The 46864-nt window shown below is 73.3% G+C and carries 46 protein-coding genes and 1 pseudogene (1 of these 47 cut by a window edge); 22 read left to right on the top strand and 25 right to left on the bottom strand.

The features are described from left to right. Positions 1 to 149: 149 nt before the first annotated feature. Positions 150 to 2564: a SpoIIE family protein phosphatase gene (locus ACWGN5_RS18215; protein WP_453516175.1), complete on the top strand. Its 2415-nt coding sequence runs from the start codon at positions 150 to 152 to the stop codon at positions 2562 to 2564. Positions 2565 to 2796: 232 nt separating this feature from the next. On the opposite strand, the pseudogene ACWGN5_RS18210 reads toward ACWGN5_RS18215, so the two are convergent. After that, a pseudogene (locus ACWGN5_RS18210) lies at positions 2797 to 3258 on the bottom strand (SRPBCC family protein); the annotation flags it as partial. Positions 3259 to 3409: 151 nt separating this feature from the next. Between ACWGN5_RS18210 and ACWGN5_RS18205 the strand changes: the two are divergent. The 4 genes from ACWGN5_RS18205 (at position 3410) to ACWGN5_RS18190 (ending at position 5836) form a co-directional block, all read left to right on the top strand. After that, positions 3410 to 3607 (top strand): hypothetical protein, encoded by a 198-nt coding sequence (locus ACWGN5_RS18205; protein WP_453516172.1) that lies wholly within the window; start codon positions 3410 to 3412, stop codon positions 3605 to 3607. A gap of 120 nt (positions 3608 to 3727) precedes the next feature. Beyond that, the gene (locus tag ACWGN5_RS18200; protein ID WP_453516169.1) at positions 3728 to 4288 is read left to right on the top strand and encodes a hypothetical protein; all 561 of its coding nucleotides are present in this window, start codon (positions 3728 to 3730) and stop codon (positions 4286 to 4288) included. Between the two features lie 15 nt (positions 4289 to 4303). Beyond that, entirely contained in the window at positions 4304 to 5065 is a 762-nt protein-coding gene (locus ACWGN5_RS18195; RefSeq protein ID WP_453516167.1) for a hypothetical protein, read from the top strand. A gap of 36 nt (positions 5066 to 5101) precedes the next feature. Further along, entirely contained in the window at positions 5102 to 5836 is a 735-nt protein-coding gene (locus ACWGN5_RS18190) for an SOS response-associated peptidase (RefSeq protein WP_453516165.1), read from the top strand. A 316-nt stretch (positions 5837 to 6152) separates the two neighbouring features. Here ACWGN5_RS18190 and ACWGN5_RS18185 read toward each other — a convergent pair whose 3' ends face one another. The 4 genes from ACWGN5_RS18185 to ACWGN5_RS18170 form a co-directional block, all read right to left on the bottom strand. Next, complete coding sequence (locus tag ACWGN5_RS18185) at positions 6153 to 7217, bottom strand: iron-containing redox enzyme family protein (RefSeq protein ID WP_453516163.1); 1065 nt, start codon at positions 7215 to 7217, stop codon at positions 6153 to 6155. Then, the gene (locus ACWGN5_RS18180; protein ID WP_453516160.1) at positions 7214 to 7573 is read right to left on the bottom strand and encodes a CDGSH iron-sulfur domain-containing protein; all 360 of its coding nucleotides are present in this window, start codon (positions 7571 to 7573) and stop codon (positions 7214 to 7216) included. The genes ACWGN5_RS18185 and ACWGN5_RS18180 overlap by 4 nt, the downstream gene beginning before the upstream one ends. Before the next feature lie 126 nt (positions 7574 to 7699). Continuing rightward, entirely contained in the window at positions 7700 to 8404 is a 705-nt protein-coding gene (locus tag ACWGN5_RS18175; RefSeq protein ID WP_453516157.1) for a HemK2/MTQ2 family protein methyltransferase, read from the bottom strand. Positions 8405 to 8409: 5 nt separating this feature from the next. Next, positions 8410 to 9528 (bottom strand): carboxylate-amine ligase, encoded by a 1119-nt coding sequence (locus tag ACWGN5_RS18170; protein ID WP_453516154.1) that lies wholly within the window; start codon positions 9526 to 9528, stop codon positions 8410 to 8412. A gap of 220 nt (positions 9529 to 9748) precedes the next feature. On the opposite strand from ACWGN5_RS18170, the gene ACWGN5_RS18165 reads away from it, so the two are divergent. Both ACWGN5_RS18165 and ACWGN5_RS18160 read left to right on the top strand, forming a co-directional pair. Continuing rightward, a complete protein-coding gene (locus ACWGN5_RS18165) occupies positions 9749 to 10405 on the top strand; it encodes a UdgX family uracil-DNA binding protein (RefSeq protein WP_453516152.1) in 657 nt (218 codons plus the stop codon). A 112-nt stretch (positions 10406 to 10517) separates the two neighbouring features. Beyond that, positions 10518 to 11915 (top strand): FAD-dependent oxidoreductase, encoded by a 1398-nt coding sequence (locus tag ACWGN5_RS18160; RefSeq protein ID WP_453516150.1) that lies wholly within the window; start codon positions 10518 to 10520, stop codon positions 11913 to 11915. Between the two features lie 8 nt (positions 11916 to 11923). Here the strand turns inward: ACWGN5_RS18160 and ACWGN5_RS18155 are convergent, their stop codons facing one another. The 3 genes from ACWGN5_RS18155 to ACWGN5_RS18145 form a co-directional block, all read right to left on the bottom strand. Continuing rightward, a complete protein-coding gene (locus ACWGN5_RS18155; protein WP_453516148.1) occupies positions 11924 to 13054 on the bottom strand; it encodes a PP2C family protein-serine/threonine phosphatase in 1131 nt (376 codons plus the stop codon). 73 nt (positions 13055 to 13127) lie between these two features. Beyond that, entirely contained in the window at positions 13128 to 13700 is a 573-nt protein-coding gene (locus ACWGN5_RS18150) for an antibiotic biosynthesis monooxygenase (protein ID WP_453516145.1), read from the bottom strand. A gap of 104 nt (positions 13701 to 13804) precedes the next feature. After that, complete coding sequence (locus ACWGN5_RS18145) at positions 13805 to 14329, bottom strand: GtrA family protein (RefSeq protein WP_453516143.1); 525 nt, start codon at positions 14327 to 14329, stop codon at positions 13805 to 13807. A 316-nt stretch (positions 14330 to 14645) separates the two neighbouring features. Here ACWGN5_RS18145 and ACWGN5_RS18140 point away from each other — a divergent pair, with 316 nt between their 5' ends. Beyond that, positions 14646 to 15116 carry a VOC family protein gene (locus ACWGN5_RS18140; protein ID WP_453516141.1) on the top strand — a complete coding sequence of 157 codons (471 nt, stop codon included), beginning with the start codon at positions 14646 to 14648 and terminating at the stop codon, positions 15114 to 15116. Between the two features lie 33 nt (positions 15117 to 15149). On the opposite strand, the gene ACWGN5_RS18135 is transcribed toward ACWGN5_RS18140, so the two are convergent. The 4 genes from ACWGN5_RS18135 to ACWGN5_RS18120 form a co-directional block, all read right to left on the bottom strand. Then, the gene (locus tag ACWGN5_RS18135) at positions 15150 to 16052 is read right to left on the bottom strand and encodes a slipin family protein (protein WP_453516188.1); all 903 of its coding nucleotides are present in this window, start codon (positions 16050 to 16052) and stop codon (positions 15150 to 15152) included. Between the two features lie 87 nt (positions 16053 to 16139). Then, a complete protein-coding gene (locus ACWGN5_RS18130) occupies positions 16140 to 17528 on the bottom strand; it encodes an FAD-binding oxidoreductase (protein ID WP_453516140.1) in 1389 nt (462 codons plus the stop codon). 78 nt (positions 17529 to 17606) lie between these two features. After that, a complete protein-coding gene (locus tag ACWGN5_RS18125) occupies positions 17607 to 19076 on the bottom strand; it encodes a multicopper oxidase family protein (RefSeq protein ID WP_453516138.1) in 1470 nt (489 codons plus the stop codon). A 121-nt stretch (positions 19077 to 19197) separates the two neighbouring features. Next, positions 19198 to 19632 carry a hypothetical protein gene (locus ACWGN5_RS18120; RefSeq protein WP_453516136.1) on the bottom strand — a complete coding sequence of 145 codons (435 nt, stop codon included), beginning with the start codon at positions 19630 to 19632 and terminating at the stop codon, positions 19198 to 19200. A gap of 150 nt (positions 19633 to 19782) precedes the next feature. Between ACWGN5_RS18120 and ACWGN5_RS18115 the strand changes: the two genes are divergently transcribed. After that, positions 19783 to 21057 carry a sensor histidine kinase gene (locus ACWGN5_RS18115; protein WP_453516133.1) on the top strand — a complete coding sequence of 425 codons (1275 nt, stop codon included), beginning with the start codon at positions 19783 to 19785 and terminating at the stop codon, positions 21055 to 21057. Further along, positions 21042 to 21689 carry a response regulator transcription factor gene (locus ACWGN5_RS18110; protein WP_453516131.1) on the top strand — a complete coding sequence of 216 codons (648 nt, stop codon included), beginning with the start codon at positions 21042 to 21044 and terminating at the stop codon, positions 21687 to 21689. The genes ACWGN5_RS18115 and ACWGN5_RS18110 overlap by 16 nt, the downstream gene beginning before the upstream one ends. 7 nt (positions 21690 to 21696) lie before the next feature. On the opposite strand, the gene ACWGN5_RS18105 is transcribed toward ACWGN5_RS18110, so the two are convergent. The 3 genes from ACWGN5_RS18105 to ACWGN5_RS18095 form a co-directional block, all read right to left on the bottom strand. Continuing rightward, positions 21697 to 22059: a DUF952 domain-containing protein gene (locus tag ACWGN5_RS18105; protein ID WP_453516130.1), complete on the bottom strand. Its 363-nt coding sequence runs from the start codon at positions 22057 to 22059 to the stop codon at positions 21697 to 21699. Between the two features lie 75 nt (positions 22060 to 22134). Then, positions 22135 to 23076 (bottom strand): LysR family transcriptional regulator, encoded by a 942-nt coding sequence (locus tag ACWGN5_RS18100; RefSeq protein WP_453516127.1) that lies wholly within the window; start codon positions 23074 to 23076, stop codon positions 22135 to 22137. A gap of 239 nt (positions 23077 to 23315) precedes the next feature. Continuing rightward, positions 23316 to 24287 (bottom strand): GlxA family transcriptional regulator, encoded by a 972-nt coding sequence (locus ACWGN5_RS18095; RefSeq protein ID WP_453516125.1) that lies wholly within the window; start codon positions 24285 to 24287, stop codon positions 23316 to 23318. Positions 24288 to 24376: 89 nt separating this feature from the next. On the opposite strand from ACWGN5_RS18095, the gene ACWGN5_RS18090 reads away from it, so the two are divergent. The 4 genes from ACWGN5_RS18090 (at position 24377) to ACWGN5_RS18075 (ending at position 27181) form a co-directional block, all read left to right on the top strand. Then, positions 24377 to 25327, top strand: coding sequence for an NADP-dependent oxidoreductase (locus ACWGN5_RS18090; RefSeq protein WP_453516185.1), 951 nt, complete (start codon positions 24377 to 24379; stop codon positions 25325 to 25327). Between the two features lie 75 nt (positions 25328 to 25402). Then, complete coding sequence (locus ACWGN5_RS18085; RefSeq protein ID WP_453516182.1) at positions 25403 to 25912, top strand: MerR family DNA-binding protein; 510 nt, start codon at positions 25403 to 25405, stop codon at positions 25910 to 25912. A 50-nt stretch (positions 25913 to 25962) separates the two neighbouring features. Next, complete coding sequence (locus ACWGN5_RS18080; RefSeq protein WP_453516123.1) at positions 25963 to 26778, top strand: maleylpyruvate isomerase family mycothiol-dependent enzyme; 816 nt, start codon at positions 25963 to 25965, stop codon at positions 26776 to 26778. Between the two features lie 103 nt (positions 26779 to 26881). Then, positions 26882 to 27181 (top strand): dsRBD fold-containing protein, encoded by a 300-nt coding sequence (locus ACWGN5_RS18075; protein ID WP_369142534.1) that lies wholly within the window; start codon positions 26882 to 26884, stop codon positions 27179 to 27181. A 190-nt stretch (positions 27182 to 27371) separates the two neighbouring features. Here the strand turns inward: ACWGN5_RS18075 and ACWGN5_RS18070 are convergent, their stop codons facing one another. Continuing rightward, the gene (locus tag ACWGN5_RS18070) at positions 27372 to 27974 is read right to left on the bottom strand and encodes a CBS domain-containing protein (RefSeq protein WP_453516120.1); all 603 of its coding nucleotides are present in this window, start codon (positions 27972 to 27974) and stop codon (positions 27372 to 27374) included. Positions 27975 to 28127: 153 nt separating this feature from the next. On the opposite strand from ACWGN5_RS18070, the gene ACWGN5_RS18065 reads away from it, so the two are divergent. Then, positions 28128 to 29378: a YncE family protein gene (locus ACWGN5_RS18065; RefSeq protein ID WP_453516117.1), complete on the top strand. Its 1251-nt coding sequence runs from the start codon at positions 28128 to 28130 to the stop codon at positions 29376 to 29378. 66 nt (positions 29379 to 29444) lie between these two features. Here the strand turns inward: ACWGN5_RS18065 and ACWGN5_RS18060 are convergent, their stop codons facing one another. Continuing rightward, complete coding sequence (locus ACWGN5_RS18060; RefSeq protein WP_453516114.1) at positions 29445 to 31514, bottom strand: galactose-binding domain-containing protein; 2070 nt, start codon at positions 31512 to 31514, stop codon at positions 29445 to 29447. A gap of 141 nt (positions 31515 to 31655) precedes the next feature. Beyond that, positions 31656 to 32249, bottom strand: coding sequence for a TetR/AcrR family transcriptional regulator (locus ACWGN5_RS18055; RefSeq protein ID WP_453516113.1), 594 nt, complete (start codon positions 32247 to 32249; stop codon positions 31656 to 31658). 163 nt (positions 32250 to 32412) lie between these two features. On the opposite strand from ACWGN5_RS18055, the gene ACWGN5_RS18050 reads away from it, so the two are divergent. Continuing rightward, positions 32413 to 33876 (top strand): hypothetical protein, encoded by a 1464-nt coding sequence (locus ACWGN5_RS18050; RefSeq protein WP_453516111.1) that lies wholly within the window; start codon positions 32413 to 32415, stop codon positions 33874 to 33876. A gap of 30 nt (positions 33877 to 33906) precedes the next feature. On the opposite strand, the gene ACWGN5_RS18045 is transcribed toward ACWGN5_RS18050, so the two are convergent. Together ACWGN5_RS18045 and ACWGN5_RS18040 are read right to left on the bottom strand one after the other, a co-directional pair. Then, positions 33907 to 34587: a GntR family transcriptional regulator gene (locus ACWGN5_RS18045; RefSeq protein WP_453516109.1), complete on the bottom strand. Its 681-nt coding sequence runs from the start codon at positions 34585 to 34587 to the stop codon at positions 33907 to 33909. 66 nt (positions 34588 to 34653) lie between these two features. Continuing rightward, positions 34654 to 35862: a CaiB/BaiF CoA transferase family protein gene (locus tag ACWGN5_RS18040; protein WP_453516107.1), complete on the bottom strand. Its 1209-nt coding sequence runs from the start codon at positions 35860 to 35862 to the stop codon at positions 34654 to 34656. A gap of 260 nt (positions 35863 to 36122) precedes the next feature. On the opposite strand from ACWGN5_RS18040, the gene ACWGN5_RS18035 reads away from it, so the two are divergent. Next, a complete protein-coding gene (locus ACWGN5_RS18035) occupies positions 36123 to 37304 on the top strand; it encodes an acyl-CoA dehydrogenase family protein (protein WP_453516105.1) in 1182 nt (393 codons plus the stop codon). A gap of 21 nt (positions 37305 to 37325) precedes the next feature. Here the strand turns inward: ACWGN5_RS18035 and ACWGN5_RS18030 are convergent, their stop codons facing one another. Continuing rightward, positions 37326 to 37829: an FBP domain-containing protein gene (locus ACWGN5_RS18030; protein ID WP_453516103.1), complete on the bottom strand. Its 504-nt coding sequence runs from the start codon at positions 37827 to 37829 to the stop codon at positions 37326 to 37328. A gap of 76 nt (positions 37830 to 37905) precedes the next feature. Then, the gene (gene yczR, locus ACWGN5_RS18025) at positions 37906 to 39375 is read right to left on the bottom strand and encodes a MocR-like transcription factor YczR (RefSeq protein ID WP_453516101.1); all 1470 of its coding nucleotides are present in this window, start codon (positions 39373 to 39375) and stop codon (positions 37906 to 37908) included. Positions 39376 to 39496: 121 nt separating this feature from the next. Between yczR and ACWGN5_RS18020 the strand changes: the two genes are divergently transcribed. Together ACWGN5_RS18020 and ACWGN5_RS18015 are read left to right on the top strand one after the other, a co-directional pair. After that, positions 39497 to 39679, top strand: a complete 183-nt coding sequence (locus ACWGN5_RS18020) for a hypothetical protein (RefSeq protein ID WP_453516100.1) — start codon at positions 39497 to 39499, stop codon at positions 39677 to 39679. Then, complete coding sequence (locus tag ACWGN5_RS18015) at positions 39676 to 40218, top strand: universal stress protein (protein WP_453516097.1); 543 nt, start codon at positions 39676 to 39678, stop codon at positions 40216 to 40218. The genes ACWGN5_RS18020 and ACWGN5_RS18015 overlap by 4 nt, the downstream gene beginning before the upstream one ends. A 14-nt stretch (positions 40219 to 40232) precedes the next feature. On the opposite strand, the gene ACWGN5_RS18010 is transcribed toward ACWGN5_RS18015, so the two are convergent. Further along, entirely contained in the window at positions 40233 to 41765 is a 1533-nt protein-coding gene (locus tag ACWGN5_RS18010; RefSeq protein WP_453516096.1) for a DUF6777 domain-containing protein, read from the bottom strand. A 93-nt stretch (positions 41766 to 41858) separates the two neighbouring features. Between ACWGN5_RS18010 and ACWGN5_RS18005 the strand changes: the two genes are divergently transcribed. Both ACWGN5_RS18005 and ACWGN5_RS18000 read left to right on the top strand, forming a co-directional pair. Then, positions 41859 to 43178 carry a streptophobe family protein gene (locus tag ACWGN5_RS18005; protein WP_453516094.1) on the top strand — a complete coding sequence of 440 codons (1320 nt, stop codon included), beginning with the start codon at positions 41859 to 41861 and terminating at the stop codon, positions 43176 to 43178. Positions 43179 to 43343: 165 nt separating this feature from the next. After that, positions 43344 to 44465: a serine hydrolase domain-containing protein gene (locus tag ACWGN5_RS18000; RefSeq protein WP_453516092.1), complete on the top strand. Its 1122-nt coding sequence runs from the start codon at positions 43344 to 43346 to the stop codon at positions 44463 to 44465. 45 nt (positions 44466 to 44510) lie between these two features. Here ACWGN5_RS18000 and ACWGN5_RS17995 read toward each other — a convergent pair whose 3' ends face one another. Then, positions 44511 to 45128, bottom strand: coding sequence for a TetR/AcrR family transcriptional regulator C-terminal domain-containing protein (locus ACWGN5_RS17995; RefSeq protein WP_453516090.1), 618 nt, complete (start codon positions 45126 to 45128; stop codon positions 44511 to 44513). Positions 45129 to 45195: 67 nt separating this feature from the next. On the opposite strand from ACWGN5_RS17995, the gene ACWGN5_RS17990 reads away from it, so the two are divergent. Then, positions 45196 to 46434 carry a beta-ketoacyl-[acyl-carrier-protein] synthase family protein gene (locus ACWGN5_RS17990; RefSeq protein WP_453516088.1) on the top strand — a complete coding sequence of 413 codons (1239 nt, stop codon included), beginning with the start codon at positions 45196 to 45198 and terminating at the stop codon, positions 46432 to 46434. A gap of 188 nt (positions 46435 to 46622) precedes the next feature. Here the strand turns inward: ACWGN5_RS17990 and ACWGN5_RS17985 are convergent, their stop codons facing one another. Then, a protein-coding gene (locus ACWGN5_RS17985) for a hypothetical protein (protein WP_453516087.1) crosses the window boundary here: on the bottom strand, positions 46623 to 46864 show its end. 1810 nt of this gene lie beyond the right edge of the window; only the last 242 of its 2052 coding nucleotides appear in the window; its start codon lies beyond the right edge, outside the window — the gene reads right to left on this strand; it ends in the stop codon at positions 46623 to 46625.

Raw genomic sequence — 46864 nt, 5'->3', positions numbered from 1 at the left:
CGGCACGCACGCCGCGCCCGCTGCCGCATGCCGGTATCAGGACGGAGAGGCTCGCCGGGCGCGGCTCCGGCGTGGGAGGCCCGCCGGTGGACAGGCGTGGAAAGACGTGGACAGGCCGGGCGTGGCCCCGGCGTGGGATGCTCAATCGTATGGAGGGAGACCCCGCCCTTCCCGACACCGGCAGCGGCACGGCCCCCGAGGTCCTGGCGCTGGCCAAGGTCGTGACGAGGCTCCGTGCCGAGGTCGCCGACCTGGAGGCCGTGACCTCGATGGAGGCCGTCGTGGAGCGGGCCAAGGGCGTGCTGATGGCCCAGGCCGGCGTGTCGGCGGACGCCGCGCACCAGCTGCTGCTCGACCGGGCCGAGCAGCGGCGGGGGACCCTCCTGGAGGAGTGCTGGATCGTCCTGAGCCGGATCGTCCCGCGTTCCCCGCCGCCGACGCCGCCGGGCGGGGAGGCCGAGCAGGACGCGCCGCCGCCGGCGCCCTCGTCCTTCCGTCCGGTCGGCGACGTCCTCGACGAGCGACGGCCGGGCGGCTCCAGGGTGCTCCTGGCGCGGCTCGCCGAGGGCCTCGCCGACGCCCGTACCGCGGACGACGTGGCGGACCTCCTGCTGGCGGTCCTCGGCGACACGGAGGACGTGGACGCCGTCATGATCTACCGGTCGGCGGCCACCGGCAGCCTGCAGCTGGCGGGGCACGCGGGCGTCGACACGGAGCTCGCCGAGCAGTGGAGCCACATCCCGCCGCTCAGCGGCGTCGCGGCCCTGGAGGCGACCACCGCCCGCGAGGGGGTCTGGCTCGAAGACCCGGAGGCGGACGCCGTCGAGTACCTCCTGATCGGAGATCCGCCCGAGCGATGGCCCTCACGCGCCTGGCTCCCCGTTCCCGGAAGCCCGCCGACGACGACGGTCGTGGGCTTCTTCCGCACCCGGACGGGTGCCTTCGACCCGCACACCCGCACCCTGCTGCGGCGGGTCGTCCGGCTCTGCGGGGTCGTCCTCCGGGAGGACCGGGACCGCCACGGACCCGGCCCGCTCCAAGGGGACGTCGAGGCCGTCCAGACGATCTTCGACATCCTGCCCGGAGCGATGGTCCTGCTCACCCCGCTGCGGTCGGAGTCGGGCGAGGTGGAGGACTACCGCATCGACGCGGCGGCCCCCGAGTCCGTCGACGTGTCCGGCCGGCGCGGCAGGGAGCTGGTCGGCCGGCGCATTCTGGAGACGTACCCCACCGTGGCGGGCACCCCCGTCTGGGACGGGTACCGGGAGACGCTGACCACCGGGACGGTGTACGAGAGCGATCCCTTCACCTATGACGAGGTGACCGCGGGAGTACCCCGGCAGTCGGTGTACTCGGTCCAGGCGTCCCGGCTGGGACTCGTCGTGTCGTGGATCCGCCACGACACCAGCGAGCGCGAGACCCGCAGGCTCGCCGAACTGCAACGCCTTGGCAACCTCGGCTGGCTGGGCTGGAACCTCGTCACGGACGCGATCACCTGGTCCGACCAGGTGTACGCCGTCTTCGACCGCGACCCCGCGCTGGGCCCGATCCGGATGGAGGACCTGCCCGGGCATCTGGTGGCCGACGACGTGCCGAGGATCGCCTCCGCCGTCGAGCGACTGCTCGGCGACGGTCGGGCCGTCGACGAACCGTTCCGCGTCCCCACGCGGAAGGGATTGCGCCACCTGCGGCTCGTCGCGGAGGCCCGTACCGACGCGGACGGCGCCCCCGTCGAGGTGCACGGCTTCTTCCAGGACCTCACCGCCCTGCGCGACGTCGAACTCGCCCTCGTCGAGAGCGAGCGTGCCAACCTCGTCCAGCGCGGCATGCTCAAGGCCGAACGCGCGCTGGGCGCCCGGCTCAAGGACACGCTGCTGCCGATCCCCGAGCAGTCGCTCGAACTCGCCGGGCTGTGCGTCGACGTCGCGTACGTCCCGGCCGACACCGGCGTGAACGTCGGCGGCGACTGGTACTCCGCGATCGAACTCCCCGACAAGAGCGCCCTGTTCGTCGTCGGAGACGTGGCCGGCCACGGGCTCACGGCCGTCGGCACCATGGCGCAGCTGCGGTTCTACACCAAGGGCATGACGGTCACCGGATCCGCCCTCCCCGACGTGCTCGGCAGGCTCAACACGCTTCTGCTGCACACGGCGACGGAACGCGAGGGCGCCACCGCCACCATGGTCATGGGGCGCTACCAGCCCTGGGACCGCCGCCTCACCTGGGTGCGCGCCGGACATCTGCCGCCGCTGCTCCTGCGCGGTGGTACGGCGAGCTACCTGCCACAGCCCGAGGGCTGCCTGCTCGGCGCCGCCTTCGACAGCCAGTACGGCCAGGAGACGCTCGACCTGCTGCCCGGTGACCACCTGCTGTTCTACACGGACGGCCTCGTGGAGGAGCCGGGCGAGGACATCGAGACAGGCCTCGGACGGCTCGCCGAGACCGCCGGCCGGCTCCTCCGGGAGGGCGTGAGCGACATGCCGGCCCGCACCCTGGCCGCGCAGCGGACGGGGAACCGCGACGACATCTGCGTCCTGGACATCCACGTCCCCGACGATTCCTGATCGCCCGCGTCCTGATCGCCCGCGCCGGTGGTACGAACTCCGGTGGTACGAGCTCCGGTGGTACGAGGCGGCCGCCCGCGCCCGTTCAGACGCGCGGCTCCTCGTCGGGGTCGCTGGGCATCGGGCCGGGGTAGGGGCCGGGCCGCTCGGGCTCGCGCCGGGCGGCATCACCGGCGCTCCCGCTCATGTCCATGCCCGTGTCCGTGCCCGCCCTCGGGCCCTCGCCCGTGCTGTCGGCGGGACGCAGCCGGCCGCGCCAGCCGCCCGTCGCGTCGTCGCGGTCCTCGATGAAGTCCTTGAACCGCTGCAGATCGCCCTGGACCCGGCTCTCCAGGAAGCCGAGGGCGTCACCGGTCTTCTCGACCACGCCCTGGGGCTCCACGTCCAGCGCGAGGCTCACCCGGGTGTGCGTGTCGTCGAGGCGCTGGAAGGTGACGACACCCTTCTGCCGCACCTCGCTCCCGCCGACCGTGCGCCAGGAGATCCGCTCGTCGGGAAGCTGGTCGACGATCTCCGTGTCGAACTCCCGGGAGACGCCCGCGACCCGGGCGCGCCAGTGACAGAGGCGGTCGTCGAGCTGCTGCACCTGCTCCACGCCGTCCATGAAACGGGGGAACTCCTCGAACTGCGTCCACTGGTTGTAGACCATGCGCAGCGGGGCGTCCACCCTGATCGTCTCCTGCACCATGCTCATGGTGTCCTCCTCGTACTGCCCCCGTCCGGGTGGGTCCCTCGACGTCAGCGGCTACCCCGTATCGACGCCCTCACGCGCTTCAGGACGTCTGAGCGCCGCCCGAGCGGGTAGTCGCCGGGCCGACACAGAGACAGCACGGAGGAGGCCCCCGATGCGCGGGAGGGCCCAGGGCGGCGAACCGAGTCGGACGGGATACGACCGACTGGCGCTCACGGACGACGAGTTCAAGGCGCTGATGAGCGAGGCCCGTGCCGAGGCGCAGCGGCGCTCCCTCGACGCTCCGCGGACAGGAGAGCCCGACTTCGCCCTCAGGACCCAGCACGCGGAGTTCGGCGCGGCCGCCCACTGACCCGCCCGCCGCACCCGTACCCGCGCACCCCGCGCGGGTACGGCCGTTTCAGGCCGATGCCGCTGGGCAGCCGCCGTGGACACGGGGGCCACGGGGAGGAGAACCAAGGGAGCGAGGCCGATGTCGACAGGAACGATTCTCGCCATCGTCATACCCGTCGTGGTGGTGCTCGCGGTGATCGTGCTGGCCATCGCGCTGGACAGAAGGCGCCGGCGCCGGCTGCGCGAGCGGTTCGGACCCGAGTACGACCGTACGGTCGAGGACGCGGGAAGCCGCAGGGCCGCCGAGTACGACCTCGGCGCCCGTGAGGAGCGCCACGAGGCGCTGGACATCAAGCCGCTGTCGAGCGGGGCGCGGGAGCGCTACGCCGAGCGGTGGCGCGGGGTCCAGGAAGAGTTCGTGGACCGCCCCGAGGGCGCGGTGCACGACGCGGACAGTCTGGTGAGCTCGCTGATGCACGAGCGCGGCTATCCCACGGAGGGCTTCGAGCAGCGGACGCGGGACCTCTCGGTCGAGCACGGCCGCACCCTTGAGCACTACCGGGCGGCGCACGAGATCAACACCCTCAGCTCTTCCCAGCAGGCCACCACCGAGCAGTTGAGGGGAGCGATGGTGCACTACCGGGCCCTCTTCGACGAACTTCTCTCCGACGGCGACGCGCCGCGTCCCGACCGGACCTGACGAGGAGGGCGTGACATGCGTGAGCACGATGAGTACGACAGGCCGGAGCAGGCCGGCGGCGGGTCTGACGCGCCGCCGATGTACCCCGGTGAGAGCACCGCGATCGACGGCGGCGACCGGGACACCGGTTCGGCGGCGGAAGCGGACACGGGCAGGGGTACGGACGCCGGTACGGAGACCAGGAGCGGGGCAGGGGCGGACGTGGACGCGGAGGCGGGTGCCGGCGCCGGCACCGACACCCGCGGCGGCCTCGGCATCGGCACCCGCGGCACCGACAGCGACACCCGCGATGTCGGCACCGACACGGACGCCCGCGGCGGCCTCGGCATCGGCACCCGCGGCACCGACAGCGACACCCGCGACGTCGGCACCGACACGGACACCCGCACTGACACGGACGCCCGCACCGACACCGACACCCGCGCCGACACCCGCACCGACACGGACACGGCCCGTGACACCGGCGCCGACACCGAGCGGGCCGAAGGGGCCGGTGCCGAGGAGGAGTCCCCGCGCCTGCTGGACGCCGACGACGAGGAGACCTTCCGTACCAGCTGGCGCGAGATCCAGAGCCGGTTCGTCGACGACCCCCGCGAGGCGGTCCACGATGCCGACGCGCTCGTCACCGACGTGATCCGCAAGCTGGCCGACACCTTCGCCGACCGCAAGAAGGACCTGGAAGGCCAGTGGAGCGAGGGCGAGGACGTCGACACGGAGAGCCTGCGCATGGCCCTGCGCCAGTACCGCTCGTTCTTCAACCGGCTCCTCACCACCTGACGTGTTCGGCCGCAGGACCGTGGCAGAGTGGTTGCCATGTGCGGCCGTTACACCTCGACTCGCGGTCCTGAGGACCTGACCCGTCTCTTCCAGGTCACCGACTGGCGCCCCGCCGAGACGCTCGCGCCCAGCTGGAACGTGGCACCGACCGACGAGGTCTACGCGGTTCTCGAACGAGCCGGGCGGGACGACGGCGACGAGGTACGCCGTGAGCTGCGGGCGCTGCGTTGGGGTCTGGTGCCGTCCTGGGCGAAGGACCCCAAGGTGGGCGCCCGGATGATCAACGCCCGGGTCGAGACCGTCCACGAGAAGCCCGCCTACCGGCGGGCTTTCGCCAAGCGCCGCTGTCTCCTGCCCGCGGACGGCTTCTACGAATGGGAGCAGGTGAAGGACGAGGCGACGGGAAAGACCCGCAAGCAGCCCTACTTCATCCACCCCTCCGACGACCAGGTCATGGCCATGGCCGGTCTGTACGAGTACTGGCGCAACCCCGACGTCAAGAGCGACGACGACCCCGACGCCTGGCTGACGACCTGCACGATCATCACCACCGAGGCCACCGACGAGGCGGGCCGCGTCCACCCGCGGATGCCGCTCGCCCTCAGCCCGGACCACTACGACGCCTGGCTCGACCCCCACCACCAGGACACCGATGACCTCCGCGCCCTGCTCACCCGGCCCGCGGACGGCAGGCTCAGCACCCGGCCCGTCTCCAGTGCCGTCAACAACGTCCGCAACAACGGGGCCCACCTCCTCGACGCGGCCACCTGACCGGCCGCCGCGCCCCCTCCGCCGAGGGTTGTCCGTCACCGGACCGGGCAGATGCCTCGTACACCCACCCGGCCGAGAGGACCCCGATGACCCCCGGCAGGCGTGCCCGGCACGCCCCTCAGCTTCCGCGCGCGGGCCTGGCTCCCGGAACCTTCGTGGAAGGCCTGTTCGTGATCCACGCGCGCCGGCGCGCGGACGGGCCCTGGTGGCGTCGGTGGACGTGGCTGCGCCGGCTCGGGTGGAGACGGTCGCCGCGTGGGTCGGGCAGGTTCTCGGGCCCGGCGATGTCCTCGGCGGCCCGACGGCCGTCCGGGTCTCAGTCTCCGTAGCCGGCCGGCGACGAGGGCGCCACCGGCAGGAACGCACCGCCGTCCGAAGGAGCCCGCAGGGCGCTCTCGCCCCGGGTCCAGGCGTCCACCACGTGGCTGCCGAGCCGGTCCTCCACGAGGCCGGTCGCCGCGATGCCGAAGGCCACGTCGTGGGCGAGTTCCGGCTCGTCGTCGAGGAGCCCGGCCACAACGTCCCGGCGCACCACCTGCTCGTGCACGGCGTCGGCCTCCACGTGCTCGTCGTAGTAGCGCTCCGCCGCCGGTCCGGCCCCGGTCCTGCGCATCGCGGAGGCGATGCGGGAGGCGGCGGGTGACGAGGTCGTCTCCAGGACGGCGAAGTGACCCACGAGCGCCCCGCGCAGCCTCCGGTGCAGGCCGAACAGCGACATCAGGTTCGAGGCCGCCAGGAGTTCGGCCCCGGCGACGTCCACGTACCGCCCGTACGACGGGTCGAGACCCAGATCGGTCATGAGGTCCGCGTAGAGCCGGGAGTGCATCCGTTCCGCCCGCCCGCAGCCGTACTCGTCGTACTCGACGGCCACCATCGCCGCCTTGGCGCGGCCGCGCAGCCGGGGGACCACCCACAGGTGCGCGTCGGCCTCGCGCAGCTGGTGCACGGAACGCAGCGCGGCGTACTCGCGCAGGTGCCACAGCTCGCCCGAGGACATCAGGAAGTGCGAGACGCCGGTGCCCTCCGTCGGTTCCACGAGCAGCTGCGCCAGCGCCTCGTCCACGCCGGGGAGGTGACGGCAGTCGTGGCGCAGCGCGCTCTCGAAGCGGTGCTCCAGGAGGGCCCGGATCCTCAGCAGGTCGGGGTCCCATTCCAGGGTGTCGGGGACGTCGGCGAAGCCCCGGTAGTGGAGCTCGTAGCAGAGGTGCAGGGCGAGCTGGAGATCCTCCCCGTACGGGGAGCAGCGCGCCACGTCGGCGGCGCGGGGCAGCTGGGCGGGGCCGCCGCCGAGCAGCCGGCTCCGTACCGCGTGGGAGACCTCGCCGCGGGCCTCGGGTGCCTCGGGCCGCGTCGCGGGCTCGGTGCGCAGCAGCGTCGTCATGACGTATCCGCCTCCTCGGCAGGACCGCTCGGCGCGGCGTCCTCCGCGGCCGGCGGCTTCGCTCTCGTCTTCGCCGGGCCGGTGCGGAGCCGCAGCCGCGGTCGGTGGCTCGTGTCGCAGAACGGTGCCCGCAGGCTCCGCCGGCAGGTGCACAGGGCCATCACGGGCCGCTCGCAGCGGATGACCGAGCCGTCGGGCATGACGATCTCCGCGGGCCCCTCGACGAGCAGCGGACCTTCGGGGAGCGGCCGGAGCCGGGTCACGGGCGTCCGGGACCGGGTGTCCCACGGGCCGTCCGGTTCACCGGCCTCGGGGGGCCGCACCCGCGGGGTGCTCTCGTACGGGGAAGCAGACATCACACACCACCCATCGCATCGGACTGCGCCGGTACCGCGCGACTGCCCCGCCGCCCCGGCCCCGAATCACGGCCGGCACGAACGGTTCACGGCAAGCACGAAGGGTTCAGGGCAGGCACGCACGGATCACGCCCGGCACGCGCGGATCACGACCAGTTCCTCGGTGCGCGTGCCCGGAGGGATCAGCCCGCGTGCCGCGAACCAGTCCGCCCGGGCCGACATCACGGGGCCGAAGGGCTCGGTGCGCCGCCGGACGACACGGGCCCGCAGCCCGCCGCCCGCGAGCGCGTCCAGCGTGTCGGCGACCCCGGAGAGCGAGGACTGGACGAGGAGCAGTACCCCGGACGGCGTCAGCAGGCCCGGGGCCCGTGCGCAGACGCGGTCGAGGAGCAGACGGCCGTCGGGACCGGCGTCCCAGCTCCGCCGCGCACCGCGAGCGGGTGCCTCCGCGTCGTCGCTGGGCACGTAGGGCGGGTTCACGGTGACGAGGTCGAAGCGTTCGCGTGCCACGGGCGCGTCCAGGTCGCCGCGGAGCGCCCGGATCCGGCAGCCGTGCAGCAGGGCGTTGAGCCGGGAGGCGGCGATCGCGGCGCGCGAGATGTCGACGGCGGTGGCCCGCGCGCCGCGCAGCGCGGCGAGGACGGCGAGGACGCCCGTGCCCGTGCACAGGTCGAGCGAGCGCACCCCGGGCCACAACTCCTCGCGCCGCAACTGCGCCATCAGGAGCCGGGTGTCGGCCTGGGGCGCGTACACCCCGGGGAGCCGGCACACCCGGACGACGCCCGCGCTCCCCAGGTCGGTGTCCTGGGGGAGCGAGGCGGTGAAGGCCATGGGGATCAGCTCCTCGCCGTGGTGGCGGCGAGGGCGTCGACGACCGCGCTGAACCGGCCGTGCCGGCGGAAGACCGCACGCTGACGGGCGGCGCCGCCGCCGTCCGCGCGGATCCGCCCCGTCTGCTCGCGCACCCAGTCGGTGTCGCCGGTCGCGTCGAGCCCCGGCCGTGCGAGGGCGACCAGCTCGTCCAGGAGCACCAGGGCGGGCCGCTCCCGGCCGTCGACCGGGTCCAGGCCGAGGCCCGTGATGCCCTGGGCGGCGGCGAGCCGGTGGGCCCGGAGCAGCCGGGGGGAGGGGATCCGGGGCGCGGGGACCGAGGCCTCGACGCGGGGCAGCAGGGTGGCGGCGAGCCCGCGCACGAGGAGGGCAAGGAGGACCACGGTGTCGAGGTCCGCGTTGGCGTCGGCGACCCTGATCTCCAGGGTCGGTACGTGCTCCGAGGGCCGGGCGTGCCAGTACACCATCCGGTTGTCGAGCAGCGTGCCCTCGCGGACCAGGCGGGCGACATGGGCGAGGTACTGGGCCTCGTCGAGGACCGGGGTGGGGCCGACGGTCGGCCAGCGGGCGTGCTCGACGGCCCGCCAGCTCTGGTGGCCGGTGTCGTGCCGCCGGGCGTAGGGCGAGTTCCCGGCCAGCGCCTGGAGCACGGGCAGCCACGGCCGCATGTGCTGGGCGAGCGCGAGGGCGCGCTCGCGGTCGAGGGTTCCAACGTGGACGTGGCATCCGCAGACGAGCCCGTCGTCGCGCGCGCGTCCGTCCGCGTGGGTGACCAGGGAGGCGAAATGCCGGGCCATCAGCCGGTAGCGCTCCGTGTCCGTCACGGTCAGCGCCTCCTCCGGCGGCAGTACGGGGGTGCCGCAGGCGACCGGCATGCAGCGCACCTCACGGGCTGCCCTGCCCACCGCGGCGCGGAGCCGGGCCAGCTCGGCGCGCAGGTCCTGGCGGTCGGCCGTGGCCCGGGTGCAGATCTCGACCTGCGCGTTGAAGAACTCGGTCTGTACCTGCTCGCCGAGCTCGAGGACCGCCCGCCGGATGACGTCGGGGGCCCGGTTCACGGGGGCCCGTGTCCGACGGTCGACCAGCACGAACTCTTCCTCGACACCCATCGTCAGGATTCTCATCGCGGGCTCCTCGCCTCGGCGCGCTACTACCCGCCCTCGGGCCACCCATGCCAGGGGCTCGGCGGGCTCCGCCCCCCTTCCACCGTCGCGCATTCCGTTGCCGCGGTGAAGGGCGTTTCGGGCCAGGGCCTCCCGGGCAGACGCCCGCGCGTCAGCGGCGCGCACCGGCACACGCGCACGCGTGGACCCGCCGGGCCCGTCCGCTGCCGGGAGGTGCGCGATGGCCGGTACCGGCGAGGGGAAGGCCGCCCCCGAGGCGTACGACGCCACGCCCTACCTGCCGAGCCGCGGAGGGCTGCCGGCGCACCGGAGGGCGGCGGCGGAGTGCCGGGGCTGCCCGCTCCACCGCGACGCGACCGGGACCGTCTTCGGCCGGGGCGAGGCCGGTGCGCGGCTGATGCTGGTCGGCGAGCAGCCCGGAGACCAGGAGGACCGCGAGGGCGTGCCCTTCGTGGGGCCCGCCGGACGCCTCCTGCACCGGGCCCTGGAGGAGGCGGGGATCGCCGAGGAGGACCTGTACGTCACGAACGCGGTCAAGCACTTCAAGTTCACCCGCGACGAGACCCGGAAACGCCGCATCCACAAGGCTCCGAGCCTCCGCGAGACCCTCGCCTGCCGGCCCTGGCTGATGGCGGAACTCCGTCTCGTGGCACCCGAGTTGGTGGTCACTCTGGGGGCCACCGCGGGCCGCGCCCTGCTCGGCCCGTCGTTCCGCGTCGGCACCGACCGGGGTGTGCCGAGGCCGCTGCCGGACGCCGGGAACGGCACCCGGGTCCTCGCGACCGTCCACCCGTCGGCCGTCCTGCGGGCCCGGGACCGGGAGGAGATGTACGCGGGTCTGGTGGCCGACCTCCGCACCGCGGCGGACGCCTTGTGAGCCCCCGGCCGGATCGCTCCCTCCACCGGTTCCGCCCCGGCTGCCCGTGACTGCGCGCGGCGGCTCCGGGTAGTCGCCCGACAGGCCCGTCCGCCCGCCGGGAGGAACGATCATGCGCGGAAGCTCGTACTGGATGGAATCGGCACCGCCCGCCGACCCCCTGCCGCCCCTGGAGGGCGATCTCTCCGCGGACGTGGTCGTCGTCGGGGCGGGGATCGCAGGACTGTGGACCGCCCGTGAGCTGACCCGCGCCGGGCGGGAGGTCGTGGTTCTCGAAGCGGGCCGGATCGCCACCGGGGTCACCGGACACACCACCGGCAAGCTGACCTCCCTGCACGGGCTCTGTTACGAGCGTCTGCGCGGCAGCCAGGGAGCGGAGGCGGCCGCCCTGTACGCCGAGGCCCAGGAGGACGCCCTGCGGCAGGTGGTGCGCTTCTGCGGGGAGCTGGGCGTGGACGCGGAGATCGAGCGCCGGCCGGCGTACACGTACACCCTGGACGAGGCGGGCGCCGGGGCGATCCGGGCGGAGGCGGCGGCCGCCGCCGCGGCGGGTCTGCGGGCCACGGCCGTGACCGCCACCGACCTTCCGTACCCCGTCGTGGCAGCGGTACGGGTCGAGGACCAGGTCCAGTTCCACCCGCGTCGTTTCCTGCTCGCCGCGGCGGCCGACGTGATCGCGCTCGGCGGCCGCGTCCACGAGGGCACCCGGGTCACGGGCCTGCGGGAGGGCGCCGAGTGCCGCCTCGGCGTCGAGGGCGGCGGTACGGTCCACGCCCGGGACGTCGTGCTCGCCACCCACTTCCCGCTCCGCTGCCACTCCACCGTCCTGATGCGGCTGTCCGTGCGCCGCGAACTGGTCGTCGCCGCGCCCGTCGAGGAGCACCGGGCTCCGCACGGCATGTACCTGACGCTCGAACAGGGCATCCGCTCGGTGCGGACCGCCCCGCTCGGCGAGGGCCGGCGGCTCCTGATCGTCGCGGGAGAGGCGTTCGTGCCCGGCAGCGGGGGAGTGCGCGAAAGGTACGCGCGCCTGGAGGCCTGGGCGCGCGAGCGCCTGCCGGGCTTCGCCGACGCCCAGGAGGTCCACCGGTGGGCGGCCCAGGACGTCCACACCGCCGACGGCCTGCCCTGCGTCGGCCACGAGCACCCCGACACCCAGCACGTGTACCTCGCCACCGGCTTCGGCGGCTGGGGCCTCACCAACGGCGTCGCGGCGGGCCGCCTGCTCACCGCGCACCTGACCGGCGCCCCGCGCCCGGCCTGGACGGAACTCCTCGACCCGCGCCGCCGGCTGCCCGCCCGCGATCTCCCCGGCGTCGTCCGCCGCCAGACGACCGTGGCCCGGCATTACCTCACGGGCCTGCGTACCGGCCGCCGCTGCACCCACATGGGCTGCGAACTGGGCTTCGACGAGGCCGAGCAGACCTGGGAGTGCCCCTGCCACGGCTCCCGCTTCGCCGCCGACGGCACCGTCCTCCAGGGCCCGGCCACCCGCCCGCTGGAGGACTGATCGACCCGCTACGGGTTCGGCGCCAGCCGTTCGACCGCGACGAGGGCCGCGTCGTCGCCGAGGTGGCCGCCCGCGTAGGCCTGGAGGTCGGCACGCAGGTGGTCGAGGAGGGTCTGGGGGTCGGCCCCGGCCCAGGTGGTGAGCCGCTCGGCCAGGGGGTAGAAGGCGCGGGTGTGGTCGCGGGCCTCGACGACTCCGTCCGTGTACAGCAGGAGCACGTCGCCGACCTCGAAGGGGAAGGTCTCCACCGTGACGTCCGGGGCGAGGACGTCCGCGAGGCCCAGGGGCGGGCTCGCGTCGGCGGCGTCGAGGGGGACGACCTGTCCGTGCCGCAGGAGCAGCGGCGGCGGGTGCCCGCAGTTCACGAGGCGTACCACCGGCTCGTGGTCCGGGATGTCGAGGACGAGGGCGGTCACGAAGGCCTCGGCCGTGTCCTCGGTGCCGGCTTCCGTCGCGGCCGGGCCGTCGGTCTCCTCCGTCGTGCCGACGCCCTCCTCCAGGTGGCCGATGAGCTCCGGGAGCTCCTGTTCGCGGTGGGCCGTGACCCGGAAGGCGCCCAGGACGAGCGAGGCCTCGCTGATCGCGTCGAGGCCCTTGCCCCGGGCGTCGCCGATCAGCAGCCTGGTCCCGGACGCCGTGCGGGCCGCCGCGTACAGGTCGCCGCCCATCTGTGCCTCCTCCTCGGCCGCCAGATAGACCGAGGCGATGTGCAGCGGCCCGGCCCGGTGGGGGAGGGGGCGCAGCACGACGCTCTGGGCGGCCTGGGCGATGGAGCGCAGCCGGGTCACCCTGTCCTCGTCCCGCTCGCGCAGGTGGGCGAAGAAGGTCACGATCACGGAGATCAGGACCAGTGCGACGATCTGGTACGTGTGGTTGAGGTCCGTGATGCTGGTGCGCGCGACGGCAACCACCGACTGGGCGACGACGGCGACCGCACCCACGAAGGCCGTCATCCGCGGGCCCGCGAACGAGGCGGTCACCGCCGGCGCGGCGATCAGGAACGGCCCCAGGTGGACGTCGGGCGGCGACAGGATGTCCACCACCGTGACCGCCGCGATCAGCGCGAAGGGCGCGGCGAGGAGCAGCCGCCCGCGGGCCCGCGAGGCGCGGGGGACGAGGGCTCGCCGGCGGAGATCCATGAAAAAGGCATACCTCAGGTGGCGGGCCATGTCCTGTCGCGGGCCCTGTCTCCGCCGTGCCCCGGGGCGAGCGCTACGGGGTGAGCCAGCCGCGCAGGGCCCGGCTCACGGCGGGCATGGCCACGTACGTCATGAGCACGTTGAAGACGCAGGCGACGACGGCGCTGCTGAGCAGCACGGGGAGCGCGGTGAGGTGCGGTGTGAGGAAGAGGGTGCCGAGCACGGAGATCGGGTAGATCGCGAGCGTCGCGCTGATCGCCATCTTCCAGCGGGGCGGCGCGGGCCGGGTCGAGCCCGGCTTGGCGAACCAGGTCTCCATCCCGGTGAGCTCGCGCCGGGCGATCTCGGTGTGGTGGTGGCCCTGGCAGTCGGCGAACCAGGCGGCCCGCTCGGGGGACTCCTGCCAGGTCCGGCAGGCCTCCGCGTTCCGGAACCGGTGCACGAGGAACCAGGGGGCGTCGCCGCCGGAGGAGCGGAAGAGCCCGTACCCGAGGTGGCCGGGGAAGGTGGCCGCCGTGTCGAGGATGCCCTTCGCCCACTGCTCGAAGGAGGCTTCGTGGCCGGGCTCCACCCGGCGGGCTATCAGCAGGGTCACCTCGCCGGTGTCGGCGGGGACGGTGGTGTGCTCAAGGCCGACCGCGGTCACAGATACTCCTCGTGATCACGCCGCGCCCGCCCCCACTCTACGGGGTGGCACGTCCGCGCAGACGCGAGAGGGTGAGGACCCGCGGGGCGCGAGCCGGCGGAGGGTCAGGCGGCGCGGCAGAGGGCGGCCGGGTCGGCCGGGGCCGAGGTGCGGGCCACGGTGGCGGGCAGGGGGCCGGTGGTACGGGCGGTGGCGGCTGCCCGCGAGCGGTTGCGGGCGAAGACGACGAGGCGCAGCACCACGAACCGGGCGACACCGGTGAGGGCGGCGGCCGACAGGTAGACGGCCTGTTCGAGCAGCGCGCCGGGCGTTTCCACCAGGAGCCGCAGCGCGAGCATCGCGAGGCAGGTCACCACGTATCCGGCCGCCGCGGACCCGGCCGACTGCATGTGCTGGCGCCAGGTGGCGCGACCGCCCGCGCCGAAGGTGAAGCGGGCGTGCAGCTCGGTGGAGAGGAGCGTGGAGACCACGGTGACCAGGGCGTTGGCGAGGGCCCAGGGCATCCAGTGGCCGAGGGCCGCGACCGCGAGACCTGCGGCGATCCCCACCCCACCGCCGCAGAGCACGAAGCGGGCGAATGCGGTGAAGGCGCCGGGCGCCGCCCGCTCCCGGTTCCGTGCTGTGTCCATGATCCGCCCCCATCGATGACGTCCTCGACCGAGCGTGCGCCGCTCGTGGTGCCATCATGGCGCATCTTTGGCGTCATGGCGACCTCTTTACGGTGTCATTGATGGCGTCGGTACGGTGACGGGTGCCGAGCGGGCGCGTGCGGGGAGTCGGCGGCCACGTCGAGGGGCGCGTGCGACAAGGGCGCGGTCGCCCCTTCAGGGCAATTCGGCGCCGGGCCGCCGCGCGGCGTCGGAGCGGGGCCCGCGGGTTCGGGATATCAGTGGTCGCACGCGGCGGTCGGCGGTGATCGCCACTGTCCGGAAAGGCGGCAGCCCCGTGACCGTCCAGCCCATCCCCGAGGGATACCCGCGCGTCACCCCGTACCTCTGCGTCGACGGAGCCGCGGCGGCGATCGACTTCTACGTCTCCGTGCTCGGCGCGACGGAGCGCATGAGGATGCCGGCGCCCGAGGGCAGGATCGGCCATGCCGAGCTGGAGCTCGGGAACTCGCTCATCATGCTCGCGGACGAGTTCCCGGAGATGAACTTCCGCTCCCCGAAGGCGGTGGGCGGCACGCCCATCACCCTGCACGTGTACGTCGAGGACGTCGACTCGGTCTTCGCCGAGGCCCTCACCCGGGGCGCCAAGCAGCTGTCGCCGGTGAAGAACGAGTTCTACGGCGACCGCACCGGGCAGCTGGAAGACCCCTTCGGCCACCGCTGGAACCTCTCCACGCACGTCGAGGACGTGCCTCCGGAGGAGATGGAGAAGCGGGCCGAAGAGGCCATGCGTGCCATGGGCGACTGACGCCGCCCGGCGGACCGGGTCCGCTCACACCGCCTACGACTCGGTACGCGGATCCGGGATCTTCTCGCCGAGCACGGCGGGCGAAGCCTCGGCTGCCGGAGCGTCGTCCGAGGCATCGAGGTTCCGAGGCGCCGCGGGCGGAGCCTCGGCGGCCGGAGCCTCGTCCGAGGCGCCGAGGTTCCGGGCGGCCCGGTCGAAGTAGCGCAGCAGCTCCACCGGGAACGGCATCACGAGCGTCGAGTTCTTCTCCGCGGCCACCTCCACGACCGTCTGCAGCAGCCGCAGTTGCATCGCCTCCGGGGTGTCGGCCATGATCCGCGACGCGTTGGCCAGCTGCTGCGCCGCCTGGAACTCGCCGTCCGCCGTGATCACCCGCGCCCGCCGCTCCCGCTCCGCCTCCGCCTGCCGGGACATCGACCGTTTGAGGGACTCCGGCAGCTGCACGTCCTTGATCTCGACCCGGTCGATGTGCACGCCCCAGCCGGCCGCCGGGCTGTCGATCATCAACGCCAGCCCCTCGTGCAGGCGTTCACGGTCGGACAGCAGGTCGTCCAGGTCGCTCTTGCCGATGATGGACCGCAGCGAGGACTGCGCGACCTGGCCGACGGCGAAGACGTAGTCCTGGACCTCGATCGCGGCCCGGACCGGGTCGACGACCCGGAAGTACACCACGGCGTCCACCTTCACCGAGACGTTGTCCCGGGTGATGCCCTCCTGCGTCGGGATCGGCAGCGTGACCACCTGCACGTTCACCTTGCGCATGCGGTCGACGAACGGGACGAGGAAGGTGATCCCCGGCTGACGGTGACCGGGAAGCGCCTTGCCGAGCCGGAAGACCACACCCCGCTCCACCTGATTGACGATCCGCATCCCACTGCGCAGTACCAGCAGCACACCGACCACGACGACCAACAACCCTGCGACGGCGCCTTCCACGACGGCCACCCCTCCCCGAACGGTGCTAGACACCGAAGATGACACCGTCCGGGGCCCGCCGGATCCCCGCCGACCGTCAAAGAGCCGTCAAGAGTCGGCAGGGGCGATGTTCTGGTTGTGGTGGAAGACGTTGTCCGGGTCGTACGTCCGCTTCACCTCGGCCAGCCGGTCGTAGTGTCCGCGGTACGTGGCCCGGACCCGGTCCTGGCCCTCGTCCGCGCCCATGAAGTTGACGTACCCGGCGCCCATCGAGTGCGGGTGCAGGGCCTCCCAGTAGTCCACCGCCCAGCTGCGCAGCGCCCCCGCGTCGGACGGCTCGGCGCTGATGCCGCCGATCACGCCGGACCAGACCGCGTCCCGGTAGGCCCAGGCCGTGTCCATGGGCCCCACGCGGTGGGCCGCGGCGTCGACGGGGTACAGGTGCATCGTCGACAGCTCGGTCGGGATGTTCTCCAGGAAGGTGCGGTGCACGTCGATCGCGTCGTCCGTGATGCGGTCGAAGAACTCACCGCGCCAGTACCACTGGAGACCCTTCGGGATCAGCTCGTCGAACATCGACTGGAGCGCCGGGTACGGGACCGGCGTCGCGAAGTGGAAGGCGGGCGGGGCCGGATCGGCGACCGGGGCGAACACCTTCGCGAGGCTCTCCTCGTCCGTCGGGCCCGTGCTGCACCACACCACGCCGCACATCTTCCTGTGGTGGATCTCCTCCGGGAACGGCGGTCCCGGCGCGACCGTCAGCGTGGCGAAGAAGCCGTTCAGGTCGTCCGGCGCCGCCGGCAGGAAGTCCCGGTACCAGCGCAGTACGGCCCCGATGTGCTCCGGCTCCCACAGCGTGACGCCGAGGCCGACGTTCTCCACCGGATGCAGCGCGTACGTGAAGGACGTCGCCACACCGAAGTTGCCGCCACCGCCCCGCAACGCCCAGAAGAGATCCGGGTGTTCGTCCGCCGACGCGGTGACGACCGAGCCGTCGGCGAGGACCACGTCCGCCGCGAGGAGGTTGTCGATGGTCAGCCCGTACGCGCGGGTCAGATGCCCGTGCCCGCCGCCCAGGGTCAGTCCGCCGACCCCCGTCGTCGACATGATCCCGGCGGGGGTCGCGAGACCGAAGCCGTGCGCCTCGTGATCCAGGTCCCCGAGCTGGCTCCCGCCGCCGACGAGGGCCGTCCGCCGCGCGGGGTCCACCCGCACCCAGCGCATGCCCGACAGGTCGATCATCAGCGAGCCGTCGGTCAGGCACAGACCGCCGCCGCTGTGTCCGCCGCCGCGCACGGTCAGGTCCATGCCGCTCTCGCGGGCGTACCGCAGCGCCGCCCGTACGTCCGTGGTGTCCGCGCACCGCGCGATGACGGCCGGCCGACGGTCGATCATCGCGTTGTAGATCTGACGGGCCTCGTCGTACCCCGCGTCCTCCGGGCCGATCACCTCACCGCGCAAGGCCTCGCGCAGGGTCTCCACCGCCGTGCCGCCCATGGCCACTCCTTCGGGGCACCCCTGACTGCCGGCCGCGCTACCCCTTCAGTCTCCCCCCGCCGCGAGGACGCCGCGAGCTCACCGGACCCGGAAGGTGGCCATCATGCCCATGGCCGAGTGATCGAGCATGTGGCAGTGGTACACGTAGTCGCCCCGGAACGCGTCGAAGGTCACGTGCAGTTTCACCGTCTCGCCCGGCATCACCCGGACCGTGTCCTTCAGACCCGCCTCGGTCGGCCCCGCGGGCTTTCCGCCGCGTTCCAGGACACGGAACTGGACCAGGTGCAGATGGAAGTTGTGCGGGACGCGCTTGTTGGCGTTGGTGACCTCCCAGATCTCGGACGACCCGAAGGCCACGGTGGTGTCGATGCGATCGGGGTCGAACATCTGCCCGTTCACGAACCCCCGCGGATCGGGTCGCCCGTCCTCGTCCATGCTGAGCTCGATGTGGCGGGTGACGGCGGCCTTGGGCAGGGCTCCGGCGGGCGGCAGGGCGCGCAGCACCCGGGGGACGCTGCTGGGGTCGTCGGCGGTGCGCACGACGTCGAAGCGGAGCACCTTGCCGGTCTGCTCGGGCTTGCCGGGGCCGCTGTTGGTGAGCACCAGCCGGGTGCCGACGCGATGGTGGGAGAAGTCGACGATCACGTCGGCGCGTTCGCCGGGCGAGAGGGTGAGGACGGGCACGGCGACCGGGCGTTCGAGCAGTCCGCCGTCCGACGCTATCTGGATGAGCGGGGTCCCGTCGGACAGGCTCAGCGCGAAGAGGCGCAGGTTGGAGCCGTTGAGCAGCCGGAAGCGGTACTTGCGGGCCGCGACCTGGAAGTACGGGGTGGGCCTGCCGTTGGCGAGGAGGGTGGTGCGGTTCCGGTCGGACATCGTGTACGCCAGCTGCCCGTGCTCGTCGAAGCGGGCGTCGCGGATCGTGAGGGGCACGTCGTACTGGCCCTTGGGCAGCGGAAGGCTCTGTTCGAGGTCGTCGGTGAGGAGGTAGCTGCCGGAGAGACCGCGGTAGACGTGCTCGGCCTCCATGTGGTGGGCGTGGTCGTGGAACCAGAGCGAGGCGTGGGGCTGCCGGTTGGTGTAGACGTACGTCCGCGAGTCGCCGGGCGCGAACACGTCCATCGGGTTGCCGTCGGAGGAGGGCGGGACGCTCGCGCCGTGCAGGTGGACGGAGACGGGCATGTCGAGGCCGTTGCGGTGGCGGACCAGGACCCGGCGCCCGGAGCGGGCGTGGATGACGGGGCCGGGGAAGTGCCCGTCGTAGGTCAGGACATCGGTGGCGGTGCCCGGGAGGATCTGGGCCGTGGCCCTGCGGATGGTCAGCTCGTAGACGTCCACGTCGCCCGAGGAGGTGAGGGGACGCAGCACGGGCGGGACCGGCATGGCGGTGGAGAAGGCGGGCGGTACGGGACCGGACGCGCGGTGGGGACCGGCCGGCGGCAGGGCCTGCGCCGCGTGCGCCTCGCCCCCGGCGAAGATGCCGGGGGCGAGGAGCGGCAGGCCTGCGGCGGCGACGGTCCCGCCGAGCACGCTGCGACGGGTGATCATCGGCTTCCTCCCGGGTGGTGGGCGGCACGTGACGCCGGACTGGTGGCTTCCGGCGGGCCGGCCGACACCCTGTGGTCCAAGGTCTATCCGAGAGCGCCGCGAACCGCACACGGCGATGGCCTTACCGGGGGAAGGCGGTGCGCAGGGCCGGGCCGCGGCTGAGCAGGGCGAGCCGGATCACCGGCAGCACGCAGACGGTCTGCATCACGGCGTACCACGGCGGGCAGACGCCCGGGATCAGATCGACGCCGATGATCGCGATCGGCAGGACGACGGCGAGGCCCCGCACCCGCTCGAAGGCCCGCCGGGATCCGCGGGAGGCGGAGACGGTCAGCCGGTGGACGAGGACGGCGACCAGGGGCAGCAGGACGGCCCGTACCCACATGAACGTGTTCACCTGGTGACCGCTGCCCGCCACGGCGGCGACCACGAGGAGGGAGAGGCCGGTGAGCGCGCCGAAGACCTTGACGCTCGTCGCCGCCGTGCCGAAGGCTCGCCGGGTGACGTCGCTGTCGAACGGGGCTGCCGTGGACGGGGAGTTCAGGTTGGTTTCCATGCCCGGAACACTGCCGGGCGGCCGGTGGGGCCGGTATCCGTCTGGACGTACGAGGGGGTGGGGCCGGCCACACTCCTCCCGCGGACCGGCGGGTGCGGGGCCACGTCCGGTGCACAGTGGACGCACCGGACGGAAGACGAAGGCGGAGGCATGGGACAGCTGGGTACGTGGTCGGCGCGGGTCGGCGCGGGGTTCTCCAGAGCGTGCGCGGTGGCCGCCGTCGGCATGGTGATCCCCGCCGTGTGGGCGGCCGCGATCGCGCTGGGCATCCGGTGGGGACCGGGCAACCCCTGGTCGTGGCTCGCGCCGGTCGTGATCGTGGCCGTGGGCACGCTCGCCCTGTCCCGGCCGGTCTGCCGGGCCGTCCGCCACCTCGTCGCCCGGTGGACCGGCACCGTCGTCCCCGCCGGCTACCGGGAGGCCCCGCCGGTCACGCGGATGGCCACCGGCCACTGGTGGAACGGCTTCGGGTACGAACGCACCCGCCGCGACGCCCTCATGGACCAGAAGTGGCGCATCCGCTATAACGACCCCGCCAACCTGCGCGACCTGCGCTTCACCGCGATCCTGCCGCTCACCGCAGGACTCGTCGCCTGCCTCCCGCCGGCCGGGGTGGCCGCGGCCGTCCTCGGACTCGGGCTCGACGCCTGGGGGACCGCAGGCCGCCTCGCCGGACTGCTCGCCCTGCTGACGGCCGTCGCGGTGTCCCCGTACGCCTGGCGGCCGATCGAGCCGGTCGCCGTGCGCTTCCTGCGCCCGTCGTCCGCGATGGCACTCGCCGAGCGCGTGGAGGAACTGACCGCCCAGCGCGCCGATGTGACGAACATTCAGGCCGCCGAGATCCGCCGGATCGAGCGGGACCTGCACGACGGGGCGCAGGCACGCCTGGTCGGCCTCGGGCTCTCCCTGGCGACGGCGGAGAAACTGATGGAGACCGACCCCGAGCGGGCCAAGGCGCTGATGAAGGAGGCGCGGGCGGGCGCCACGGCCTCCCTGACCGAGCTCCGGGAACTGGTCCGGGGCATCAACCCGCCCGTCCTGAGCGACCGGGGCCTCGTCGACGCCGTCCGCGCGCTCGCCCTGGACTGCCCGCTCGACGTCACCGTCGACGCGGACCTCGCGCACCGCCCGGACCCGCCCGTCGAATCGGCCCTGTACTTCGCCGTCGCCGAACTCCTGAGCAACGCGGTCAAGCACGCCAGGGCGGCCCGGGTACGGATCTCCCTCACCCGGGACGCCACCACGGCAGCGGGCGTCGTCGTCGTGGTCGAGGACGACGGCCGCGGTGGAGCACGCGTCCGGGACGACGGCGGGCTCGCGGGGCTGCGTCGCCGGCTCGCCGTCTTCGACGGCACCCTGGAGATCATCAGCCCGGCGGGCGGCCCGACCCGCGCGACCCTGGAGGTGCCATGCGCATCGTCGTAGCCGAAGACCTGTACCTGTTGCGCGACGGGATGGTCCGGCTCATCGAGGCCTACGGTCACGAGGTGGTGGCGACGGCGGCCACCGGACCCGAGACGCTGCAGGCCCTGCGCGCCTGGCGGCCCGACGTCGCCGTCGTCGACGTCCGCATGCCGCCGAGCCATACGGACGAGGGCCTGCGGGCGGCCATCGCGGCCCGCGCCGAAGTGCCTGGACTGCCGGTCCTGATCCTCTCCCAGTACGTCGAGCAGCTCTACGCCCGGGAGTTGCTCGCCGACGGTACCGGCGGCATCGGCTACTTCCTCAAGGACAGCGTGTTCGACGCCGACCAGTTCATCGACGCCCTGGAACGCGTCGCGGCCGGCGGGACCGCGATGGACCCGGCCGTCATCGCCAAGCTGCTGTCCGGCGGCCCCTCGAACCGGCGCCTGGAGAAGCTCACCGAACGCGAGCACTCCGTGCTCGGCCTCATGGCCGAAGGACTGTCCAACCAGGTCATCGCCCAGCGCCTCTTCCTCAGCGAGAGCGCCATCGGGAAGTACACGACCTCGCTGTTCGGCAAGCTCGGCATCGTCGACGACGGCACCAACAACCGCCGCGTCCTCGCCGTCCTGGCCTACCTGAACAAGGACTGACGGCCGGTCAGCCGGTCTTCGCGAGCCCCGTCGCCCGGCCGTCCGCGTCCCAGGTGATCTCCAGGATCCCGTCGACGGCCGCACGGTCGATCGGCCCGAACACGTGCGGGAAGAGCGTCTCCCCGGAGACGCCGGGCGGCGGGGTCGGCGCGGCGGCCTCCCACTCGGTCCTGGCCGTGAGCCGGCTCTCATTGAGGAGCAGCACCAGGAGCGGCCGCGAGGCGCCGCGGTAGAAGGCGTTGACGACGGCGAGCGTCGTCGGCTCGTCGGGGGAGCAGTGGACGAAACCCTCCTCCGCGAGGGAGGCGGGGGCGTACGGCTCCTCGGGCCGGGCGGACCATGCGGCGGACGTCACGACGTGGTAGATCATGTGCCGGTTATAGCAGGAGCCGCTGGCGGCCCCCGGGGGCCACCGGGCGGCCCGGCGTCGCCGGGTGCCCCGGCGTCACCAGGTGCGTCCGGCCTCGATCAGCACGTCCCGTACGCGGGTGACGTCGGGGTTGTCGGGGCGGCCCGGGCGCTGGACGAGGTAGCCGGTGTTGATGGGCGGGTCCTCCGGTTCGTGCAGCGCCACGAGGGCGCCGGAGGCCAGCTCGGTCTGGCACAGGTAGCGCGGCAGGACGCTGAACCCCGCTCCGGCGACGACCGCGGCGAGGACCCCGCGCAGATCGGGCACGGTCACGGCGGCGGGGCAGGACAGCCGCGCCCCGAACACGTGCCGCCAGTAGCGGCGGGCGATGGGCAGATCCTCGGCGTACGTGACGAGGGGGACGCGATGCAGCGCCGCCGGTCCCTCCAGGGCCAGGCGTTCCCTGACGCGCTCGGCCCACCCGGGAGCCGCGACCAGGACGAACTCCTCGTCGGTGAGCGGTACGGCGGTCAGCGCCCGCCCGCGCGGCCGGAAGGTGGCGATCACCAGGTCGTGCCGGCCGGCGCGCAGCTCGTCGAGGAGCGGCTCGGTCAGGCCCGGGCTGACCCTCAGCCGTACGCCTTCGGCCGTCAGCGGGGCCAGGGCGGGCAGGGCGCGCGTGCAGAGGAGTTCGGCGGGGCCCGCGAGATGGACGGGCGCGGTCCGCTCGTGCGGAGCGGCCTCGTGCCCGGCCGCGGCGGCCAGCGCGTCGAGCGGCCCGGCGATCCGGCCCGCGAGCTCGTGGGCGACGGTGGTCGGGGCGACGCCGCGCGGCAGCCGCTCGAACAGCTCGCGGCCGGTCTGCCGCTCCAGGGCGCGGATCTGGGTGGTCACCGTCGGCTGCGAAAGGCCGAGCAGCCCGGCGCCGGCGGTGAACGAACCGGAGCGGTAGACCGCCAGGAAGGTCCGCAGCAGGTTCAGGTCGGCCGGCGGCCGTCCCGCACCGCCCGCCGGGCCATCGGAATCCTTATGCCTCACGGGCCCCAAGCCTACCCATGGCCTATGGCAGGGCCCTAGGGTCTGTCTGACAATTCCCGCCGGGTCCGGCCCGCCCGGCACGCACGCTCGCCGCACGGCCGAAACGCCCAAGTAGCTCCTTCCCCAAGCTCTCGGCTTCGCTCGAGCAGGGGAGACCCCATCCGAGGGCGCCCCGGCCGCACGCCGATCGCACGCACCGGACGACCCGGCCTGATCCGGCGCGAATTGTCAGACAGACCCTAGGGGAGGACGGCGGCCCCGCCCCGGAAGGTGCGCCGGTAGGCGAGCGGGGAGACACCGATCGCCGCGTGCAGGTGCTGGCGCAGCGAGGTGCCGGTGGCGAAGCCGACCTGGCCCGCGATGTCGTCGACGGCGAGGTCCGTGGACTCCAGGAGGTGCCGGGCGCGGGCCACCCGCTGCTGGATCAGCCAGCGGCCGGGGCTCATGCCGACCTCCTCGTTGAACCGGCGCGCGAAGGTCCGCAGGCTCATCCGGGCGTGCTCGGCGAGCGTGCTCAGGGCCAGCGGCTCGTGCAGGTTCTCCAGCGCCCACTGCCGGGTCGCCGAGGTGTCGTTGGCGGCGGTGTCGGGCACGGGCTGCTCGATGTACTGGGCCTGCCCGCCGTCCCGCCACGGCGGCACGACGCACACCCGCGCCACGAAGTTCGCGACCGCGGTGCCGTGGTCCTTCCGTACGAGGTGCAGGCAGACGTCCACGCCGGACGCGGCGCCCGCCGAGGTCAGCACGTCGCCGTCGTCGACGAACAGCACGTCGGCGTCGAGGGCCACCTGCGGGAACCAGTCGCGGAAGACGGCGGCCAGCGACCAGTGCGTGGTGGCGGGGCGGCCCTCCAGGAGCCCGGCGGCCGCGAGGACGAACGCGCCCGTGCAGATGGACACCATCCGCGCCCCGGCGGGCACGGAGGCGAGCGCCCCCGCGACGGCCGCGGGGAGCTCGCGGGAGAGGAGGGACATGTCGAAGGGCGGAAGGATCACGGTGTCCGCCGTGGCGAGCACCTCGGGTCCGTGCTGGACGGTCACCGAGAAGTCGGAGTTGGTACGGACGGGCCGGCCGTCCACCGAGCAGGTCAGGACCTCGTAGTGCTCGGCGACCGTGCCGAACACCCGGCTCGGGATGCCCAGCTCGAAGGGGTAGACCCCGTCCAGGGCGAGGACGACGACACGATGACGGTCACCCGTGACAGCAGTCATGGCAGGATCCCTTCGAAAGATGGCAATCATGCCATGGTACGCGGGTGGGGCCGGCGGCGAGTCTGGACGGCATGAGCAATCAGCCCACCATGCGCGCCATCAGCCAGGACACCCTCGGCACCCCCGAGGTCCTCCGGGAGGTCGTGGTCCCGCGACCCGTGCCCGGCCCCAGCCAGATCCTCGTCGCCGTCCGCGCGGCCGGCGTCAACCCGACCGACTGGAAGCACCGCTCCTCCTCCCTCTTCCTCGATCGCCTGCCCCTCGTCCTCGGCTGGGACGTCTCCGGCGTCGTCGAGGCCGTCGGCTTCGGCGTGACCGTGTTCAAGCCCGGCGACGAGGTCTTCGGGATGCTGCCGTACCCGCACGGCGTCGGCTCCCACGCCGAGTACGTGACCGCCCCCGCCCGCGCCTTCGCCCACAAGCCGGCCGAGATCGACCACGTGCAGGCCGGCGCCCTGCCGCTCGCCGCGCTCACCGCGTACCAGGCGATCGTCGACACGGCCCAGGTCGGCCCCGGCCAGCGGGTCCTGATCCACGCGGCCGCCGGCGGCGTCGGCCACCTCGCCGTCCAGATCGCCAAGGCCCGCGGCGCGTACGTCATCGGCACCGCGAGCGCTCCGAAGCACGATTTCGTCCGCTCCCTCGGCGCGGACGAGGTCATCGACTACCGCGCCACCGACTTCACCGAGGCCGTCCAGGACGTCGACATGGTCCTCGACCCGCTGTCCGGCGACACCCGCACCCGCTCCTTCGACGTCCTCCGCCCCGGCGGCACGCTCGTCTCCCTGCTGCCGCCCACCGACCCGGACGACGCGGCCAGGGCGGCGGCGAAGGGAGTCCGCGCGTTGACCCTCCTCGTCGAGGCCGACCACGCCGGCATGAACGCCATCGCCGCCCTCGCGGCCTCCGGCGCCCTCCGCCCCCACATCGAGGCCGTCTTCCCCCTCGCCGAAGCCGCCAAGGCCCACGCCCTCGGCGAGACCGACCGCACCACCGGCAAGCTCGTCCTCACGGTGGACGGCGCCCCGGCCGGGGCGTGAGCCTCACGCCCGGGTGCCGGACGCCGTGAAGAAGGGGACCGCCAGGAAGAAGCGGTCCCCTTCGGCCCGCGCTGTCTGGTCCGCCGTCCAGGCCGCCGCCTCCTCGGAGGTGATCGCGCCCGCTCGTACCGCCGACTCCGCCAGGCCGGTCGCCAGGGGAGCCGGCGGGCGTCGGCCTCGCCGGCCGGTTCGGTCTCGCCACCCACGTGCTGCGGCACGAGGAGTCCGCCGGACTCCTCGCGCCCGCCCCACGGCCGCCGCTACGACGACAGCCACCTCACCCGCGTCGCCGTCGTCCTGCGGGCCAAGCGGGCGGGCCTCACCCTCGACGCCATCCGGGAGCTGCTGGGGACCGGCGACCCGGGGGCCCGCCGGCAGCGGCTCGCAGCGCACCGCGAGGAGCTCCGGCGCCGGGCGGCGGAGGCGCAGGCCTGTCTCGACCTGGTCGAATGCGCGCTGGGCTGCACGCGCGACGATCTCGCCGACTGCCCCCGGTTCCGCGAGATCGTCGCCACCACGGCCGTCGGCGAAGAACTCCCCGCGACGACCGGTACGAACGGGGCTACTCGCTGGTACGGTCCCTGACCAGCCGGTGCTCCACGGGGAGCCGCCGGACTCGGGTGAGGGGCGGATCGATGACGACACGGACGGCAGGGGTGCTGCCCGAAGGGCTGGCCGAGGCGATACGCGGGACCGCCGAGGACATCGCGGCGGTCCTGCGCACCCCGGCGCCGGACCCCGGGCGGCTGCCCGTGCCCCGGTCCGCCTGGACGGTCGGCGAGGCCGCCGCCCACCTGGCGCAGGCGAACGCCCTCATGGCCGAGCTGGCCGCCGGTCACGAGCGCCCGTACGGCGACGGCACCCCCGGCAGCCTGGCCGAGGCCAACGAACGCGCCCTCGCCGGCTTCGGCGAGCGGTCGCCCGGCCCGCTCGCCGAGATGATCACGGCCCAGGCCGGCGCGTTCCTCGCCGCCGTGGAGGAGCGCGACCCCGACGAGCACCTCTCCACGCCCCTCGGCCCTCAGCGCCCCGCCGTCCTCGGCTCGTACCTGCTGACCCACATGCTGGGTCACGGCTACGACCTCGCCCTCGCCCTGGACCGCCCCCACATGCTCGACGCCCGCCGGGTGGAACTCACCCTGCCGTTCATGATCGAGGCGATGCCCCGGGTCGCGGACCCGGCCGCCGTCGCCGGTCTCACCGCGAGCTTCGCCGTACGGCTCCGGGGCGGCCCGGGCTTCGGCGTCACCGTGACGGACGGCGCCGTCCGCACCGCGCACGAGCCGCCGTCCCGCCCCGACTGCACGATCCTCACGGAGCCGGTCGCCTTCCTCCTCCTCGGCCTCGGGCGGCTCGACCCCTGGCCGGTGATCGCCCGCGGCAAGGCGCTCGGCTGGGGCCGCAAGCCCTGGCTCGCACCCCGCTTCCCCCGTCTCTTCCGCGCGCCCTGACCCCGTCCCCGCGCGGGTGCGTCCCCGCCGATGGATCCTGGAGGTATCGGTAAGGGGCCGCGGGGGATTGCCGCGCGGCCCGGCGATGCGAGGAGGGCGGACCATGAGCCGCACGCTGGAGTGGACGGTCGGCCTGGAACTGACCGAGGACAGCGGCAGGACGAAGGCCGAGGCCACGCTGAGCACCGGCACCTCGACCCTCACGGGCCACGGCTCCGCGCGGTGCAACCCGGCGGACGTGGACGTGCCGGCGATCGGCGACGAACTCGCCGCGAGCCGGGCCATGAAGGACCTGGCCGGCAAGCTCATGCGCGAGGCCAACCGGGAGATGGAGGCGGTGGGCGCGGGGACCGTACCCCAGCACACCGGCCCCGGCTACGGCTGGCCGGAGGCGGTCTCCTGACGGAACCGCCTCCCGCACCGGGAGCCCGACGGGCGGGCGCCGCACCGCCGGGCTCCTGGGGCATGCCCTGATCCGGGCACGGCCCGATCCAGGCGCGGCCCGATCCAGGCGCGGCCCTGATCCAGGCACCCCGGGGAGCGCCGATCCGGGGAGCGCTGACCCGAGGAACGCCGACCAGGGGAGCGCCGGCCTAGGAGGCGCCGTCCCCCTCCCCGTACTCCATACGGTCCACGACCTCCACCACCCCGTCCACCGTCTCGCACAGGCGGACCAGGATCGGGCCGAGGCCCGGGCGTTCGAGGGTGCCGCTGAGCGTCACCCGGCCCTCGTCGACGTCGATGTGCACGGCCGAGGGCGAGAGGTGCAGGATCCGCACGATCACGTCCTCGCGGATCTCCTCCTGGATCGAGCGGTCCCTCCGCAGGAACAGCTGGAGCAGATCGCTGCGGCTGAGCACTCCGATCAGCCGGCCGTCCGCGTCCACGACCGGGAGCCGCTTCACCCGGTGGCGCTCCATCAGACGGGCCGCCTCGACGGCCGTCCAGGAGGGCCGGGCCGTCACGGCCGGGCTCGACATCATGGCCTCCGCCGAGCTCGGCCCGTCCTTCGCGGTGTGCCGCCGCAGGAGGTCCGCCTCGGAGACGACGCCCACCGGACGGTTCTCCTCGTCGACCACCGGGACCGCGGTGATGCCGTACTCGTCGAGGAGCCGCGCGATCTCCTTGAACGAGGTCCCGCGCTGCACCGCGACCGCGGTGGGCGTCATCAGGTCCGCGACACTGCGGTGCCTCATCGTCCGTTCCGTCCCTTCTGCGTGCCTGCTTCCATGATCCCGCACCGGGCGGGACGGGTGGTGCGGCGGGGTGCGTCCCGAGGGCTTGTGGGCGTGACGTGACCATGGTTACCTCCGGTAAGTCGTCGTCGTGCCACGGAAGAAGGAACCCCCATGCCCTCTCCCCGCCCGTCCGGAACCCGCCGCTTCCTCGGCGCCCTCGCCGCCGCCCTCGCGCTCGTCACCACCTCGGGCGGCACCGGAGCCGCCGCCCCCGCCGGACTCCAGGAGGTGATGTTCGTCGGCAACAACTGGGACGGAACCGCCGACGTGATCGCCGCCCGCGGAGACTTCCACCGCGTCGGGCGCGTGAACGTGATCCCGGACAAGGAGGAGCGCCTCCGGGAGATCTACCTGAACCCCGTCAAGCTCGCCTTCTTCCTCGGCGTCCGCAGCGGGCCGGGCGAGGGCCACGACCAGTTCGTCGACGACATGTACGCGACCCCCGACGGTTCCGCCATGGTCGTCTCCCGCCCCAGCTTCGCCGACGTCGTCTCCCTCGACCTGCGGACCGGACGGATCAACTGGCGCTTCCCGGTGGCCGGTTACCGCGCCGACCACATGGCCGTCTCGCCCGACGGCACCCGCGTCGCGGTCTCCGCCTCCACCGCGAACACCGTGCACGTCCTGGACATCGCGACGGGGCGCCAGGTCGGCTCCTTCAAGACCGGCGACAAGCCCCACGAGAACGTCTTCACCTCCGACGGCCTGCTCTGGAACATGTCGATCGGCGAGGTCACCACCGCGCTCGACGCCCCCTGGCTCGACTGGAGCAAGGGCGACCGGAAGATCACCGTCGTCGACGCCCGCACCTTCCAGACCGTCCGCGTCATCGACATGCGCGACCGCCTCGACGCCTTCGGGCGCGGCGACCTCTCCGACGCCGTGCGCCCGCTCGTCTTCACCCCGGACGAGAAGAAGATCTACTTCCAGGTCTCCTTCTTCAACGGCTTCCTGGAGTACGACGTCGACTCCGACCGCATCACCCGCCTCAAGAACCTGCCCGGCAACCCGGCGACCGACCCCGACCGCACCACCTGGGTCAACGACTCGCGCCACCACGGCCTTTCGATCAGCCCCGACGGCGACAAGCTCTGCGTCGCCGGGACGATGGACGACTACGCCACCGTGGTCGACCGCGCCTCCCTCACGCAGGGCCCGCTCGTCCCGGCCTCCAAGCCCTACTGGGCGACCGTGAGCGGCGACGGCAAGGCCTGCGTCATCTCCGAGAGCGGCGCCGACCGCGTCACCGCGATCGACTTCGCCACCGGGCAGCGGGTGGCCTCCGTCGACGTCGGCGACCACCCCCAGCGGGTGCGGCTCGCCCGCGTCCCCGCCGACTGGACCGGCCCGGCGGCCGGCTGACCCCCACACGTGGAAAGGGGCTGTCGGATCCGGAGACGGATCCGACAGCCCCTTTCCCTCATGCGCTCAGGACCTGTTGACGGCCACCTCGTAGAGCGAGTAGCCCCAGTCCGTGGCCCGCTTCACCCCGTGCACGCGCACATAGCGCGCCGGCTGCGAGTCGAAGGTCGCCGTGTCGTAGCCACCGTCACCCGCGTCCGTGGACCAGGCGGTACGCCAGGTCGTGCCGTCCTCCGACAGCTCGATCCGGTACGCGCGCGCGTAGGCCCGCTCCCAGTCGAGCGTGACCCGCCCGACCGGACGCACCGAGCCCAGGTCCACCTGGAGCCACTGGTCGTCCTTCCACTCGCTGGCCCAGCGGGTTCCCGTGTCGCCGTCGACCGTGAGCCCCGGCGAGAAGTTCACGAAGGGGTTCCACCACTCCGTGGTCGAGGCCGACGCCGGCCGCCCGGCGGCCAGGTTCACACCCGGCTCGTGGTCCTCGGTCTTCTTCCACGTCGTCAGGTACGACTCCGCTCCGTGCGACAGCTCGTCCACGACGCCCGGGCCGCCGGGGGTCAGCCGGATCTGCTCGATCCAGTCCGGTACGAGACCGTTGTGCGCGGCGCCGTCCGTGTTGAGGTCCCAGGTGCGCTCACCGGTGACCTGGCGGTCGAGGACCGAGCCTCCGTCGAAGCTGCGGAACGGGTACGTGACCGCGTTCGGCGCGTCCGGTCCGACCGGGCCGGGCCAGCCGCCGACCCCGTTCATGTCCGTGCCGTAGCCGAACCCGACCCCGTACTTCTTGCGCAGCTCCGCCTTCTGCGACGCCTCGCCGACGAAGCCCCCGGCGCCGTGCATGTACGAGGCGGCGAACCCGCCGAGGCGGTAGAGTCGCTCGGTCCAGTCCAGGTCCATCCAGCTGTGGCTGGACAGGACGCCGGGGTACTCCTGGGACTCCAGGATGTCGAGCGCCCGCCCCGCGGCCTTGACGCTCATGTGGTCGAGCTCCAGCATCATGCCGCGCTGGATCATGCCCTTCAGGGCGTACTCGCCGAGCCGCGTCAGACCCCGGGTGTTGCACCGGGCGTCGGAGGCGTACGAGGGGACGCTCACCCCGGCGGGCAGCTTCTCGGCCATCGCGGCGGGCGCGGCGGCGAGACCGATCGGGTTGTCGTGCTGCGGGCCCGCGCACTTCTCGGTGGCCCAGAACGTGCCCGTCGAGAGGAACTGGCCGATGTTGACCGCCACGCCCGTCGTCCCGCTGTCGAAGCGGACGCCGCAGAGCGCGTTGTCGAACTTGTGGCAGAGGAACATGCTGCGCACGCCGAGCGCGTACAGCTCGTCGAGGCCCTTGTCGATGTCCGCCTGGCCGCACTGGGCGATGTCGAGGATCTGCTTGCAGCCGAAGGGCTCCGAGGTCTCCACGCCGAGGACGACGGCGAGCTTGCCGTCCTTGATCACCGAGCGGGCCTGGTCGGCGCTGGTGACGATCCGGAACCAGCCCTTGCCGGGGCCGCCGTACATCCCGTCGATGTAGTCCTGCATCTCGTACGTCTTGCGGGCCTCGAGGCGGATCGCGGTCATCTCGTCGCAGCTGCGGTCCCGGGGCAGGAGCGAGCAGATCAGACCGTTCGTCACCAGGTCGTTGACGAGCACCCGCTGGCCGCCGCGCCAGGCGCGCTCGACCCAGGCGTAGTAGTTCTGCTGGTGGCTCAGCGAGTCGTGGGCGGGCCAGTCCTTGAACGTGGGCCAGCCGACCGGGTCGTGCTTGCCGTTGTCACCACCGGTGAGGTGCTCGAAGAGCGCCCCCGAACCGTCCGGGTAGTGCTCGGGGCAGTCCTTGAGGGCGTCGGCGACACCCGCCTGCGAGAACGGCGCCCCGCAGATCATCCGGCCGCCGAAGCCCTCGCTGGACATCAGGTGGTTGTGCGCGTCGACGAACCCGCGCACCTTCCCCTGGGCATCGGTGCCCTTGAAGGGGGCGCCCGTGACGTTGATCTGGGAGTCGGCGGCGGGCCGCGCGGTGGGTTCCCACCACGAACCGGCGTCGGCCGCGGGGACCGGCCCCGCGCCGAAGACGATGGTGGCCAGGGCGATGAAGAGCGAGACGAGGGCGAATCGCCCGCCCGCTCTGCGCGTTGTTGGTCGATTCATGGTCAGCGATGCCTTCGGTCATGGGGGAGTACCGGGCGTGAGCCGCCGAATGTTTCCTGCGGTAACAGCGGCCCGGCCCGAGGATCGCGAGGATCGCCGAGTGAGTCAAGGGTCCGGGTCAAATGACCTGTTGATGAAGTGTCAGCCTCCGATCAGCGTGACCAGGTGTTCGGCCGTCGCGTCGAGCAGCGCCGCCGCGGTCCGCTCGTCACCGAGGACCAGGTACTGGAGGGTCAGTCCGTCGATCATCGCCGCGAGCAGATGCGCGAGCAGGCTCACCGGCACCTTCGGCTCGACCCCGCACACCGCGCAGACCTGCTCGATCAGGGTGGTCCCCGAGGCGACGTACTGCTCGTACTGGGCCCGGGCCAGATGCTCGAACCCCTCCTCGCGCAGGGCGTACTGGGTGAGCTCGTACGTCAGCATGTGCTCGGCCGGATGGGCCATGACGTGGCTCCAGTACGTGCCGAGGGCGCCCCGGACCGTCTCGCGCAGGGTCGCCCTGGGCTCGACCGCCGACATGACGTGGACGACGTAGGTGTCGTTGATCGACTCGATGGCGGCCTCCAAGAGCGCCTGCTTGGAGTCGAAGCAGTAGTGGAAGACGCTCAGCGAGACCCCCGCCTCGGCGCAGATCGACCGGGTGGTGGTCCGGGCGACCCCGTCCCTGGTCATCGCCCTGATCGCCGCCTCGACCAGCTGCCTGCGTCGTTCGGCCGACGGCATCCGCGCCATGGTTCCTCCTCGCGTCCGGCGCACAGGGTAACCGCAGCCCCCGCACGCCGCGCCGAACGCGATCCCCTCACCCGACTCCGGCCCGTACCCGGCATCGGGGCCGGTGGCACACGGGTGGCGATAATGAGGCCTTCTGTTCTCACGAGTCCCCGAAGAGCCACCTGTGATCGACAGCACCACGCCCCTCCAGGCCACCGATCCGGCCGAGATACGTGCCGAACGACGACGCCTCGTCGAGTCGGTCGGGGCCCAGCGCCGACTCCTCGCCGCACGACGCCCGTTCGAGCTGGCGGACCGCCGGCGGCTGAACCGCGAGGCCGGGGCCCGGACCCGTGCCGAGGCGCGGCACGGGAAGGCCCTGCATCGCATCCACGAGAAGCGGGCCAGGAGCGAGCGGTCGCTCACCGGCCTGCTGAACGGCCTCGACGGGAAGCGCGCCGGGCGCGAACGCCAGGCGCTCGCCGTCCTCCGGCGCGAATCGATCGAACGCTCGCTCCGCGGGACGCGCCTGACGGCGAGCGAGGTCAACGGCATAGGCAGCGGACTCGCCCGCGACCTCGCCGCACAGGGCATCAGGACCGCCGCCGACTTCCAGCGCGTCAGCTGGGGCAAGGCGCCCAACGGCCGCGGCGGCGACGTCCTCTACATCCACCGCACCCAGGGCCGCAAGGTCCACATCAACGGCATCGGCGAGCACCGGGGCAGACCCCTCATGGAGTGGCGGCGAGCCGCCGTCGCACGGGCGGAGGCCCGCGCGCCGAAGGAACTGCCCCCGGACGAACGGCACCGCATCGAGGAGATCATCGAGAACGAACGGACACGCCTCAAGGCCGACCTCGCCGACGTCCCGAAGACCGCCGAAGCCGCCCGCGCCGAAGCCGAACAGCTCCACGCGGAGCGCCTGGCGGTCCTGGCCGCCGCCGAGCGCGAGGCGGGCGACGGGGCCGCGCTCCGCAGGGCCGAGTTCGACGCGATGGCGGAGCGGCTGCTCGCGCTCCAGGCCGAACTGGCCGCCCACGTCGACCGGTACGGCGACCTCGGATTCCGCGACCGCCGGGCGCGCTCCCGGGCCCTCCGTCCGGTGCCGACCGCGCCGCCGGTGATCCCGGCCCCACGCGCACCGGAGGCGGAGCCGGGGCCGGAGACGGAGCCGAGGCCGGGGTCGGTGTCGGTGTCGGTGTCGGTGCCGGTGCCGGTGCCGGGGTCGGGGTCGGGGTCCGCGTCGGGGTCCACGGCCGAGGCCCTGCCCGTGTCCGGCGTCCGGGCGAGCCTCGGCTGGCTCGTGCCGGTCGCCTTCTTCGCCATGACCGCGCTGTTCGGCGCGGGCGTGACGGACGCGACGCCGATGTGGTTCGTCGTCTCGGGCCGCCTGGTGGCGCTGCTGATGACGGCGGAGCTGCTGCGGCTGTGGGTCCCGCGCAGGGACTGGCGGACGGCGGACGCCATGCCCGCCGGCACCGGGTTCCTCGCGACGGGCGTGTTCCTGGGACTCGTGGCCGCGAGCATGTTCGCCGACCCGCTCCACGCGGCCGACGGCGCTCCCTGGGCCCTGGCGGTCGTGGCCGTGCTCCTGTTGGCGGCGGGCGCGGCCCGGCGCGCGGGCACGCGACCGCCGGTCTCCGGCTGAGACCGGTCCCTTGCCGGGGCCCGCGCGGGGTCAGTCCTGGTCCGGGTGCTCCTGGCCCAGGACCTCGCGCAGCGCCGCCACCGCGTGGGCCCGGTGTTCGTCGAGCCAGCGGACCGTGGCCTCCTCGTCGCCCTGCCGGAGGCAGGAGATCACGGCGCGGTGCTCCCGTACGGCCTGCTTCCGGTGCGTGGGCTCGGTGTAGTACAGCGAGCGGTACGCGTCGGTGGCGTCCCACAGGGTCGTGATGAGGCGGACGAGGCGCGGCATCCCGGAGGCCTCGATGAGGGTGAAGTGGAAGAGCCGGTTCGCCGCCGCCATCGCCGCGATGTCCCCCTCGCCGGCGGCCCGCTCCACCTCCCGCTGGATTCGTTCGAGCGTGGCGACCGTGCCGTCCGGCATCCAACGGACGGCCATGCGGACCGCCTCGGTCTCCAGGAGCTCCCGGATCCGGTAGATCTCCTCCAGGTCGTCGAGGGAGAGTTCCGCGACGAAGTAGCCCCGGTGCACGTGATGGACCACCAGGCCCTCGGCCTCCAGGGCCTTCAGGGCCTCCCGGAGCGGCACCCGGCTCACCTCGAACCGGGCCGCCAGGGCCTCCTGCCGGATCGGCCCGCCGGGCCTGAGCTCCCCGCTGGTGATGGCGCGCCGCAGCTCCTCCAGGACGAACTGCTGGGCGGTCTGCGGCCGCCGCTTCTGCACCGCGCTGCTCATCGCCTGTGACCTTCCGTTCCCTCGTGTCGCCACCGGTGGATCACTCCGCCGGTGGCGACCATCTTCCTACGCGTGGCCGTTCGCCGCCGACCCCCTGTGGACAACTCCGCCCAGCTCCGACCGGACGTCGTCCGTGTGCTCGCCGAGCCGCGGGGGAGCGGTGCGGTACGAGGCCGGGGTGGCGTCCAGCCGGATCGGGTTGGCGACCTGCCCGGGACCGGCCGCGGACTCCGGGACGCGAGGGGCGAGCCCCAGCCGGTCGGCGAGCCCGAAGGCGGCCGCCAGGTCGTTGATCGGCCCGCAGGGCACACCGGCCGCGGTGAGTTCCTCGAACCAGCCGTCGGCGGTACGGGTGCCGAGCGGGCCGGCGAGGGCCTCGACCAGCTCCTCCCGGTGGGCGACCCGGGCCGTGTTCGTCGCGAAGCGGTCGTCCTCGGCGAGCTCCGGCCGGCCGAGCCGCGCGCACAGGGCCCCGAACTGCCGGTCGTTGCCCACGGCGAGGACCAGCGGCCGGTCCTGCGCCTCGAACACCTCGTACGGGGCGATGCTCGGATGTCTGTTGCCCATCGCGCGCGGCACGACCCCGGCCCCGAGGTGGGCGGCGGCCTGGTTGGTGAGCGCCGAGAGGAGGGAGGTGAGCAGGGAGACCTCGACGCGCTGTCCCTCGCCGGTGCGCTCCCGGTGCCGCAGGGCGGCCAGGACGCCGAGCCCCGCGTGGAGGCCGGTGATGACGTCGACCAGGGCGACCCCGGCCTTCGTGCCCTGCCCGTCCGGTTCCCCCGTCACGCTCATGAGGCCGCCCATGGCCTGGACGAGCAGGTCGTAGCCCGGTAGCCGGGCGCCCTCGGCGGTGCCGAAACCGGTCACCGAGCAGTAGACGAGCCCGGGGTTGCCCGCCCTGACGTCCTCGTATCCGAGGCCGAGCTTCTCCATCGTGCCGGGGCGGAAGTTCTCGACGAGGACGTCCGCGCGGTCCACGATCGCCCGGGCCGTGGCCAGGTCCTCGGGATCCGTGAGATCCAGCGACACGGAGCGCTTGTTCCGGTTCACGCCGAGGAAGTAGGTGGCCTCGCCGTCGGCGAACGGCGGGCCCCACGCGCGCGTGTCGTCCCCGGAGCCCGGCCGCTCGATCTTGATCACGTCCGCGCCCAGGTCGGCGAGGAGCATCGTCATGTACGGCCCGGCGAGCACCCGGCCGAAGTCGGCGACGACGATCCCGGACAGGGCGCCGGCCGTGGGTGGCGTCCCTGGGGTGCCCGGCTGGTCTGCGCGCATTCAGCTTCCCTCGCTCCCGCTGGAGATACCGAAGACTGGAGGTTGGATCCAGCCGACTGGAGATTGGATCCGAATAGTGGAGATCGGATCCAGCCGACCGGAGATTGGATCCGGATGGTGGAGATCGGATCCCTGCGACTGGAGATTGGATCCAATCGGACCGTACGGGCCAGATCTTGGATTCTCAATACTGGATCCAATATCCGATCTGCGGCTACGCTTCGGCTCGCCGAGTTGCCACAGTCGCCAGGAGGCCGTCCGTGAAGTCGCCGTCCACCCCCGTCCACCCCTTCGACCTGCTCGCCGTCGACGGACTCCTGACCGACGAGGAGCGGGAGATCCGGAACACCGTGCGCGCCGTCGCCGACCGCGAGCTGCGGCCGCACGTCGCCGGCTGGTTCGAGAAGGGCGAGATCCCCGCCCGTGAGCTCGCCCGCACCCTCGGCGGGATCGGCGTGCTCGGCATGCACCTGGAGGGCTACGGCTGCGCGGGCACCAACTCCGTCGCGTACGGCCTCGCCTGTCTGGAGCTGGAGGCCGTCGACTCCGGACTGCGCTCCCTGGTCTCCGTGCAGGGCTCGCTCGCCATGTACGCGATCTGGAAGTACGGCTCCGAGGAGCAGAAGCAGCGCTGGCTGCCGAAGATGGCGGCCGGCGAGTACATCGGCTGCTTCGGCCTGACCGAGCCGGACGCCGGGTCGGACCCGGGCGCCATGCGGACCAACGCCAAGCGGGACGGGTCCGACTGGGTGCTCAACGGCACCAAGATGTGGATCACCAACGGTTCGGTGGCCGACGTCGCCGTCGTCTGGGCGCGGACCGAGGACGGCGTCCGCGGCTTCCTCGTCCCGGCCGGCACCCCCGGTTTCAGCGCGCCCGAGATCAAGATGAAGCTCTCGCTGCGCGCGAGCGTCACCAGCGAGCTGGTCTTCGAGGACGTCCGCCTCCCGGCCGACGCGATGCTGCCGGAGGCCCGCGGCCTGTCCGGCCCGCTCGGCTGCCTCAACGAGGCGCGCTTCGGCATCGTCTTCGGCGCGCTCGGCGCCGCCCGCGACTGCCTGGAGACGGCGATCTCGTACGCGAAGGACCGGGTCGTCTTCGCCCGTTCCCTCGCCTCCTACCAGCTGACCCAGCAGAAGCTCGCCGACATGTCCGTCGAGCTCGGCAAGGGCATGCTCCTCGCCCTTCACCTCGGCCGGCTCAAGGACGCGGGCGCGCTCACCCCCGAGCAGGTCAGCGTGGGCAAGCTGAACAACGTCCGCGAGGCGATCGCGATCGCCCGCGAGTGCCGCACGATCCTCGGCGCCAACGGCATCACCCTGGAGTACCCGGTGCTGCGCCACGCCAACAACCTGGAGTCGGTGCTCACCTACGAGGGCACGAGCGAGGTGCACTCCCTGGTCATCGGCAAGGCGCTCACCGGCGAGCAGGCCTTCCGCTGAACCGGGAGGCCGTACCGCCCCTCAGCCCGTCGTCACCCGGTCGAGGAACGCGTCCAGGTTGCCCGTCAGACGGGCGACCTGCTCGTCGAGGGTGAGGGACTCCTCGTGGCGCCGGTGGCGCAGCTTCGGCTGCCGGCGGCCCCGGACGTAGAGGGAGCAGGCCAGGTCGGCGCAGAGGTAGATGCCGACGGTGTTCCCCTCGCGGCCGCGGCTGCCGGCCAGCGGCGCCACCAGGAGCGTGACGCCGGAGGACGCGTGCGCGGTCAGACAGACCTGGCACATGCTCGACTTCACGGCGCTGGTCCGTCCCGTGGCCGGGACCCGCAGGCTCACACCGAGCGGTCCCTCCTCGCGCGGCACGACCAGGTGCGCCCGCAGGGGCGCGCCCGGGTCCACCCAGCCGAGGAAGTCCAGGTCCTCCCAGGGGAGTTCGGCGAAGTCGAGGGGCAGCTTGAGTCGCGCCGCCTCGCCCTTGGTGCAGTTCACGAAGGACGAGCGGATCTGTTTGTCGGTCAGCGGTTCCACTCGGTGGACCGTACACGGACCTCCGGACGCGGGCATCCGAATATGGGCTCCACCGGCCCCGCCGCCCCCGCGCGGCTCAGGCCACCCAGTCCGGCTGGGCCGGGTCGGCGAAGTGCCCCGGGGCGCCGTCCAGGGCTGCCGCCAGCCGCTCCGCCGCCGGCTCGTAGACGTCCACGGGCAGCGTGAACGGGATCCGCAGCCGGTGCTCGTGCGTGCCCGGGTCCACGCCGAACCGGGCGCCGCCCTCCACCCGTACGCCGTGCCGCAGCGCCCGGGACGCGAGGGAGGAGGCGACCGGCCGGCCCAGGTCGATCCACAGGCACAACCCGCCCGGCGGCTCCGTCCACCGCCACTCCGGCACATGGCGGGCGAGCGCCTCGGTGAGCGCGGTCCGGCGCTGCCGCAGCTCGTCGCGGCGCCGGGGCAGGATCACGCCCAGGCGGTCGAGCAGGGCGACGGCCACCAGCTGGTCGAGTACCGAACCGGACAGGTCGGCGGTGATGCGGACCCTGGCCAGCTCGGTCACGACACGGGACGCGGCCCGCACCCAGCCGACCCGCATCCCGCCCCAGCAGCTCTTGCTCAGCGAGCCGACGGAGACGATCTGTTCGCCGTCGCCCCCTCCGGCGGCCGCCGCGAACGGCAGCGGCGCGGGCACGTCGAGGGCCATGTCCGTCAGTGTCTCGTCGACCACCAGCCAGGTCCCGGTGGCCCGCGCCGAGCGGGCGAGCTCCCGGCGCTGCTCCGCGGGCATCAGCCGCCCGGTCGGGTTGTGGAAGTCCGGGATCAGATAGGCGAGCCGCGGCGCGGTCTGCCGGAGCGCCGCGTCGACGAGCCCGCTGTCCCAGCCGGTCTCGGTCACCGGCACCGGCGTGACGCGGAGCATGCGCCCGCGCATCGCGTCGAGGGCGTTGGGGTACGAGGGGTTCTCGGCGAGCACCCGGTCGCCGGCCCGGCCGAGCAGCGTGAGCACCAGCGAGACGGCCTGCTGCGCACCGGTGGTGACCAGGATCTGGTCCGGGAGGGTCGGCAGGCCGCGGGCCGTGTAGCGCTCGGCGATGGCGGCGCGCAGCGCGGGCAGCCCGTACGGGTGGTAGCCCTGCGCGCCCGCGTAGCGGGGCAGCTCGCCGGCGGCCGCGGCCAGGGCGGCGGACAGCTCCTCCTCGGGCGCGTGCGGCGCGGCGAGGGCCAGGTCGATCGTCGCGCCCGCGTCGTCATGGAAGGCGCCGAGCACCGTGGGCGTCTGCCCGTCCGGCAACGCCGTCCACGTGCCGGCGCCGCGTCGGCTGTGCGCGTACCCGCTCTCCCGCAGCAGGTCGTACGCCCCCGTCACGGTGGTCCGGCTCACCATGAGGACCGCGGCGAGCTCCCGCTCGGCCGGCAGCCGCAGACGCAGCGCCACCCGGCCGTCGAGCAGCGCCTCCCGCACGGCCCGCGCCAGCTCCCGGTACCCGAACCGGCCCTCCGGGGGCGGGGTGAGCAGCGATGCGAGCTGGCGGCCCGTCAGGGTCCGGTCCGCTGTATGGACCACACGTGCCACTGCCATGCCAATCACTCCTCATTGGCTCTGCTGTCCGGGCCAATAAGGTTACAGACTCCTTCCCAGTGGCCTGGTGGCCATGGTCCTCAGATGTCCTCAGATGTCCTTCAGGGAAGGGAGACGACCGATGTCCGGACACTTCACCGACCGTGACGAGCGAATGTGGCAGCAGCGCGCCGAGGAGCGGGCGGCCCGCCCCCTGCCGATCGGCGCCTGGTTCCGGGCCCTGCGCCGCCGGGCGGCACGCACCCGCGTGGAGCACGCCGCCGCGACGGCGAAGCCTCGCGCCCACGCCTGCGAACCGGCATGACCGGCCCGTTGCCGCAAGGCGGCGGTCGGGTCGTCGTCGGGGTGACGGGCTCGCTCGCCTCGCTCGCCGCCCTGCGGTACGCGACCGTGCTCGCCCGCCGCGAGAACAGGCCGCTGCTCGCGGTGCTGGTCTGGGAGCCCCCGGAAGGGGAGGGGCTGTTCGCCCGGATGCCCGACCGGGCCTGGGCGCGACTGTGGGGCGACGAGGCCCGCCGTCGCCTGGAGGACGCGCTCGTCGACGCACTCGGCGGCGTCCCCGCGGGCCTCGCCTTCGAGGGCCGGGTGGTCCGGGGCACGCCCGCCTCGGCACTGTGCGCGGTGGCCGACCGACCGGGGGACCTGCTGGTCCTCGGCTCGGCCCCCCGCCGGGGCCGGTTCGCCCGGCTCCGGCGGCGGCCGGTGCTGCGCGCGGTCCTGCGCCGCGCGACCGGGCCGGTGCTGACGGTGCCGGGCCCGCTCCTGTTCCCCGGCGAGGCCCGCGTCCTGCGGCGGAACGCCCGTACCCCCGTACCGGAGAGAAGGGCCGCCTGCGCGCCCTGAGGGGGCGACCGCGATCAGACGACGGGCGCGGAACCGGGACCGGGCGCGGGGGCCGGGATCGAGGCGGAGGCCGAGGAGGACCGCGACGCCGAGGCCGAACCGGACGGGACCTTCGAGCCGGACGGGACCTTCGATGCCGGCGCCGAGAGCGAGGCGGCCGCCGCCGACTGGTTCTGCTGGTCCGCCCGCTGGTCCGGCAGCCCGCTCGAAAGGTCCGCCGCGCCGTCCGACGGGGGCCCCGACTCCGGGCTCGACGACGCCGTCGACGGCGAGGAGTCCGAGGGACCGGGCGAGTCGGACGGGGACTCCGGCGAGGACGTCGACGCCGAGGGGGAGAGCGTCGAGGGGCACGGCGACGGGGTGATCCCGTTGCTCGGCGTCGGGGTCTCCGTGCCCGTCACCGTCACGCACGGCACCGGCGACGACGGGGAGACCGACGGGGACGAGCTGGACGTGGACGGCGAGGGCGGTACGAGGGTGGACGGGGAGATCGTGGGCGGCGGGGGAGGCGGCGGAGTCGGCCTGTCGTGCTTGCCGGTGTCGCCGTGGATCCGCGCGAACCAGCCGTCGTCCTGGGGGTCGTACACCACGAAGACGTTCACGACCGTCACCGAGGGCGCCACCACGACGACCTGCTGGGAGCTGTACCCCTGCCACGGCGTGCCGGTCGTGCGGGGCGCCTGCTGCGCCACCGGGACGGTGAGCGGATTGCCGCAGGCGCAGCGCACCCGGGGTACCCCGCGGCCGTCCACCATGACCGCCGTCCCGGCCTGGAGTACCGCCTGGTAGGTGGTGGCGGCGCCGTCGCGGAAGCCGTGGTTCGTCACCCGGGTGTCGACGCGGAGCTGGAGCGGGGTGAGGGAGCGGAGATAGCCGGGCACGTCGTTCGGCGAGACTCCGACGACCTTGGCGAAGGCCGCGTTCTTGGCGGGCTCGCCGGAGAGGTAGCGGACCTGCTGCTCGACGTCGCAGCTCGACACCGACTTCGTGCCGCCGTACAGGCCGGGCGTCGACCCGGACATCTCGGGTAGGGCCGAGGCGGTACGGGGTGGCAGGGCCGCCGGTGGGGCGGAACCGCCGTCGGCGCGTGCCGTCGATCGGGTGAAGGGGTCCGGGCCGGTCGCGGCGGCGTTCTGCAGGAAGACCTCGCCGCCGCCGGAACCCGCGGTGTCGCTCTTGCCGTCGGGGCGGTTGGTGAGGACGACGGCCAGCGCCGCGGCCGCGACGAGTACGGCGGTGACCGAGGCGACCTTCGGGACGGAGCGCCACCAGGGACCGCCATCGCCCTTCCCGCCACCGCCAGGACCGTCCCCGCCCGGCCCAGCGCCGCCGGCCCCATCGCCGCCCGGACCGGAGCCGCCCGGTCCCGAGCCGCCCGGTCCGGGGCCGCCGCCGGACGAGCCGCCGCCCCCCGAGCCGCCGTGGGGCGGTCCGGGCGGTGGCGGGGGGCCGGCGCTTCCCGGGCGTGTGCTCGGACCCGAGAGGGGGCCCGAGGGGGGACCTGCGGGGGGAACCGACGGAGGGCCGGACGGCGGGTGGGAAGTCACGTTTTTCCCTTTCTTCCGTTCCGCGCCCATTGTGTGCGTCGAACGGTGCCCGTCCGCAAGCGGAGCACCGGCCCCGGTACTAGCGTGGGCCGGGTGACGAGCAGTCGGCTCCCCGCCTCCGCGCGGACATCCACGACCCCGACCGGGCCCTACGTCCGGGTCGTCCTCCAGGCCCTGGCCGCCGTGGTCGCCGGGTTCGTCGCGATGGGCGTCGTCGCCGGGCTCGGCCTCTGGGCCGCGGGTGCCGCCGACCTCCCCGGCGGCTTCACCGCCGTCCTCGCCGCGGTCGTCGTCATGGCCTCGGGCGGCAAGGTCGAACTCTCCGGCGACGCGGGCGCCCTCGCCGGCACCCAGGCCGAACTGACCGCCATGCCGCTCACCGTCACCCTGGTGGGCGCACTGGTCACCGGCTACTGCTTCCTGCGCCCCCTGCGGCACCACGCGGTGACCAGCAGCCGCTCGCTGCTGCTCCGCGCGGCGAGTGTCACCGTGCTCTGGCTGATCGCGCTCGCAGGCGTCTCGGCCCTCGCCCGCCACGACTTCCCGCTCACCCTCGGCGGCGGCACCTCCGAAGGGTCCCTCATGGACATCTTCGGCGAGCTCCTGGACGCCACGAACCCGACCGTCGGCTTCCGCACCGACGTCGGGACCACGCTCTTCTACGGCCTCCTGTGGATCCTCGGCGTGCTCGCCGTCGCCCTCCTCGTCTCCCGCAGGACCCCGCTGCCGCCCCGGCTCGTCCGCTACCAGGAACCCGTACGGCCCGCGGCCTTCGCGATGCTCCTGCTGCTCCTCGCGTACGTCGTCGTGGGCCTGGTCATCGGGATCGTCGTCGCCGCGACCAAGGGCCACACCGCGGAGACCCTCGCCGTGCTCCTCCTGGGCCTCCCCAACCTCACCTGGATCGCCCTCGGCGTGGGCATCGGCGGCTCCTGGCAGGGCAAGGCGGAAGGGCCCTTCGGCCTGCCCATGCCGCAGATCCTCGACGCCGTCCTGCGCGGCAAGGGCGACAGTCCGGACCTCTCCACCGTCGACCTGTCCTCGCTCGCCGCGCAGGACGCGCGCGCATGGTGGCTGCTTCCCATCGCCGCCGTCCTGGTGCTCGGCGCCGCGTTCGTGGCGGCCGTCCGCTCCCCGGCCCGCATCTCCCTCTGGCAGCACTCACTGCACGTGGGCATCGCCTTCGCACTCACCATGCTGGTCGCCGCACCGCTCACCCTGGTCGAGGCCCGCTTCGGCCTCTCCGTCCTCGGCATCGGCGACCTCGCCTCGCTCGGCGGCGAGGTGCTGCTCCGCCCGGACGTCTGGAAGACGACGGGCTTCGCACTGCTCTGGGGCCTGGCCCTCGGCTTCCTCGGCGGCCTCCTCGCCTCCCGGGTCCACCGCAAGGGCGAGGTCGTCGACCAGGCCTAGGTCCTGTCTGCGGGGCCTGCCGACGGGCACACGGACGGCAAGGAGGCTCGACGAACTTCCCCTGAACGTCCGAGAGCTGTCCGCGCGTCACGACCTGACTGTCTCCACGCGGAATCCGTCGGCTCTTGATCGATTGGCCACAGCATGGCCGCCGGAGGACGCTCGATGGTAGGGAAGAAGGTGGTCCGAGTGCATCGGATGGCGTCGTGGTTCACGGCCGGGGCCGCCGTGATGGTGGTCGCGCTGTCCGGTGTCGTACTTCCGCAGGCGCAAGCGGCCGACGACGATCGCGAGAAGCGCAGTGCAGCGCTTCTTCAGGACCTGGTGCCCTCCGCCGACGGCCCGGGCTGCGCGGCCGCGGTCGGCGAACGCGGTGATGTCGTCTGGGAGGCGGGCAGAGGGAAGGCCGACCTGGCGACCGGGCGCGCCATCACCTCGAAGACGGTTTTCGACATGGCGTCCAATTCCAAGCAATTCACCGCGGATGCCGTTCTCCTGTTGGCCGGGCGGAATCGACTCGCACTCGACGACCCCCTGTCCGACTTCCTCGACAACCCGCCCGCCTGGACCCAGGACATCACGCTGGGTGACCTGATGCGTCACACCAGCGGCATTCCCGACTATCAGGATCTGCTGGAGGCCAAGGGCATCGGGCTGACGGATCCGGCCGGCCAGCGGGAAGCGATCGCGGCCATCCTCGCCTCACAGCCGGAGGATTCGCCAGGCAGGCGTTTCTCCTACTCCAACTCCAACTACGTCCTCCTGGCCCACGTCGTCGAAAGAGTCACCGGAAAGCCGTTCCCGACGTTCCTCCAGCAGGAATTCTTCACCCCGCTGCACCTGCGCATGAGGTTGTCCCCGGCGGTCGACGTACCCGGCAAGGCGAAGTCGTACGACGAGCGGGACGGCGCCTTCACCCCCAATTCCTCCCCCTGGAAACAGTACGGAGACGGGTCCGTTCAAACCACTCCCGGGGAACTTGTCCGCTGGGCCGACAACTACCGCACCGGCCGCATCGGTGGAACGGAACTGCTCACCGGAGTCACGGAGGGGGCCGTCAATGTGGGCGACGCCCTGCGCCGACGCGGCATCGAAGAAGGGTGGTACGGCGCCGGAATGCTCCTTCTCCCCGACAAGAGCCTGGTGCACCGCGGCGACTGGGAGCAATTCCACAGCACCTTCAAGGTGAGCCCGGACCGGAACACCGCCGTGGCTGTGGTGTGCAACGCCGATTCACCCGACAATTTCCGTGCGGCGAACCAACTGCTGGACATCTGGAGCAAATGACGGGTCGGCCGACGGCAGTCCGCGCGCTGGAGGAGCGCGGCGGAGCTAGCCGCGCTCGGCCTCGTCGTGGATGGTCAGGGCTCCGGCCAGGTCGAGGTCGGAGACGGTGCCGTGGGCGCCGGCGCGGACCAGGAGGACCGCGCCGAGCGCGGTGCTCCAGAACGTCCTGACCTCCGTGGCGAGCGGGCGGCGGGCCGTCCAGCCGCGCGCGTCGACGAGCCGGCCCACGAAGCGCTCGGACTGCCGGAACAGCAGCTGGAGGTGCCGGTCGACCACGGGGGCCAGTTCGGGCTTGGAGATCCCGGCGGCGAGCGCTCGCGCGACCGACGGGAGTGACGGCATGGCCAGCACGGCGCGGGCGATGTTGCGCCGGAACGCCGCCGCGTCGGGAGCCTGGCGGCCGATGCGCTCGATCCGCCGGGCGTCGTGCAGCAGGCCGAGGAAGGCGGCGTGCACGAGCAGCGAGTCCTTGGAGCCGAAGTAGTAGGTGACCTGATTCGGGAAGGCGCCCGCCGCGTGCGCGATCTCCGCGACGCTCAGCTCGGCGCCGGGCCGCTCCTCGCAGAGCCGTGCGGTCGCCTCGATCAGTCGGCGCCTCGTCGCGCGACCGCGGTCACGCGACCGGGCCGAGGTCGAGCGGGCTTCGGTCGGCTTCTTCTCCACGCCGGAATTGTATGTGATACAACATGGGCCCTGTTCACTTGTATCGCATACAAGAAAGGTGACGGGCATGCACCGGACTGAAGTCGTGGTGACCGGACTCGGCGCGATCACGCCACTCGGGGGAGACGTCGTGTCCACGTGGGAGGCCCTGCTCGCCGGCGAGTCCGGCGTTCGGGGCGGAGCCCTGCGCGGCCACGAGGCCGCCGGCCTTCCCGACATCGTGGCGGGGACGATGGCGGTCGATCCGGCCGCGTCGCTGCCGCCGGTGCGGGCCAGGCGGCTCGACCGCTCACAGCAGGCGGCCCTCGTCGCGGCGGCCGAGGCCTGGGCCGACGCCGGCGCCCCGGACGTGGACCCGGACCGCCTCGCGTCCGCGATCGGCACGGGCATCGGTGGCGTACGGACGCTGCTGAAGGAGGACGACGCACTGGAGGCGGCCGGGACCCGGCGCGTCTCGCCCCGCACGGTCCCCATGCTCATGCCCAATGCGGCGGCGGCGCTGATCAGCATCGAATACGGGGCACGGGCCGGGTCCTACACGCCCGTCTCGGCCTGCTCCTCCGGTGCCGAGGCGATCGCCCTGGGCGCCAGGCTCATCCGTGCCGGAGAGGCGGACGTGGTCATCGCGGGCGGCACCGAGGCCGCGATCACCCCGATCACCGTCGCCGGCTTCGTCCAGGCGCAGGCACTGTCACGGCACGCCGAAGAACCGGCCTCGGCGTCACGGCCGTTCGCCACGGACCGCAGCGGATTCGTCCTCAGTGAGGGCGCCGCCGTCCTGGTGCTCGAAAGCGCCGAGCACGCCCGCGCCCGCGGCGCGCACGTCCACGCGGTGCTCGCGGGCGCCGGCATCGCCGCCGACGCCCACCACATCACGGCCCCCGCCCCCGACGGCTCCGGTCAGGTCTCGGCCATGCGGAAGGCCCTCGCGCAAGCCGGTCTGGCTCCCGAGCGGATCGGCCACGTCAACGCCCACGCCACCGGGACCCCCGTCGGCGACGTCGCCGAGGCACGCGCGATCAGGGAGGTCTTCGGTCGCGCCACCGTGACAGCCCCCAAGGCGGCACTCGGTCACCTCTTCGGCGCGGCCGGTGCGATCGAGGCGCTCATCGCCATCCTCGGCGTGGAACACGGCGTCATCCCGCCGACCCGCAACCTCACCGCGGCCGGCGTCGACCCCGACATCGACCTCGATGTCGTCGCGGAACGACGAGACCTCCCTCAGGAGGCCGTGCTCAGCAACTCCTTCGGCTTCGGCGGACAGAACGTCTCACTCGTCGTCACCGGTGCACGGCATCACGGCTAGGCCGTCTCTTCCGGATCTTGCCTGACCCGCGACGCCTGGCACCGCACCTCGCCGCGTTGTCGGGCCCGCCCAAGTACGTCCAGTAGTCGGGCGACCCTCCGCCTTGCGATGCACGGCACCAGACGCCGCGGGCTTAACCGGCAAGATCCGAAAGAGACGGCCTAGCGGCCCATCCCGTAGACGTCCGGTCAGGGGCCGTCGGGCTCCGCGTGCCCGTCGAGCCACGCGCGGGCCGCTGCCCGCTCGGCCTCGGTCGCCGCGGGGCGCAGCTGGTCCGGACGGCGGATCAGATCGTGCTCCCGGGCCGCCCGCAGGCCGATCGCACGGGCCTCGGGGGAGAGCCCCGGATGGTCCACGACCTCCCGCGCGCGCTGCCACCAGCCGCGGCGCATCGCATCGAAGGAGTAGTGCCACAGCGGCTGCGCGGGGT

It is taken from the genome of Streptomyces sp. NPDC055815 (assembly GCF_053616475.1).
Note: the sequence above shows the minus strand (reverse complement) of the source record. Positions and strands in the feature narration are given on the sequence as shown.

What these genes read in the sequence shown, in the direction of transcription:
- ACWGN5_RS18215 (WP_453516175.1), top strand. Translation starts at nt 150, where the DNA reads ATGGAGGGAGACCCCGCCCTTCCCGACACCGGCAGCGGCACGGCCCCC.
- ACWGN5_RS18205 (WP_453516172.1), top strand. Translation starts at nt 3,410, where the DNA reads ATGCGCGGGAGGGCCCAGGGCGGCGAACCGAGTCGGACGGGATACGAC.
- ACWGN5_RS18200 (WP_453516169.1), top strand. Translation starts at nt 3,728, where the DNA reads ATGTCGACAGGAACGATTCTCGCCATCGTCATACCCGTCGTGGTGGTG.
- ACWGN5_RS18195 (WP_453516167.1), top strand. Translation starts at nt 4,304, where the DNA reads ATGCGTGAGCACGATGAGTACGACAGGCCGGAGCAGGCCGGCGGCGGG.
- ACWGN5_RS18190 (WP_453516165.1), top strand. Translation starts at nt 5,102, where the DNA reads ATGTGCGGCCGTTACACCTCGACTCGCGGTCCTGAGGACCTGACCCGT.
- ACWGN5_RS18185 (WP_453516163.1), bottom strand. Translation starts at nt 7,217, where the DNA reads ATGACGACGCTGCTGCGCACCGAGCCCGCGACGCGGCCCGAGGCACCC.
- ACWGN5_RS18180 (WP_453516160.1), bottom strand. Translation starts at nt 7,573, where the DNA reads ATGTCTGCTTCCCCGTACGAGAGCACCCCGCGGGTGCGGCCCCCCGAG.
- ACWGN5_RS18175 (WP_453516157.1), bottom strand. Translation starts at nt 8,404, where the DNA reads ATGGCCTTCACCGCCTCGCTCCCCCAGGACACCGACCTGGGGAGCGCG.
- ACWGN5_RS18170 (WP_453516154.1), bottom strand. Translation starts at nt 9,528, where the DNA reads ATGAGAATCCTGACGATGGGTGTCGAGGAAGAGTTCGTGCTGGTCGAC.
- ACWGN5_RS18165 (WP_453516152.1), top strand. Translation starts at nt 9,749, where the DNA reads ATGGCCGGTACCGGCGAGGGGAAGGCCGCCCCCGAGGCGTACGACGCC.
- ACWGN5_RS18160 (WP_453516150.1), top strand. Translation starts at nt 10,518, where the DNA reads ATGCGCGGAAGCTCGTACTGGATGGAATCGGCACCGCCCGCCGACCCC.
- ACWGN5_RS18155 (WP_453516148.1), bottom strand. Translation starts at nt 13,054, where the DNA reads ATGGATCTCCGCCGGCGAGCCCTCGTCCCCCGCGCCTCGCGGGCCCGC.
- ACWGN5_RS18145 (WP_453516143.1), bottom strand. Translation starts at nt 14,329, where the DNA reads ATGGACACAGCACGGAACCGGGAGCGGGCGGCGCCCGGCGCCTTCACC.
- ACWGN5_RS18130 (WP_453516140.1), bottom strand. Translation starts at nt 17,528, where the DNA reads ATGGGCGGCACGGCGGTGGAGACCCTGCGCGAGGCCTTGCGCGGTGAG.
- ACWGN5_RS18125 (WP_453516138.1), bottom strand. Translation starts at nt 19,076, where the DNA reads ATGATCACCCGTCGCAGCGTGCTCGGCGGGACCGTCGCCGCCGCAGGC.
- ACWGN5_RS18120 (WP_453516136.1), bottom strand. Translation starts at nt 19,632, where the DNA reads ATGGAAACCAACCTGAACTCCCCGTCCACGGCAGCCCCGTTCGACAGC.
- ACWGN5_RS18115 (WP_453516133.1), top strand. Translation starts at nt 19,783, where the DNA reads ATGGGACAGCTGGGTACGTGGTCGGCGCGGGTCGGCGCGGGGTTCTCC.
- ACWGN5_RS18110 (WP_453516131.1), top strand. Translation starts at nt 21,042, where the DNA reads ATGCGCATCGTCGTAGCCGAAGACCTGTACCTGTTGCGCGACGGGATG.
- ACWGN5_RS18105 (WP_453516130.1), bottom strand. Translation starts at nt 22,059, where the DNA reads ATGATCTACCACGTCGTGACGTCCGCCGCATGGTCCGCCCGGCCCGAG.
- ACWGN5_RS18095 (WP_453516125.1), bottom strand. Translation starts at nt 24,287, where the DNA reads ATGACTGCTGTCACGGGTGACCGTCATCGTGTCGTCGTCCTCGCCCTG.
- ACWGN5_RS18090 (WP_453516185.1), top strand. Translation starts at nt 24,377, where the DNA reads ATGCGCGCCATCAGCCAGGACACCCTCGGCACCCCCGAGGTCCTCCGG.
- ACWGN5_RS18080 (WP_453516123.1), top strand. Translation starts at nt 25,963, where the DNA reads ATGACGACACGGACGGCAGGGGTGCTGCCCGAAGGGCTGGCCGAGGCG.
- ACWGN5_RS18075 (WP_369142534.1), top strand. Translation starts at nt 26,882, where the DNA reads ATGAGCCGCACGCTGGAGTGGACGGTCGGCCTGGAACTGACCGAGGAC.
- ACWGN5_RS18070 (WP_453516120.1), bottom strand. Translation starts at nt 27,974, where the DNA reads ATGAGGCACCGCAGTGTCGCGGACCTGATGACGCCCACCGCGGTCGCG.
- ACWGN5_RS18065 (WP_453516117.1), top strand. Translation starts at nt 28,128, where the DNA reads ATGCCCTCTCCCCGCCCGTCCGGAACCCGCCGCTTCCTCGGCGCCCTC.
- ACWGN5_RS18060 (WP_453516114.1), bottom strand. Translation starts at nt 31,514, where the DNA reads ATGAATCGACCAACAACGCGCAGAGCGGGCGGGCGATTCGCCCTCGTC.
- ACWGN5_RS18055 (WP_453516113.1), bottom strand. Translation starts at nt 32,249, where the DNA reads ATGGCGCGGATGCCGTCGGCCGAACGACGCAGGCAGCTGGTCGAGGCG.
- ACWGN5_RS18045 (WP_453516109.1), bottom strand. Translation starts at nt 34,587, where the DNA reads ATGAGCAGCGCGGTGCAGAAGCGGCGGCCGCAGACCGCCCAGCAGTTC.
- ACWGN5_RS18040 (WP_453516107.1), bottom strand. Translation starts at nt 35,862, where the DNA reads ATGCGCGCAGACCAGCCGGGCACCCCAGGGACGCCACCCACGGCCGGC.
- yczR (WP_453516101.1), bottom strand. Translation starts at nt 39,375, where the DNA reads ATGGCAGTGGCACGTGTGGTCCATACAGCGGACCGGACCCTGACGGGC.
- ACWGN5_RS18020 (WP_453516100.1), top strand. Translation starts at nt 39,497, where the DNA reads ATGTCCGGACACTTCACCGACCGTGACGAGCGAATGTGGCAGCAGCGC.
- ACWGN5_RS18015 (WP_453516097.1), top strand. Translation starts at nt 39,676, where the DNA reads ATGACCGGCCCGTTGCCGCAAGGCGGCGGTCGGGTCGTCGTCGGGGTG.
- ACWGN5_RS18000 (WP_453516092.1), top strand. Translation starts at nt 43,344, where the DNA reads ATGGTAGGGAAGAAGGTGGTCCGAGTGCATCGGATGGCGTCGTGGTTC.
- ACWGN5_RS17990 (WP_453516088.1), top strand. Translation starts at nt 45,196, where the DNA reads ATGCACCGGACTGAAGTCGTGGTGACCGGACTCGGCGCGATCACGCCA.